This window comes from Staphylococcus pettenkoferi (assembly GCF_002902685.1).
GTDB lineage: Bacteria > Bacillota > Bacilli > Staphylococcales > Staphylococcaceae > Staphylococcus > Staphylococcus pettenkoferi.
This window is the reverse complement of sequence record NZ_PPRN01000003.1, coordinates 1-57,229: the sequence shown is the minus strand read 5'-3', so window position 1 is coordinate 57,229 and position 57,229 is coordinate 1. Positions and strand designations below refer to the sequence as shown.

Here is a 57,229-nt window from a genome sequence, read left to right as displayed (position 1 = left end):
ACATTATATATATGAAGATACAAGTTCGGTTCGTAGATGTTTTAGTATCATCTGCGGACTTTTTGCTGGTAGGAGAGAAAGTGATGGTGTCTGAAGTGGATAAGTGTAACCGGCTTTCTTAATTAGTAAAAGCGTGAGAACATTCTTAAGCGTGAGACGCAATTTCGAATTTCACCGTCACACTTTAAGGCACGTGCATTTAATCCAAGAGGATCATCAAAAGTATACAAATTCAACGGAAGCAATGGCGTGATAGATATAAATATTACGAAACGAATGCCCGTAATAAGTAGCACGAATTAAACTATAACCCAGTTGTAGCAAAAAAGTTTAAAAAATTTTGCTTAATTAAGAAGTGCGCTAACTATTTTAAGAGTAAAAATACATCTTTGAAGTAAATGACTACTCATAAATCAACGGATTGGAATAGTAAGCGTGTAATTTATGACCAAAATGTTACACTTAGGTACTCTTTAGGTACATCTAGGCACTCATTTACCACAGTTACGTTCTATCCCTTACACTATAGTTAACAGTTCAGAAGACAACAGAAAGGGGTGAAAATCATGGAAGGTATCGTAAGTTCTATCTCAGACGCAGTAAAAGCAGGTCTTGATAAAGACTGGGCTACAATGGGAACAAGCATCGCTGAAGCAGTAGCTAAAGGCGTTGACTTCATCGCTGGTTTCTTCGGTTAATTCCGAAAGCGTGAAGGAGTTCCAACCATGCTAAGATGGTTGGGTTGGACACTTAAGCAGTCATATCCACCATCTAAGCATTTTTGATTAGTACAATAATAACTTGATTATAAATAAATTAATTTGAAAGGATGAATTATTCATGGAAGGTATCGTAAGTGCAATTTCAGATGCAGTAAAAGCAGGATTAGACAAAGACTGGGCTACAATGGGTACAAGCATTGCAGAAGCTGCAGCTAAAGGTGTAGACTTCATCGCTGGCTTCTTTGGCTAATTTCAAGCTTTTCAATATAATGATTCGATAACTATAATGAAGCGGTGGGACGTAATGTTCCATCGCTTTTTTACATAGGATGCGTAGTGATAGTCTTGAGGGTAGAAACTCAGCTTCAACGCGTTCCAACACTTTTACATATTATAAAAGCCCCGCCTTAGTTCAATGACCAAGGTGGGGCAAAGTAGTGTATAAGAATATGAAGTTAATAGCTACGTTGTTGTGTAGCCTTTTTACCATGAAGGGCAAAGTAAAGAACTGTCGCAAAGACGACGAGTATAGCCATAATGACGTAAAGAGAACGGTAACCAGTCAGTGGAATGATTAAGCCAAGCAATACTGGACCGATCCCCGCACCGAAGTCTGTGAACATGTAGAATGTAGAAGTGGCTAAACCAATCTTCTTCTTCGGTGATTGTTGAATCGCAATCGCTTGAGCACTAGGAATAATTGTACCGTAGCCTAAGCCGATAAAGATGGCTGAAATGAGTAGCAATACGGCACCATGTGACATTGAAAGTATCAAGAATCCGAGTGCGAAACTGATTAGCACAGGATACATAATCTTATTCTCACCATAAGCGTCATAAATTTTACCTGTCACTGGACGTGTCACGAAAGTAGTAATCGCGTAAACCACGAAGAATAAACCAGAGAATGACGCTAAATCAATGAGTTTGGTATAGATACTAAAATAAGAAAGTACACTTGAATAGGCGATACCGATAAAGACGATAACTGTCGCAATCGGTAAGGCTTCTTTCTGAATAAACTTAGCTAAACCACTCGCAGGAGCAGCTTCTTCTGCCACTTCGTCCTCTTCTTTAGGCACTTTGTTGACTGTAAGCGCAAAGAGTAGAGACACAACGATAACGATGAGACAAACTAAGAAGTTAGATTGGAAACCTAAGTTACCGCTGATTTCAAGTCCGACGAAAGGTCCCACTGCAGCAGCAATCGTCGTACTCAAGGCATAGTAACCAATGCCTTCACCTTTACGCTCTTCTGGAACGATGGTTGAAGATATCGCACCTGTAGCTGTAGATGAAAAGCCAAATGCGACACCGTGAAGTAAACGCACAATCATAATGATGAGTAAACTATTGATTGTGAAATACAACGCGACGGTAATGATTGAAAAGATAATACCGCCCAAAAGGAAGTACTTCGGTTGAAATAGATCGATAAATCGACCTGCGACTAAACGCCCGAATAACATACCGATAATAAAAATACCTGCCGCTAAACCGCCCATAGATTCAGAAGCATGGTATTGATGAATAGTGAAATCGGTAATGGTAACGATGAGTGTATAGTGAATCATATACATTAAAAAATTGACGAAAGTAATAAAGATAAAGTCCTTCGTCCACAATTTATCATACATAATGATACCGCCCTTTTTCCTTTGAAGTTTCAATATATCTATTATAACTTTAGTTTTACTTATTGTATAATTAGAATTAATGATTTTAATATAAGCAACGCTAATGTAAATAGGAGGCGAAATGAGACGATGAACTTTGAACAAATGCAGTATGTTAAGACGATTTATGAAACAGAATCCATGATTCGCTCAGCAGAATTACTACATATTAGTCAATCGGCTTTAAGTCAATCTTTGGCAAATTTGGAACATGAACTGGGTTATAAAATATTTAAGCGTTCACGTAAAGGAACATATCCTACTGATATGGGGAACACACTACTTCCATATATTCTGGATATTTATGAAGCACAACAGAAGTTAGAGACGAAAGTGCGAGCGCTAGATTCTAAATTAACTGGAACGCTCAAGATTGCGACGATTCCTACATTATTTCATCAAATCGTTCCACGTGCACTTTCTGAGTTTAAGAAAGATTATCCGCACATCGAAGTTCAAGTAGAGGAGGATGATCGAGATCATATTCTACAGCGTGTAGAAAACCAAGAAGTAGATATTGGGTTAGTGGCTAAAAGGGAGAGTGAGACCTTTAAATCCACTATTGTTGATAATGACTTGAATTTAGCTACTGATTTCAAACTCATCGTCCCATTGAAATCGAAATTGTCATTTCAAAGTTCCGTTTCCTTACAACAAATTCAAAATTATCCGTTCGTCTTATTTGATCGCAATCTTTATCAACACAGTATTAAGCAGTTTGAAGCGCAACATGGACGTCTTCAAATTGTCTTTCGCACGAACAACCCTGGTGTGTTAATACGGACGGTTTCCGAAGGATTAGGTCTGAGTATTATTTCCAGTCTTATGTTAGAGAACGATCCCTTTGTTGAACAAGATTTAATTGATGTAGTCCCGATGGGCGAACCTTTCAACTATCACGTATTTTTTACAGCGTTAACACATGCCAATCAGCCTAACGACGCAATTGTAAAGACCTTTATTCAGTATTTAAGGCAGTGAGAGTAGGAAGGGCGTAGTTTGAGGCGTGTTTATTATTTTATAGAAAGAAGGAGGCATCATGCCCCGTAATGTCTTAAAGCAATATCTAGATAAAGAAAGTGACACGCACCCCGACTATCTGCTTCACGAGGCGCCCGCCACCCTCAAATTATTGAATCTTATGCAAGAAATTCTGGAAATGCACTAAGCTATCCAACTGGCGATTACATTTTAGACTATCATGACAGATGTAGTCGCCTTTCTTCGTATAACGACCATCGCTAGCCTGATTCGTCTTACGCATAAAGAGCGACACGTTCGATTCCTTATTACAAATTGAACAGAAACCTTTAACCACTTGTGGTGAAATATCCCCATAGAATCCTTGCAATTTACCTTTTTTATCATAATAGATTATATATTTACGTTGCGAAGCAATATCCGTCCAACCAATATACGTGCTATCGTACAGCACCTCGTCGCTGATCTTCGGCGTCTTCAATTTCTTCACTTTGCGAAAGACCTTTTTAACCTGTTGAGGACTAGGATGAGTAAAAGGTTTCACGTAAGGCTTCATTTCTGCAAGCAACTTCTCGGCCTTGTAAGTGGAGAGGTCGAGCGTCATGAGTTGGTCAACCCACTTCTCAAGTTCTAACGTTTTCTTTGGAAATAATGACAGAATATGATCTTGCGTCTCACTTTGAATGAGACTAATCGTACGTGTATCATTGACCGATTTATAAACGTTGATCAGACGAGCCACACGATGTTCGATGTCGTGAAATTGATGAGGATAAAGTAAAGACATACGTTTCACCCTTTCTGTTAAAAGTATAGAGATAAATATATGCGCATAAATATTTATAATCATAAGTTATTGTTAATCGAAATCGAGTATTATCACATAAATTTTAGTGTAACATATCAAGGCTTATCGGGGATATAGACACATTTTAGTATCACAGAACAGGTCATGTATGTACGCTCTATGTATACAAGAAAGCGTTTTTATATTATAATGAAGTTGTTAATAAAAGTTTTGTTCACACCGAGAATACACTACGACGATTGTAATACACACAAGGGGAGAGATATTGATGAAGAAGATTATTATCACAGGTGCCTTAGGACAAATTGGTACTGAGCTCGTAGTTAAATGTAGAGAACTTTACGGAACAGATAACGTATTAGCAACAGACATCAACGAGCCTGAAGAAGGTTCTGAAGTAGCGAAAGGACCTTTCCAAATCCTTGATGTTACAGATAGAGAGAAAATGTTTAAGACAGTTGAAGAATTTGGTGCCGACACAATGATGCACATGGCTGCGTTATTGTCTGCAGTTGCAGAGAAACGTCCAATGTTCGCTTGGGACTTAAACATGGGTGGTTTAATGAACGCTTTAGAAACAGCGCGTGAATATGACTTACAATTCTTCACACCAAGCTCTATCGGTTCATTCGGTAACTCCACACCTAAAGTGAACACACCACAAGTAACAATTCAAAGACCTTCAACAATGTACGGTGTCAACAAAGTTGCAGGTGAATTGTTATGCCAATACTACTTTGAAAAATTCGGTGTTGATACACGTAGCGTAAGATTCCCAGGACTTATTTCTTACGTTAAAGAACCAGGTGGCGGTACTACAGACTATGCCGTTGAAATTTACTTCCAAGCTGTGCGCGAAGGTAAATATGCAAGCTTCATCGACAAAGGCACATACATGGACATGATGTTCATGGACGATGCTATCAATGCGATTATTAAACTAATGGAAGCTGACGGTGGCAAACTTATTCACCGTAATGCTTATAACTTAAGCGGTATGAGTATTGAACCAGAAATGGTTAAAGAAGCGATTCAAGAATATTATCCTGATTTCGAATTGACTTATGATGTAGACCCAGACCGTCAAGGCATCGCAGACACTTGGCCAGACAACTTAGATGTGAGCTGCGCACGTGCAGAATGGGGCTTCAATCCTGAGTTTGACTTAGATCGCATGACTAAGACTATGTTAGACGCGATTGAAAAACAAGAAGGCAAACAAAAATAACACTATATAATAGAAGAAACTGAGCACATCAACGGGATGATTGGAGACGAATACGTACGTCATAATCATCTCGACGTGCTCAGTTTTTTTAATAATAGTCACTATAGTCAAATTTATTTGAAATTTTTAGAAAATTATTGAACGGCTTAATGCCGATTGATATAATATGAGATAAAGATGATTAAATTAATAGGGGGAACGCATCATGTCAAATAAAATTGAATTTGTGAAACGTGAACATCTTAAAGAAAAGCCAGATCCAAAGAACTTAGGTTTCGGACAGCACTTCACAGACTATATGCTAAGCTATGATTATGATAAAGATAAAGGTTGGCATGATCTGAAGATTGTACCTTACGGACCAATCGAGATTTCTCCGGCAGCTCAAGGTATACACTACGGTCAATCTGTATTTGAAGGACTAAAAGCTTATAAACACGGCGACGATATCGTATTATTCCGTCCAGACCAGAACTTCAAACGTATCAACAACTCATTAGAACGTATTAACATGCCTAAGATTGACGAAGAAGAATTATTAGAAGGGTTGAAACAACTCGTTGATGTTGAACGTGATTGGGTACCAGAAGGCGAAGGACAATCACTTTATATTCGTCCAGTTGTGTTTGCGACAGAAGGTACTTTAGGCGTTCACGCATCTCATAACTATAAATTACTCATTATCTTATCACCATCTGGTTCATATTATGGTGGAGGTTCACTCAGCCCAACTAAGATTTACGTAGAAGACGAATATGTACGTGCAGTACGAGGCGGAACAGGTTTCGCGAAGACTGCAGGTAACTATGCAGCAAGTTTACTCGCTCAAACACAAGCGAACAAAGAAGGCTGGGATCAAGTCCTTTGGTTAGATGGTGTTGAACGTAAATATGTTGAAGAAGTAGGTAGTATGAACATCTTCTTCGTTATCAATGGTAAACTCGTTACACCGAAATTAGACGGTAGTATCTTACCTGGTATCACACGTAAATCTATCATCGAATTAGCTAAGAAGTTAGGCTACGAAGTTGAAGAACGTCACGTAGCGATTGACGAACTCATCGAACTTCACGACAAAGGTGAATTAGAAGAAGTCTTCGGTGCAGGTACAGCTGCTGTTATTTCACCAGTAGGTAAATTAAAATACGAAGATCGTGAAATCACTATTAACAACTTCGAAACAGGCGAAATGACTCAAAAACTTTATGACCACTACGTAGGTATTCAAAGTGGTAAGATTGAAGATCCAAACGGTTGGAGAGTCGTTGTACCTAAATACTAAGTTCATTTAGGTAAAATTGTTAAAAATAGAATGATGGTATAAAGGATGCCCCTCACTTTTCAGTATTTGTTGGAGAGTGAGGGGTGTTTGAATACTTCATACAATACAAAGATTAAACTTCTTCTACTATCATTTTACAAGGCACGTAATTTGCACTAAGCTAAAGTTGATATAGTACAAACTACACTTCTAGGGAGAGAAAAAGATGACTAGAAATGTAATTGAATGGATTATAGCCATCGTGGTGGGTGTCGTTATCGCAATCTTACTCAGTAAGTTTGTGGTGACGAAATATAATGTGCATGGTTCATCGATGTATCCGACGTTTAAAGATGGAGATAAACTCATCATCAATCGGATGTCGAAGAACTTGAATACAGTGAAACGCGGTGACGTGGTAATCTTCCACGCGACGCAACAACGCGATTATATTAAGCGACTCATTGGTAAGCCTGGAGATTCTGTCCGCTATAAGAAAGATCAACTTTATATCAATGGTCATAAAGTGAAAGAGCCTTACTTGAAGTCGAATAAAGAAGCGACGACACAACGTTACCTGACTGAAGATACGGATGTGTCGAAGATGAAACATTCTGGCGGTAAGAAACGAGTACCTAAAGGCAAGTATCTCGTGCTCGGTGACAACCGCGAAGTCAGTATCGATAGTCGTCGAGAACTTGGTCTAGTCAATAAAGATCGAATGGTCGGTAAGGTCATGATGCGTTGGGCACCATTGAGTGAAATGCGCTTTAAGTTCTACCCTCATAGCTTTGATGAGGTCAATTAATCATAATAGCGTCTCGGCGTTAATTTACTACAAGAATTAAGTGTCAGGGTGGCGTTAATTAATTTTTGCAACGAAGTTAGTTAATCGCTAGGCTGACATTAATCGCTTATGAGGATGAGGTGAGTTAGTGACTTTCGCGAGTACTGGTAATTGTTTTGACTAGGATAGTTAGTTGCTAGAACAAAACTCGTCCAATTTAATAATGAAGAACCGAAGCTCTAAGATGTGTAAGTAGTGTATGGGGAAGGCGACGTAACCTAGTTAGTGCACGGTTTAGCACATTTACATAATCTTAGAGCTTTTTTACTATTTAAATTAAATAATATTGATATAATAAGAGTAAGTAAGATTCAATTTGGAGTGCATAGTGATGATACAATGGATATTGTTTGATAAAGATGGTACGCTCATCTACTTTGACCAAAGCTGGACGCGCATCGGTATTCAACTCGTAGATGATTTTATAGAACGTTATCGTGAGTCGATTGCAGATGTCGAGCAAGCTTACAAAGATTTAGGTGTGGTTGATAGAGACATCCTACCTGGGACGGTCATGGCTTCAGGCTCATTAGAAGAGATGATTACTCATTTTAACCAAATCGCTAACCGCGATGTCTCAGATTGGGTGAAAGAACGCAGCCAGACACTGATTGATCAACGTGAGCCGGACAATGAGTGGGTTGACGGCGTTTACGAAATGCTTGAAACACTGCAGCAAAGTGGGTATAAGCTCGCGATCGTGACGAGTGACACACGTAAAGGTACGGAGCAATTCCTAGAAGCGACGGATTCCGAACATCTCTTCGACGTGATTATTTCTACAGAGGCGCATGCAGTAGAGAAACCCAATCCTGAAGTCTTGAAGCCGTTGTTTGAGCAATATGAGGTCCAACCGGAAGAAATCATGATGGTCGGCGACACGCCAAACGATATTCAAACAGCAGTGAACGCGCAACTAGGCTATAGTGTAGCTGTGTTAACAGGTGTTGGAGAGAAAGAGAGTTTCACCCAAGCAGACCGTATTGTAGACGATGCCACTGCAGTTCTTGATATATTAAATGAGATATAATTTGAGGTGATGACGATGATCATTGATGGCCTTTACGCTGAGTATCACGGATTAACGTTCAAAGTAGTGAAACCTATGGGCAACGAACTCTTGCTTGTTACTGAAGAAGATTATGCTGAGGATTTAGGATTTACAGCAGATATATCGGATGCGTCTCCTCACACGCTTTATTTTAAAACGGTAGCGAAGGATGATGTCGATCGTCTCTACGACTTGACGCATGAAGCGAGATACGAAGGTTCAATCTTTGATTTGTTTCAAGATGACGAAGGTTACAACTATATTGGTACCGAGAATCAAGATAAAGCGTTGTCCTTTGGTTTGGAGCCGGTCAAGGATTTGCCTGTTGATGGATATTATAGTAAAAGGGTTACAGACGACGAAATTGAGAAGATCGTTTATCGTAAAGATGTAGAGTAAGATGACGAAGCGGTATGAAAACGTGTATTGTGTTAGTAATGTGATGATGCGTTGGTCAGATGATGAGGTTTGTTTCTTATGCTAGATGTAAGAGGCAAACCTCTTTATTGTTTTTGAGCGATAGAGAAGGCTTACGAGACGCTTACATATGAGACATTTTTGGGCGATAACAGTGACAGTTTCTAATAATAACGAAGCGATGTAAATGCAGTATAAGTTAGCCCTTTTGAGTCATTGGTCAAATATGCTACCTAGAGTATGAGACACTATTTTCTATAATTAATAATGTATAGAATACCGTGAATTAAAGATTGTATTTAGCTACTTTATCTAGTATAATTGATAACGATTATCAATGGAGGGTTTGTATTGAAGTACGTATTAATTACAATTGGGGTGTTGTTCACGATAATTGGCTTTATAGGAGCCGTAGTGCCTTTACTACCGACGACGCCTTTCTTGTTGGTAGCTGTGATTTGCTTTTCAAACAGCTCAGATAGATTTAAGAATTGGTTAGTGAATACTAAGATTTATATTAACTTTGTGGAAAGTTTCAAGAATGAGAGAGGCTATACGTTGAAGAATAAATTCAAGCTATTAGCGAGTTTCTACATCGTGGTAGGATTCTCAATTTATATGATTGATCATACTTGGATTAGAGCAGGTTTAGTCGTTATGGTGCTCATTCAAACGATTGTGCTATTCACTTTTGTAAAAACACTTCCACAAGAAGCGAAGGAGAGATAACATCATGTTTATGGCTGAGAATTGTTTAACTTTAGAAAAAGGTAGCGCGAATGAAACAGTTAAGCGTTTCTATAATCGACAAGGTATCGAGAATATTCAAGGATTCCAAGATATGTTCGTCACGACCACGAATAATTTGGAAGACTTTGATGAAGTCAAGATCTTAACGATATGGGAGTCTGAACAGTCATTTAAAGATTGGCTGCAATCAGATGAGTTTAAGGAAGCGCATAAAAATGTGAGACAACATAAAGAAGATAATGCGAGTCCGATATTGAAAAACAGTGTTTCTACTTATTCTATCGCCTATCACTATGGTAAGAATGCATAAGTTGAATATAAAGTGATTAAAAGGCTTGTTTCCTAATATTTGAGGAGATAAGCTTTTTTTAGCGTGGTGGGATTAGAGTAAATAACTTTTACAAATAGAAAGCCGCTAAGCTAGAATCTTTGTCTAACTTAGCGACCTTATTAGCAGTGCGTAAAGTATATTCGATAGAATGTAGCGATTTATACCTTGGAATTGTTATTATTTTTCAGTGTTACGTCTTCTGAATAATAAACCTAGTCCAGCTACTAGCATAGCTGTTGAAGTAGCAAGTGGTACAGTCATGTCAGAACCACCAGATTCAGGTAATTCACTTGCTTCATTATCTTCTTTAGATTGAGTACCTTGGTCTTCGCCTTGTTCAGAAGTACCTTGTGATTCTTCGCCTGCTGCCATACCATTGTCAGTCATACCATTTGTGCCTTGAGCGTCCATAGCGCCTTCTTCGCCCATAGCACCTTCATTAGTCATAGCATTTGCAGTGCTTTGTTGAACAACATTACCTTGAGCATCAGTAACAGTCGTATTACCTTGAGCGTCAGTATACGTAGTGTTACCTTCTACGTCAGTATAAGTAGTATTACCTTCCACATCAGTAACAGTAGTGTTGCCTTCAGCGTCAGTAACAGTAGTGTTGCCTTCTACATCAGTAACAGTAGTGTTACCTTGAGCATCAGTTACAATAGTATTGCCTTCAGCGTCAGTTTCAACAGTGTTACCTTCAGCGTCAGTAGTTGCATCGTTTGAACCGTTAGATGCATCAGTACCTTGGTTATCTTCTGTAGCTGGTTCGTCAGCTAAAGGATCTTGGCTTTGGTCGCCAGGAGTAGGGTCTACTTCTTCGCTACCGTCAGCTAAAGGATCTTGGCTTTGGTCGCCAGGAGTAGGGTCTACTTCTTCGCTACCGTCAGCTAAAGGATCTTGACTTTGGTCACCAGGAGTAGGATCTACTTCTTCGCTACCGTCAGCTAAAGGATCTTGACTTTGGTCACCAGGAGTAGGATCTACTTCTTCGCTACCGTCAGCTAAAGGATCTTGGCTTTGGTCGCCAGGAGTAGGATCCATTTCATTACTGCCGTCATATTCTAGAGGATCTTGACCTTGGTCCCCTGCAATAGGAGTAGATTCGTTACTAGTATCATATAATGGACTTATGTTTTGGTTGCCAGGAGTAGGGTCCATTTCATTACTGCCGTCATACTCTAAAGGACTAGTACCTTGATCACCAGCTGTTGGATTAGATTCATTGCTAGTGTCATATAATGGACTCATGTTTTGATTACCTGGAGTAGGTTCCATTTCGTTCTTACCATCATAAGTGTTAGTGATTGTGTTTGGATCGTTATTGTCGATTGCTGCATTATGTTCACTTGTTGGTGCGTAAGGATCTACACCATCTGATGCAGTATTTCCATTATTTGCAGGTGTAGTTGCAGCTGGAAGAGAACCATCAGCGCCTGGGTTATCTTGATCGACTACGAGGTCAGTATCTTCTGTGTCAGTTTCTGCTGCATCTGCAGAGTGGCTAACGCCTAAGAATAATAGAGATGTTAAAAGGGCTGAGCCCACACCTACTGAGAACTTTCTAATTCCAAATTTGTCTTTCTTAGTGAATTGATTATTGTTCATCATTTCATCCCCTTTATAAATAAGAAGTATTTAATTAACAATCCCAAATAGTAAATAAACCTTAAACTATTATCTATTTGTAATTCCCATCATAGCACTAGATATAATTATATTTATATGCTTTATATACTTAATTATTTACGCATATTTTCTAGTAGCGTTTAAAATGCAAGTCAACTATATGAAAAATCACTGATTATTTACAATATCTCCATATATTTCCAATACAGTGAAAAAGTGCTCAAAAAGTTGACTTTCTATTATATATATGTCGTTTTAATAGAAAAATATTTATTTGGTAAATAACACTTTATATCTGTACAAATAGTAAAAACAAGATAAAATTTTGTAAGGTTAGTTACAAAATTATAAGGTATCTACACTAAGATGAAAATAATTGAAACAGTGGAACACAACACTTTTAAGGGAGTCGTTGTATTAAGGGAATATGTGGAGGGGATGACGTGTTTCCGTCAATTTACTACTTACCGGAAGCAATGCAACAACCTCAGCGATGCTACGATGGTATGATGATTATCACAGCTATCAAAGGGAGTTTAAATATTCAGGTTGAGGGAGAAACGCTGAATAATTTAGCTATCCATGTCGTCAACGAGGGAGAGTTATTTAAAGTGAACAGTAGTGGAATTATTATATTCTATATACCGAGTCACTATTGGAGTATAAGAGAACAATCGGTCTTTAATGCTCATTACACTATTGAATCCCAGCACCAAGAGGGATTAATTACAGATTTAAATACTTTATTCAATCATTTACGTGATCAAGCGAAAGCGTTAGACATAGATGCGTTGGTAGGTCAGATTATGAAACGACTGACATTAATTGAAACACCTACATATCAACATTCGAATGATTTAATTACCCGTATATTGAATTATGTGAAAGAGAATTTGCATCATAAGATTACGTTAGATGAATTGGGGCAACAACTTTACGTTTCACCGTCTTATGTCTCCAATTTGTTTAAAAGACATTTAGATATCAAATTTAATGAGTATGTCAGTTCATTACGTGTAGCTAAGACGATAGAAGATCTTGTCGTTGAACACTATAGCGTCGAACAAATAGCGAATCGCTGGGGTTATTCGAGCGCGACGAAATACATTACGCATTTTAAGACCTATATGCATACGACACCTAAAAAGTACACTATGAAAGAATCGACAGCGCATCAGTTTAAGATTCCGCATGCGATTGAAGATTTGCGAATCATTAACAATCTGAAGTTTCGAAGAGCGAAGCAGACACATCAACAAAGTATTGTGATAGATGATGATTGTATCGATGACGACCATTTATCTTACTTTAACTTGATTAATATTGGTGGCTTTGACGACTTGGATGGCATATTGGATGAACAGATTTATACGTATAAGAATTATACTGCGCATCGATTATCTGCTTTCGTCTACATTAGTCAAACAGCGCCTAACGCGCAACGTATGATACAAGGGATTAAGCGTTTGTTGAAGAGTAAAGTACCTTTCGCTCTGCATATTGAGAGCGTAGAGGAGTACCGTATCGTGGAGGAGACGATTAGAGACTTTAGAATTCTAGAGCTTGAGACGACTTCAGGAGATAGTTTGAAGTCACTCAAAGTGTTGCTGTTGCTAGATTGGAAGTTGAAATATTTAGATTCCATCGAGCAATTTAATTCAGAAATATTCGGTATTCAAATATTGACTGCCATTGATTTAACGGATGTCTATCTTTTTGGCCATCAACAACAATTAAAACAACTTTCTTGCTTGAAGACAGATTACTACACGTTGGATTTAAAACGCCTAAATAAGAAACAAATCATTACTGAAACGGAATCTTTAGCATTTTTAAACCACCTCAAACAATTCCTCAGTTCGATTGAGCTTCCTAAAAGTATTATCTTTCTGAATCAAGAAGCGATTAAGCACGAGAAAGTGAATGCGATTGCAAATTATATAAAAAAGGTCGTCGCATTAAGACAGCATCTTGCAGGGGTGAGTGTCTATTTCTCTTATCGACAAGAGAATCAAAGCGATCTGGCCATATTTAACGATTACGAGACGAAGACGGTGTATACATTTATGAGTTATATGCTCGCTAACTTCAGAGAAACAGCGAGTTACTATGGAGATCATTATATCCTAACGAAGAAGAACTATGCTTATAACATTCTGTTGTATAATCCTTCTCCGGTATCTACGTCTACTTCTAGTTATGATGAAACGTTATACGCTTTGCATATGAGTGACGCAGCTCAACAGCAGGGCTATATCGTGTCTACGGAGACGATTACGGATGTAGAAAAAGGCTGCTTAAACTCCATTATTTCGGATAATATCTCGTCAGGTCAGCAACTTCCGACGCATTTGAAGTATAAATTGAACAAATACAATAGACCGAAACTGACGGTGGACTATCATGACTTTCAACATGAACCTTATTTGGTTAAAGCGAAGGCCAATGCAGTGACCTTAGTCACTATTTATTTGTAGTTTGTTTGATAGGGATAATGAGCAGGTGAGTGAGCGTATTGAAAGCACGTTGTTATGAGAATGGAAAAGAGATGAATATCGAAAAATATTCACTTTTTCGGTGAGACTTATAGTATGATGTAAAGTGTAGTACTATACTAGACATCAAACACCAGAAAGAAGGTAACTTACATGAAGAGAATTACTCTATTAATATTAGGTTTAATTACATTGAGTTCAGCTTGGTCTACACTGAAGATGATCGCAGCTTTATTTATTACGAAACGAGCGATAACGGTAAGTTATTCACCTCTACCATTTTCATTGGATAATCCACATAAGTTGATTATCTTTGTGTCGATTATCATTTATATTATTTTAACGTTAATTTTAGCTGCAGTAACAGCACATTATGCGAAAAGTAGACGTTAAGTGTGTAGGAAAATAATAAATTATGGTAGTATTTTTTAATCAATTTATTACCGCATTAATACAAACAAGCCCATTTCTATTCAAAGGTGATAGAAATGGGCTTGTTGATGTTGAACTTTCCTTTTACCTAACCTAAAAGTCATAGATTAACGAGGATCAACTTGGCGATGGGTATCAATCACGTGTTTAATCTTCTTAATGACAGGGTCTAATGAAGCGGGATCTTCAAATAAATCATACTCATTAATATTCACGCGAACAACTGGGCATGCCTTGAAGTTATCAATCCATGCTTCGTAACGGTCGTAAAGTTTCTTCCAATACTCAGGGTCTGTGTTGATTTCCATATCGCGACCGCGACGACGAATGCGTTCAATCACCTCATCGTAATCACACTCGAGGAAGATGAGGACATCAGGTTGTGGGAAGTACGGCGTCATCACCATCGCATCAAAGAGTTCGGAATAAGTGTTGTAGTCCGCTTGGCTCATCGTACCTTGCTCCTCATGCATCTTCGCGAAGATGTCGACGTCCTCGTAAATTGAGCGGTCTTGAACGAAGCCACCGCCATATTCAAACATGCGTTTCTGCTCTTTGAAACGTTCTGCTAGGAAATAAATTTGCAGGTGAAAGCTCCAACGTTCGAAGTCCTTGTAGAAATCATCGAGATAGGGATTGTGCTCGACATTCTCGAAAGAAGTGCGGAAATTCAAACGGTCAGCTAGGCCTTGTGTAAGTGTGGACTTCCCTACACCCACCGTTCCCGCTATCGTAATAACTGCATCTTGAGGAATACCGTAGTCATTCATCAATGTGTGCCTCCAATCATCGGTTCAAGTAAGTTTAAAATGTGAGAATAATCTTCTTCATTATTCACGAAATCGAGATGTGTTGTATCTATATAAATGACATTGACGCCATTTTGCTCTAAAGAAGTATAGAATCTGCGATAATCACTTTTCAACTGAGTGAGATAATCATCTTCTATTTGGGTTTCGAAACTACGATTACGATGTCTAATACGCGCTTTGAGTACTGAAAGATCTGCATCTAGAAAGATAACAGTATCTGGCATGATTAAATCTTCTGTGAGTATATCGTAGATTCTGGAGAATTTATCAAATTCGGTTGCCGTTAACGTATTATGCGCAAAGATTTTATTTTTATAAATGTGATAATCGCTCACAACGTTGTGCTCGCTCTTGGCGAGGTCTTGAAATTGTTTGTAGCGATTACAAAGAAAGAACATTTCAGTTTGAAAGCTCCACTTAGAGATATCATCGTAGAAATCTGAGAGGAAAGGATTGTCGTCAACGATTTCTTGTTCTTCTTGATAACCAAGAGTTTGGCTCAGTTTGTGTGCTAAAGAGGATTTCCCTACACCAATGGGTCCTTCGATAGCTATAAAAGTCTTTTTCATCTTTATCGCTCCAATGCTAAAATAGACAGTAGTTATTTTATCACATCAGAGGTGAATCAGACAGATGACGTTAGATGAATATTATATGACGCTTGCGATTGAAGAGGCGAAAAAGGCAGAACGTATTGGAGAGGTCCCAATAGGTGCGGTCATCGTCTATCAAGATACAGTCATCGCACGTGCGCATAATTTGCGTGAATCAAGTCAAGACCCTACTGCGCATGCCGAACATCTTGCTATTACACGGGCTGCGGAGGTCATGGGAAGTTGGCGCCTAGAGGATTGTCAGTTATATATCACTTTGGAACCGTGTGTGATGTGTTCAGGTGCTATCGTGATGAGTCGTATTCCGACTGTGGTCTATGGCGCTACCGATCCGAAAGGCGGATGTGCTGGAAGTCTGATGAATTTAGTTCAGGAACCGCGTTTTAACCACCGTGTAGAACTACGTACAGGTGTACTAGAAAGTCAATGCGGTGAGTTGTTGCGTCAGTTCTTTCGTCAGATGAGACAGCGTAAAAAGTCAGCGAAAATCATACGAACAGACGAGCATACATAACGACGTTTAAATGGTAGAATGAGAATATGCTGCTTAAATGTGACAACTATTTAACATCTTGATCATATAAACGGCGTAATCTGAAAGAGAGAGGAACGAAGAGATAGAATGATTAAGCTTATAGCATCAGATATGGATGGTACTTTGTTAAATGCATCACATGAAATATCGGAGAAGAATGCCGAAGCAATTCGCTATGCACAGTCTTTGGGCATCACTGTCATTATTGCGACTGGTCGTGCTTTCTATGAAGCGAGCACACCTGTAGAGCATAGCGGTTTAAAGGTCCCTTACATTTGTTTGAACGGGGCAGAAGTACGCGATGAATCCTTTAACATCATCAGCACTTCTAATCTCAATCATGAGTTAGTGCAACGTATTACAACTGAACTCGATAATGAAGATGTGTATTATCAAATTTACACAAATAGAGGGATTTATACGGAGAATCCTGATCGAGATTTAGAGATTTACGTAGATATTGCTGAACGCGCGGGTCAACAAGCCGATGTTGAGAAGATTAAGCATGCGATTCAAGATCGTATTGACAACGGTTCGCTGAAAGTCGTAGAAGATTACAGTAAGATTGAGTCTGTGCCAGGCGAATTGATCATGAAGGTACTCGCGTTTGATAGTGATTTAGAAAAGATTGATCGTGTAAGTAAGCGTTTATCTGAATCGAATCATTTGGCTATTTCGTCCTCATCTCGAGGTAATATTGAGATTACGCATAGTGACGCTCAGAAAGGAATTGCACTAGAAAGCATTGCTGAGAAACTGGGCGTGGATATGGATGAAGTCATGGCAATCGGTGATAACTTGAATGACGTTTCAATGCTATCACGCGTAGGTTATCCTGTGGCGATGGAGAATGCGACAGATGAAGTGAAAGCTGTGGCGAACTATATCACAGAATCGAACGAACAAGATGGCGTAGGTAACGCGATTATCAAATATTTAGATGAACACAATTACGAGTAATATGAGGTGATTATAGATGAAAGGATTAATTATCGTAGGAAGTGCAAAAGTCGGTTCACATACCGCTGCTTTAGCTAAATACTTAAAAGGACAATTTGAAGATCATGAATTTGATGTGGAAATCTTTGATTTAGCAGATCGTCCAATCCATCAACTTGATGTTTCTGGGGCTTCAGAACCATCAGAAACATATAAAGCAAACATGAAAGATTTACAGACGAAAGCACGTGAAGCGGACTTCTTTGTACTTGGAAGTCCAAACTATCATGGTTCTTACTCTGGTATATTGAAAAACGCGTTAGACCACTTAACGATGGATGACTTCAAGATGAAACCTGTAGGCCTTGTAGGTAATAGTGGAGGTATAGTGAGTGCAGAACCACTTTCTCATTTAAGATTGATTGTGCGAACATTATTAGGTATTGCAGTGCCAACACAAATTGCGACACATGATTCTGATTATAACAAGCTTGATGATGGTACGTATTATCTTGCGAATGAAGAATTCCAACTTCGTGCGCGTTTATTTGTCGATCAAATCGTGTCCTTTGCGAAGAATAGTCCTTATGAACACTTGAAATAAAGTGAGATGTGTAAGTAGGAGTTTGTAGTTTCTAACTCAGTTCAAGTAAATATTTAATAATAGAAACCGATCCACAGGGAATGCGAGGGTGGATCGGTTTCTATTCATGTAGTGTTTATGATTAGTGTTGAATTTAAGTGATGACGCTCGTCACCTTAGGTTGGAGGCTCATTCATCGTTAGTTTTAGATTTCTGTATCTACGATAAGTGAAACGATGTTGTGATATTCTGCAAGTGCCTCTGCTACTTTAGTTAAATTGATATCGTACAAGAAGATGCGGCGTTCATCTTTCGTATCTCTTTGTTTTTTGAAATATCCCTTTTTAATCAAGTCATTGAGTTGTGCTGAAATTGGTGCATTGCCGTTATGCAAATGCTTTTTTAGCTCGATAACATCTAATTTTTCAGAGTTGAGCTCATGAATTTTTTGTAATAAGATGACCTCAGTGAGCGACAACTTTAAAATATTTTTGATTTCCTTTTTAATGGTATTACGTTTTTCCTCGTAAACGATCATGTCCATTTCATTCACCTCAAATAGTATTTAAAATGTTAAACAATTCCCCAATTTGTATAGCCTATGCGTGTGATAGGCGTATGTAGTAGCGATTAATTATTCATATATTGTCATTAATCATTTTGACCATAAAATCATTGTGAGACTAAAATTATTTTAATAAGTAAGAATTTTCTAAAGAATTAACTGCTAAAATGATCCCCAAAATCACTTTGTGCATATGAGTGAAAAGTCTGTAATTTAATGAAAGCTGAATTCAGTATTGAGTTGTCGGATAGTTAAGCACTTATAAGAATGATAGATATGACTGCGGAGTATTTCTTTATCAAGCAGTTGGATATTCTGTAGTAAGGCTAAGTATATTTAGAAGCGGAGAGATAATAGGAAATAAGTATTTAAGTAGTCCTGGATATTTCTAAAAATAGCACTATCAAGCATTCAGTTTCTGAGTTATATCACAGTCGATGTGATATATAATTTAGTCTAGTTAAAATTTATAATGACAGTATATTTGTTATTGTACTATGAATAAAATAAATCCGATACGCGATATTTTCACATTGTGTCACATAAAATTTATTATCATCGCGGATAAAGAAGAAATATCGGTTAAAATTTTACTGATCTAATTAAAAATTAACAAGATAATGCGATTTCTATTCAAACTACACCTTTAAAGTAAAAAGAGATTTAATAAATATTAATTTAAGAAGTGTCCATAGTATAAAAAAGAGGGAGTGAGAGAGAAATCGATTTGATTTCACCGTCCCACTTCCCTCGACATAACTGATTTCGTAAACAGTTATTGAGAAAGCAATAGTACATCTCTATATTCACTTTAAAATTAACAACAATTATGAATGAAAATCACTTTAACGTATTGTTATCGTACATTTTTGAATTAAATCTCAGAATTTCATAGTTAAAATTTGTCATCTTCGTTCTAGAAATCCTTTGTTAACGCCGAAACTGCTTCAAAAAATCTATTTGCGATGTTTCAATTTCGCAAATGCATCGTGTTGATGGATAGATTCTTCGTTACGACACTCGATGTCGAAGCCTTCGAGCCAATCGAGTTCGACTAAATCTGCCGCGATTAAGCGAATTAAATCTTCGACGAAACGAGGATTTTCATAAGCGCGTTCTGTCACACGTTTCTCGTCTGGACGTTTCAAGATAGGATACAAGACAGAACTTGCATTCGCTTCCATTGCGTCTAGGATAACAGATTTGTAATCATCGCTTAATTCTGCTTCTTTATCAATATATGCTTTCACAGTGACGATACCGCGTTGGTTGTGCGCGGAGTATTCACTGATTTCTTTAGAACAAGGGCAAAGTGTGGTTACTGCAGCTTCAATCGTGAGTTCTTTACGTGTCACGTTGTCATCTTTAATCGCAAGTCCGTAAGTGACATCAGCGTGTCCCACAGCTTTGATGTCAGTTTGAGGGCTGTAACGATCGTAGAACCATTTGCCTGAGACATCGACACCTGCTGATGATTGATTCATACTTTCTTGTAAGCTACGTAATACTTGATATAAAGCATCAAAGTCGAGTTCAATACCGTGATTGTAGTGTTTTTCAACACTTTCGAGTATACGGCTCATGTTGATGCCTTTCTCATCTTGATTCAAACTTGTTGAGAAACTAAAGTTGCCTGCTGTTTGAAAACGATCAATATTGACTGGATAAATTAAATTTTTAATCCCTACTTCTTCAATTTCGAAGAGAAAGTCTTTATTTGTGCTCTGTAAGTCAGTCATCTTCTCTTTAGACGTTGGTTTATTACCTTTAATAGGATCGACAGAACCAAAGTGTTTCCAGCGACCCTCTCTCGTAGATAAATCAAATTCACTCATGCTATAGCCTCCACTTTAAGATTCAAAGTTATAAATCCAATAAGGTTCGACTTCGAGAAAGCCTTGAACTTCTCCGCCAACTTCAGGGCTAGCAAGGTCTTCTAAGAAAGGCCCCATTTGAGAAGCGTGGGCTTTGAATGCGCGAAGTTTAACCTCTTTATAATCACTGATCTCATTGAGAATGTCAGGGTCACCTAACTTCTCAGGTGCATCATTACTAAAAGCAACAAGTTGTAAGCGTGGTCTTTCGTTTGCCGGCATGCGACCTACTGTGCGAACGACGGCTTCTGCTGTCGCTTCGTGGTCTGGATGCACAGCAAATTGTGGGTAGAATGAAATGATGACAGATGGTTGGCATTCATCGATGAGTGATTGAACCATCGCGTCCATCTCGTCGTGTGGTTCAAATTCAACTGTCTTGTCACGCAGTCCCATTTTACGCAAATCAGTAATCCCTATGGCTTCTGCAGCTGCTTCAAGTTCACGTTCACGTATCGTAGAGAGTGACTCGCGTGTCGCAAAAGGCGGATTACCCAAATTTCGTGCCATCTGACCTGTGGTTAAGCAGGCATAAGTGACAGGTACGCCTTGGTCAATGTAACGTGCGAGCGTACCAGCTGATGAAAAGGTTTCGTCATCAGGATGTGGAAAGATGACGAGCACATGTGTCTCCTCTGGCATAGTATTCCTCCTTAAGCTTTAAATGGATGTTTGCTGATTTCTAAAGTCGCTGCGAGCTGCCCCTCGTAGTTAAACCCAGCGATTAAGAATTCGCCATCCTCATTGATTTCGTAATGTGTTAGTCCCTGTACATAGACCCAACCGTTCTCTTTGAGTTTGAGACCGACACGGAAAGGATCTTTGTGGCCACCTTTGAGTTGTGCATGTTCGAATGAGAGTTGAATATTTCTTAAGAAAGCCCCGGCATTAAATACGCGTTGATCGAAATGGTTAGCGTATGCCCCATTCGTTGTTTCAACATGCAAATAAACTGGCGTATTCGCATAGGATGAGAGTATTGATTGTACGTGTTCTGCATCAATCGGTTCCAACGATTCTTCCTCCAATCGGTCTATATCCACTTCCGTAGCCGTGCTCCACATTTCCGTCTTAGGTGAGCACCACGCTACAGTTAAAATGATATTGGCAATATTAACGGGTTGAGTTTCATTGAAGTGTTTCACTGAATTAACTTTCTCAACCACGTATTAGACTCATTATCTTTCTATTTTACTAGAAAAAGACTCAGAAATGTATATCTATGCTCAAGAAAGTGATGATTTACCCGAGTTAGCGTGACACAGTGATTGAGATTCAGAATATATTGATAAAAATGCTCGATCATTTATGTTAAGGTGTGAGTAAGTGTTCCTTGTCCCTTCGTTTTAAAATGAGAGGACGAGGGTAGTAACATAATGCAAGATAATCTCGAAATAAGAAGATGCTAAGTAATAAAAAGGAACACGCATTTTATGAAAAGCAGATAAAGAAAGGATGTTCTCATTGGAATTACAATTAGCAATTGATTTATTAAATAAAGAACAAGCAGCAGAATTAGCAAATAAAGTGAAAGACTACGTAGATATCGTAGAAATTGGTACACCTATCGTCATCAATGAAGGTTTACCATCAGTTCAACACATGGACGAAAACATCGACGGCGTTAAAGTATTAGCTGACTTGAAAATCATGGACGCAGCAGACTACGAAGTGAGCCAAGCTGTGAAATTTGGCGCTGACGTCGTAACTATCTTAGGTGTGGCTGAAGATGCATCTATCAAAGCGGCTGTCGAAGAAGCACACAAACATGGCAAAGAATTACTCGTTGACATGATTGCAGTACAAGACTTAGAACAACGTGCGAAAGAATTAGACGAAATGGGTGCGGACTACATCGCAGTACACACTGGTTATGACTTACAAGCACAAGGTGTATCACCACTCGACAGCTTACGCAAAGTGAAAGGCGTAATCAAGAACTCTAAGATTGCTATCGCTGGCGGTATTAAACCAGAGACAATCGAAGAAGTTGCTGCTGAATCACCAGACCTAGTTATCGTAGGTGGCGGTATCGCAAACGCTGACGACCCAGTTGAAGCAGCTAAACAATGTAAAGCAGCGATTGAAGGTAAATAAGATGGCTGAGTTAACGAACTATCGTCTCGTGCTTGACGAATTAGATAGCACACTTGCGCATGTGGAAGTGGAGCAAGCACAAGCATTCGTGCAAGAGGTGCTCAATGCGGAACATGTCTTTGTAGCAGGCAAGGGTCGTTCAGGATTTGTAGCGAATAGCTTTGCGATGCGTTTAAACCAACTTGGTAAAAATGCGCACGTGATTGGTGAATCAACGACACCTTCTATTCACGAAGGCGATTTATTCATCGTGATTTCTGGTTCAGGTTCAACTGAGCATCTACGTTTACTTGCAGATAAAGCGAAATCTGTAGGTGCCCAAGTTGTCTTACTCAGTACGAAACCGGAATCTCCAATCGGTGAATTAGCGAATACAGTGATTGAGTTGCCAGCAGGTACGAAACATGATGCAGAAGGTTCAGCGCAACCTTTAGGCAGCTTATTCGAACAGGCATCTCAAATTCTGTTAGATAGTCTCGTTCTTGACTTGATGAAAGAACTTGATGTAAGTGAAGAAACGATGCAACAGAATCACGCTAATTTAGAATAATAATATAAATGATGATTTGAAAGTGCCAACGCGGTAAGTAATGAGCTTATGCGTTGGTACTTTTTTGTGATTTTGAGGAATGGCTGAGGTGAAATGGGGGTGAGCTTGCGTTTTACATTTTGTAGTGAAAATGGGCTGCATCACCACTTTTTCAAAAATATAGGGTGAGTGTGGAACATTCGTTACACGTTAACTCAAATTCGACTGCAAAATTGGGAAGCAGTGCCCCTGTGCTACCACTTGCGATGTGAAATAACGGATAACTCAACGTTTAAAATGAGTAAAATAAACATGACATAGTGCAAAAATATTCGAGTATAGTGCAGGAATGTTAATATAATAAGGTGATAAGTTAACGATAAGAGGTGCGAATATGGAAATTCTGAAGAAGATTCAAGTATATAGCGAGCGATTTCCGAAACGTCTAGCGTTACAATTTGAGGATCAATGCTACACATACGGGGAACTACAAGATCTCATTGAAAGCTATGCGGAACAGCTTTCAATTACGCCTCAAACTAAGGTGGCAGTAGGGTTTCACGATCAAGATCAAACACTCATTTACTATTTGGCGCTCCTTCAGTGTGAGGCAGTTCCATGTGTGATTGATCCCAAATGGTCTGAAACGCAACTTCAACAAATACGCCAACGCTATGAGATTGAGGCGATTATACAGAGTGACCGTGAGGTACAGCCCACAAGTTTATCAGCATACAGCGAGGGCGATGAACATCATAGGATAGAAAGTTTACTACATATTGGCTTTACTTCAGGTACTACAGGATTACCTAAAGCTTATTATCGTAATGAAGCTTCATGGCTCGCATCTTATCGAGAGAATGAGCGACTGTTATCTCCTGAAGTTCAAGCCATTGTGGCACCTGGACCGTTATCCCATTCACTATCCCTTTATGCTTGTATTTACGCACTTTATAGTGGTCGTACGTTTATCGGTATGAATCACTTCGAACCTACTAAGATGATGCAGAGTATTGCAGAAGTAAAAGCACCCGCGGCATTGTTCTTAGTGCCGACGATGTTGCGCTATAGTTTGCATGCTGACTTTATCGCGGATGATTGCGTAGATATTTTTACCACAGGAGATAAGTTGCCAGCAGAAATCTTTGAACAAATTAAAGCGCGCTTTCAAGGTGCTAATATTATTGAATTCTTCGGTACGTCAGAAGCGAGTTTCATTAGCTACAACTACAATCAACAAGCGCCAGTGCGTTCTGTAGGGCGGTGTTTCCCGAATGTTCAAGTGGAATTGAGAGTGCAGGACGAAGCGGGAATTGGTCAACTCTTCGTGCGGAGCGATATGACCTTTAGTGGCTATGTGGGTCATCCGATAGCGGCGCAGTCAACATGGATACCCATTGGGGATTACGCCTCGCTTGATGAGGTACATCATCTCTATCTTCATGGACGCCAAGCGGACCGACTAATAATTGGTGGACGCAACGTCTATCCTTCTGAAATTGAGGCGCAAGCGCTGACACATCCTGATATTTCTGAAGTGTTAGTGATAGGCGAATCACATGCGCAATTCGGTCAAATTGCTGTGATGTTGTATGTCGGAGAGCGAACGTTGACTTATCGCGAGTTTCGACATTTTATGAAAGAAAGATGTGCACGTTATCAAATTCCGTCTAAACTGTTGAGAGTGGCTGAGATGAAGTATACGGCCAGTGGTAAAATTGCTCGCAAACGGATGGCGCAAGCTTATGAGGAAGGACGGTTAAAGAGATGAATACACCAGTAATTGTAGCGGCCAAGCGTACGCCGTTTGGAAAGTATGGCGGTGCGCTTCGGTCTTTAGAACCTGAGATGTTATTAAAACCTTTGTTACTACATTTGAGTGAACAATGTCCAGAATTAAAATATCGCACTGATGATGTGATACTCGGTAACGTCGTCGGCAATGGAGGAAATATTGCGCGTAAATCGTTGCTTGAAGCAGGATTGTCGGAAACAATTCCTGGGCTTACTTTAGATCGTCAATGTGGTTCAGGATTGGAATCTATCATGTATGCTTGTCGAATGATTCAAGCGGGCGCAGGTCAAATTTATCTTGCTGGAGGTGTTGAAAGTACGAGTAGAGCACCGTGGAAGATTAAACGCCCGCAATCGGTTTATGATACAGCGATGCCAGACATTTATGAACGCGCGTCATTTGCGCCTGAAGGTCAAGATCCGTCGATGATTGAAGCGGCCGAGAATGTAGCTCAGCGTTATGACATTTCACGGGAAGCCCAAGATGATTTTGCTTATCAGAGCCATCAACGCACATTACGAGCGATTGAGCGAGGACACTTAGCGAACGAAATGTTACCTTTAACGGTCAAAGGTCAGCGTGTAGAAAGAGATGAAAGCGTGAAACCGAGACTGCGTAAGAAGTTGTTATCACGCATGAAACCACTCATTTCGAGCGGAACGGTCACTGCAGGTAACTGCTGCATGAAAAATGACGGGGCTGTAGTGTTGCTTGTGATGGAAGCACGTACTGCACGAGCATTAGGTTACAATCACGGACTACAATTTGTGGATGGTTTAACGCAAGGTGTTGATCCAACCTTATTAGGTATTGGACCTATTCCGGCAGTGGAAACGTTACTTGAGCGGAATCGAACACGCATGGGTGATATCGAAACAGTTGAATTGAATGAAGCCTTTGCTTCTCAAGTGCTTGCCTGTCAAAGAGAACTCGGAATTTCTGCAACGCAACTCAATCGTTGGGGCGGTGCGATTGCGACAGGACACCCTTATGGTGCAAGTGGTGCGGCGCTTGTGACGCGATTGTTCAGTATGAAATGCGACGGTCTAACTTTAGCGACTATGGGCGTAGGAGGAGGTATGGGCAATGCCATCTTATTCCGACCTTGGATCTGAAGATGTAGAGCAGCAGTGGGTGCATTTTGATGAAGAAGAAGTTGAGCGTTACCGAATGTTAATAGGCGATGTCGATGACGGGTCGTGCAGTGTGCCCGTCCTTTATTGTGCGCGACTTTGGCCAGAATTTGATTTATTTCAAGCTATTAATGGCCAAGAACTGAAGCTTCGAGAGACGAATGTGGAACAGAATTTGACTTTGGAGGTTCAGCGCCGCTATTTGGCTGAACTGCGCGTATTAAATGTACGTCAAATTCGTCATTTTACGAAATATCAGTTGCAGTTGGTGCTTTACGAGGATGGTCAACTAGCTGTAACGATTCAGCAGACATTTGTAAAAGAGGTGAGAGAATGATGCAATTTTCTCGTGGTGAAGTTGAACGTTACTTGAGCATGGTTGGAGACGAGAACCCGCTTCATTCGAGCATCGTGCCAGGGCAATTCATCGTCGAGCGCTGTATGGCGACGCTCGGGGTGACGTGGTCGAATTTTACAATTAACTATTGTAAAAGTGTCATGATAGGTGAAACGTTGACAATCCAAAATACTGACGCTCAGACCATTCACATTTTGAATCAATCACAAGAAGTGACAATTCAAATTTGCAAGAATTAACAATTAGTGAAAATGAAAAAACGAAAACCTTGCAGTAGGTTAAAAATTGTTACATAGATTGTTTTGAATCGCTATTTTTGAATAAAAATTTAAGATGATGATTCAATATACCACTTTTCGATTTAAGTTTTACAAAATATTTTACTCCGCTATAATAGTTAAGCATAACAAAGGGGGAGAAATTGAAAAGATGGAATTTGATTCAAAACAAATTAATTATGTTAATGCAAAGAAAGCGAAGAAAGCAGTATTTGCGACCGGCATCGGTAATGCCATGGAATGGTTTGACTTTGGACTGTTCGCGTATTTAGCAGGAGTGATTGGGCATAACTTCTATACGCAACTTCCGTCACAAATGCAATTGATTTACACCTATGCCACAATGGCCATCGCATTTCTATTACGTCCTGTAGGTGGCATCGTCTTTGGAATATTAGGTGATAAGTTTGGACGTAAAGTCGTGCTGACGTCCACGATTATACATATGGCGTTCTCAACATTACTGATTGGCCTATTACCTACCTATGACCAAATCGGTGTATGGGCGCCAATTTTATTACTTATTGGACGTACGATTCAAGGTTTCTCAACTGGCGGTGAATATGCAGGTGCAATGTCCTATATTGCTGAAACTGCTCCAGACAAGAAACGTAACCGCTTAGGTTGTGGTTTGGAAATTGGTACATTGGCTGGTTATATCGCAGCTTCCATATTAATCGCAGTCCTTACAGCGTCATTAACTACTGAGCAGATGAATACTTGGGGCTGGAGAATCCCGTTCTTCTGTGGTTTACTACTTGGTTTGTTCGGTCTATATTTACGTCGTCGTTTAGAGGAATCACCTGTTTACGAGAATCAATTGGCGACAAAACCGAAAGAAGAGAAGATTCATTTTTTCAAGATTATTCGTTATTATTGGAAGAATATCTTAGTTTGTCTCGTGGCAGTTATGTTCTTTAACGTAACGAACTACATGATCACAGCTTACTTACCAACATATTTAGAAGAGATCATTAAGATTAACCCAACTACAGTTTCTTCTATTTCAGTAGCTGTCATGGCCTTCATGATTGTCTTAGCACTCATGTTTGGTCGCTTAACTGACAAGATTGGTGAGAAGAAAGTCTTTCTCATCGGATTAATCGGAACAGCGATCTTTAGTGTTATCGCATTTACGCTATTCCAAACACGCTCAATCCCATTGATTGTTCTTGGCGTGTTTATGCTCGGCTTCTTCCTATCGACTTACGAAGCAACGATGCCGGCATCATTACCGTCAATGTTCTACACTAATGTGCGTTACCGTACGTTAGCAGTTACCTTCAACGTATCTGTGTCTCTATTTGGCGGTACTACGCCTTTAGTAGCCTCAGCATTAGTTGCGAAGACAGGTAATGTGTTTATGCCAGCCTACTACTTAGTTGCGATCAGCGTGATTGGTATCGTAGTGATCACTTTCTTACATGTAAGTACGGCAGGAAAATCTCTCAAAGGTTCATATCCAAACGTGGACAATAAGAGAGATCATGATTATTACGTGAAATATCCAGAGAAAGCCTTATGGTGGAAGAAAGAACAACGTATTTAATTATTTAAGATGATGTTATGAGAGAAGAATGATGACATTCACGTGTTGTCGTTCTTCTCTTTTTACTTATGTAGTAAAAGTACTGACGTGATTGAGAAAAAATTTTAAGAAAAAAGAAGTAATTCCGGCGGGAACGACGTGTATATAAGTGAGAGGGTAAAAAAATAGCACTTATATTAGAAGTGTTTCGAGTTGCTCTCCAAACAGTCGAAGTGGGACAAACTTCGTCTAATATAAGTGCTAAAGGGTTATAGGGATGGATGTATCAACAGGGGTCACTCATTGAAGGGGGCAATGAGATGACATGTCGATACGAAAAATCATACTTCTGTTTACAAAAAGGGAGTAATTCAATGTTCTTTGTGTCAAAAATTGTGTATCTTACGTAAATTATTTTTTCGGTTTTGAGGTGAAAATGACTAGGAACAGTGATTTGCCATTTGATCTACGTCATTTTCTAGTAGAGAGAGTAATTTGTATATATCATTGGAAGTTAAGGTTTCATCACATTTAACTGAAATTGTATTAAAGGTTTTGGTTATGATTTCGTAGATTGGCTTGCCATTTTCAACTATCTTATTGTAGATTATCATGTTGTTTCATGACCTCCTTTCTCTCTCTACACTTAACACTATAAAGGATATGTCTATGTAACACATGAGTCTGTAGTATCAACTTTAACTACGCCTTTCGTACGAGAGTAAAAATCCCTTATATATCAAGTGATGGAGGGGGGTTTAAGTAACGAAAAAGAAGACAAGACTAGAAACTTATCTCATTTCGTAGCCTTATCTCCTGTGCATTTAACTTATATCAAAGTGTTTTGTAAGATAGCTTACACTTCTTGCACATCTACATCGATGTGTTCAATACGGTTGTATGCACCGTGGTCTACTGGACCAACGAAGTCGTTCATCTTCCAACCATTTTTAATCGCAGAAGCAACGAAAGCTTTCGCAGCAATTACAGCATCTTTAGGATTTTTACCATTTGCGAGATATGCTGTTGTCGCTGCCGCAAATGTGCATCCTGCGCCGTGGTTATAGCTTTGTTGGAACATGTCTGTCGTTAATTGATAGAATTTGTCGCCATCATAATAAAGGTCGTATGACTTATCTTGGTCTAACGCTTTACCACCTTTAATGATGACATGTTGCGCGCCTTTGTCATGGATAATTTCAGCAGCACGTTTCATATCTTCAATTGATTTCAACGTGCCAAGACCAGCTAATTGACCCGCTTCAAACAAGTTAGGTGTAGTAATTGTTGCTTTCGGTAAGAGATGTTCAATCATCGCATCTGTATTGCCTGGGTTAAGCACCTCGTTCTCCCCTTTACAAACCATTACTGGGTCTACTACAAAGTAATCTGCACCAGATTCTTCAAACGCTTCGCCAGCACGCTTGATGACTTCTTGCGTACCTAACATACCGGTCTTCACTGCATCTGGTCCGATAGAGATCGCTGTTTCTAATTGTTTCTCGAAGACGTCGAATGGAATAGGTGTCACATCATGAGACCATGTTTCTTTGTCCATCGTAACGATAGAAGTTAATGCGACCATGCCATACGTATCGAGTTCTTGGAATGTTTTTAAGTCCGCTTGCATTCCTGCGCCAGCACTCGTATCAGAGCCAGCGATTGTTAATGTTTTCTTAAGTGCCATTATCTTCACTCCCTAAATGTCTTTACTTTTATTTTACCACGTTTCCAAACAGCTCAACATCGACGTGCTTTCTAGAGCTTTTATCCTTAATAGTAAAAATATAAGCATGCATCACAATTTCTAAGTAACGCTAGACAGGTGGATGTGTTACGATAAACGGTGAGGTGATAAGAAGAATGGAATGGGCAGATATCTTTCACGACATCACATCGCGACATGATTTCAAAGCGATGCATGATTTCTTAGAAAAAGAATATACGACGCAAATTGTTTATCCAGATAGAGAGAATATCTATCAAGCCTTTGATTTAACACCCTTTAATAAGGTTAAAGTAGTAATACTGGGACAAGATCCATATCACGGTCCGAATCAAGCGCATGGTTTAGCGTTCTCTGTGCAGCCTAACGCTAAGTTTCCGCCGTCATTACGCAATATGTATAAAGAATTGCAGGATGATATTGGTTGTGTCAGACGTTCTCCACACCTACAGGACTGGGCAAGAGAAGGTGTATTGTTATTGAACACCGTGTTGACTGTACGAAAAGGTGAAGCACATTCACATCGCGATATCGGTTGGGAAACGTTTACGGATGAAGTCATTCAAGCCGTGTCTGACAATTTAGAGCATGTCGTGTTTATTCTGTGGGGCAAACCTGCTCAGCAGAAGATCAAGTTAATCGATACGTCAAAACACCATATTATTAAGTCGGTACACCCAAGTCCATTGTCTGCGTATCGCGGTTTCTTTGGTTCTAAGCCGTATTCCCAAGCGAATGCGTATTTAGAAGAACACGGTATTGAACCTGTAAATTGGTGTGAAGGTGAGTGATTTAAGAATGAATAAAGACAAACTCATTCAATTGATAGAAAGTGAGTTAGTGCAAGCGGATGAAGCAACGAGTGATGCAGCATTTGAAAAGCATTTGTACGCCATACATACACTCACTTCGTTGTATGTCGAACAGCAAGGCACACAGAACGCATCTACTTCACGTCAACACTATCCAGAAGTGAATCAGACACAATATAGCGTTTCTAGCTATCCTTCTCAATCTACGAAGTCATCTTGCTCTTCACAACAAGATGTAACGGTAGATGAGATTAAAGCGATGGGTGGAAAGGTGCCTGCGTCGATGCAACAAAGTCAAAGCAGTGATTTGCCATCGAATAAGATGGTTACCGATGATGAAATCGGCAATGGTGATTCAATATTTGATTTTTAAACTTATAGAGGTGAAATAGTTATGATGAAAGTATTTATTATTCTAGGTGCTTTAAACGCATTAATGGCAGTAGCAACAGGTGCGTTTGGTGCACACGGGCTTGAAGGGAAACTGTCAGAGAAGTACATGTCTGTCTGGGAGAAAGCGACGATGTACCAAATGTATCACGGTTTAGGACTACTCGCGATCGGTATTATTAGTGGTACAACAAATATTAACGTGAACTGGGCAGGATGGCTCATGTTTATTGGAATCATCTTATTTAGTGGTTCGCTTTATATCTTAGCGTTAACACAAGTTCGCGTGTTAGGCGCAATTACGCCTATCGGTGGTGTCTTGTTTATTGCAAGTTGGCTAATGTTAGTTATAGCAACTTTTAAATTATAAATTAATAGTGATTTGTGTTATAAAAACTCACCTTTTGGGTATAGTACATCTCATGGGGTGAGTTTAATTTATGAGCGAAAATAATAAAAAAGTCGATAGAGGGAATTTAAAGCAAAACCTATCTGAGAAATTCGTTTGGGCCATTGCCTATGGTTCTTGTATAGGTTGGGGTGCCTTTATCCTACCAGGTGACTGGATTAAACAATCAGGAGCCATCCCAGCATCAATCGGTATCTTTATCGGCGCGTTATTACTTATTCTCATAGGGGTAAGTTATGGTGCATTAGTATCGCGTTTCCCTGTTTCTGGTGGCGCGTTTGCATTTAGTTTCTTAGGATTTGGAAGATATGTGAGTTTCTTCTCATCTTGGTTCTTAACATTTGGCTATATTTGCGTAGCAGCTCTCAACGCAACTGCATTCAGTTTACTGATTAAGTTCTTATTCCCAAGTGCATTGCAGACTGGGAAGTTATATACCATCGCTGGATGGGATGTATACATAACGGAAATTATTATTGCTTCCGTTCTACTTATTGTATTTATGATTATTGCGATCGTGGGCGCTAGCGTGTCAGGTTCTTTACAGTATTATTTCTGTATTGCGCTCGTCGTTACAGTGCTCTTACTCTTCTTTGGTTCGTTCTTCGGTAACAACTTCTCTTTAGAGAAGTTGAAACCTTTAGCGAACGAACATAAAGGCTGGTTCTGGTCTATCGTGTCGATCGTGGCGATATCCCCTTGGGCATACGTTGGTTTCGACAATATTCCACAGACAGCCGAAGAGTTTAACTTTTCACCTAATAAATCATTCAAACTTATTTCATTCAGCTTAATCGCAGCTGCTTTAACATACGTTGTGATGCTCTTCTTCACAGGTTGGCTCACAACATCAAATAACGGTGTGAATGGTCAGCTATGGGTGACAGGTGCTGAAACTCAAGAAGCCTTTGGTTATGTCGGTTTAGCGATTCTATCTATCGCGATTATTATGGGTATTTTTACCGGCTTAAACGGTTTCTTAATGAGCTCAAGTCGTCTCTTATTCTCAATGGGACGTTCAGGTATTATGCCTACGGTCTTCAGTAAACTTCATCCGAAGTACAAGACGCCATATGTAGCTGTCATCTTCTTAGTTGCGATGACGCTCATTGCGCCATGGCTCGGTCGTACCGCATTACAATGGATTGTTGATATGTCATCTACTGGCGTATCTATCGCCTACTTTGTCACTTGTCTATCAGCAGTTCGTCTGTTCAGTTACGACCAAACAAGTAAGACATACGCACCGGTTTACAAGACATTTGCGATTATCGGTTCAGTGATTTCATTTATCTTCTTGTGCCTGTTATTAATTCCAGGCTCACCAGCGTCACTCTCTGTACCTTCTTACATCGCATTAGCGGCTTGGTTAGTGTTAGGTCTCATCTTCTTCTTTATCCGCTTACCGAAGTTGAGACGTATTGATAATGATGAGTTAAGTCGTTTAATTTTGAATAGAAGTGAAGATGACATTGCTGATTTAGTAGATGAAAATAGTACCAATCGTACAAATAAGTAGACAACTAAGCAATTGAAGCGTCAACCTCCAACGAATGAGGTTGGCGTTTTTCTTATACATTCTAAAAATTGATATAGGTAATGAAAGAGGTATGAAAAATCTGAAGACCTAATAAGGAACAAGCATGTATAAGTGATCAATTTAATGTTGGGTATTATACATAAGAAAATGCCACTCCATCATTTAAGCTGATGAAGCGGCCACTTTTAATATCTCTATTCGCAGTGGTTGTCTGCATTTGAAAGAGCTACCGTTTTCTCAAATGCTAGTCAACTGTGCGGGGGGTGAGACAACGAAATCAAAGATTTCTGTCTCACTCCCCCTAAATCTTTTTACGTGTACGAACGAAACCTGAAACGACTAACTTGGAAATTTGATCTGCGAACAGTAAGCCGAGTGCAATAGCGCCTGCGATAAGCGTCACTTCTAACATCGTGTTGATCGCCTTACTAAAGTTGAGCAGAATCAAGTTCTTCGTCGCATCATATGCCAAACCACCTGGTACGAGTGGAATGATTCCAGGCACCATGAAGATAATGACAGGTTCTTTCTTGTAACGTGCCATCACATGACTTAACAGACCGAGCACGAGACTACCAAAGAAGCTCGCATAAATCGTGTGGAGTTCGAAACCATGGTAGAACAAGGCATAAATCATCCAACCACAAGCGCCAACGAACCCAGCAGTATAATACAAACGTTTCGGTGCATCGAATATGACACAGAAAAATAATGAAGCTAAATAACTAAAAATAAAGTTTAATATCCAGAACATATTAGATACTCCTCAAAATTAGAAAATAATCAAAATCGAACCGACGCCAGCGCCGATACCAAAGGCAGTGACGAGGGCTTCTAAAGATTTCGTCGTGAAAGTCAACATGTGGCCACCAAAGAGATCTTGAATCGCATTGGTAATCAAGACTCCAGGTACTATCGGCATCACGGCTGCGATGATGATTTCTGGTATGGAACCACCTGGAATCAAATAGTGGCCAAAGACAGCAAGCAGACCAATGACCAGAGAACCGATGAACTCTGGAATGAATTTCGCATGGAGTTTACGGTCTAGAATTTCAACGACAATATAGCCAATGGAACCTGCGATGAGTGCGGTAAAGATATCCACCAAATGGCCTCCTTGTAGATAGAGGAAGCTGATAGAAATGATGGCCGCCGCGATAAATTTAAAGATCAAATCGTGACGAATACTTTGTTCGTTGTAAATATATTTCAGTTCTTCGTAAGCTTCATCGAGAGATAATATGCCCTTTGTAATTTGCCGTGAGACTTCGTTCGTGCGTGAGATACGGAACAGGTTCGTATCACGAGTCTTAATTCGGAAAATACGAGGATTAGTTTCATTATGTAACATAAAGTTGATTACTGTATTCGTGACGAAACTATTGCTTTCAGCATAGCCAGCGCTCGCTGCGATACGACTCATCGTATCTTCGACGCGTGTCCCTTCAGCGCCAGATTCCAACAAGATGCGGCCTGCTAAAACTGCGACGTCCTTTACACGGCGTTCGTCTACATTAGTATGAATAGGTTGTTGATGTGTCATTCTTATCACCAGTGTTAGTATTGATTGATTAAAATATTAGAGCTAAAATCTTGATCAATTAAGCGCAATGCCATTACCAGATTTGCAAATAATTTTTAGATTGCATTAATGAAGAGTTAGCTAAATATAAAATAGTTAAGACTATTGTGAATCCTTACATTTACTTAAATAAGTATAACTGCTTAATTTCAACAAAATTAATTAAAAATAAGCCTTCAAATTATGAGTGAATAACATAGCTTATACTCGTTTTTAAAGATAACTCAATGTATTTAAGAATTTCTTATACTTTAACTCACAATAAATAAAGTTAAAGTATAGTGTCTTCTTTGATTGGTAATTTAGTTGTTTTTGTAGGAGAAAGTTTTAAATAGACCCTTTACTCCTATCAGACGCTTAATTAAGCAGAGTTATTTAAAGTACACTTATTGTAACACGTTTTAGTCAAATGTCATTAAGTTGTAGAACAACTTTATTATAGATGTGAATACGATTAATATAAAGGTATTATTACACTAATATTTAGATTAAAAATGTTTTGAAAATTTTAGAATGGTTATTATAGTACTAGTTAACTGTTCCAGCATATTGGGTAGCGACAATATAAGGCAGTTAATCTATGAATTAGTAGTGGATAAAGTTCTCCCAAACACTACGAAGTGGCGTATTTCGATTAAGAAGTACGCCACTTTTTCGACTATTATGATAGGAATTTCCGGAAATCCTCTTATATATCAATTTCTTCATGTTCATAACTCTCTCATTATATCCATGTACGAAAGACTCGAATTAAAGCCTTATAACCCAGAAAAAAGCCCAAGGCCATAAATCACCTTGAGCTTCCGCTATAAAATCTCTCATTCAACTTTAAATAGATAAGAAGTCTTGTAAATCTTCTTTCTCAACGATATGGCCTACGAAGAAACTGCCGAAGTCACCATAGCGTGCAGTTGTTTCGTCGAAGCGCATATCGTAAACAATCTTCTTGAATTGAAGTGGGTCGTCTGCGAAGAGTGTTACGCCCCATTCGTGATCGTCGAAACCGATAGAGCCTGTGATAAATTGTTTAATCTTACCAGCATAGCTACGGCCAATCTTACCGTGTGCATACATTAACTCTGAACGTTTCTCCATTGGCAACATGTACCAGTTGTAAGTTTCGTTACGACGTTTATCCATTGGATAGAAGCAGATGTATTCTGCATGTGGTAATTCAGGATAAAGACGTGGTTTGATGTGTGGGTTCTCATATGGATCTTCATCAGGGTTAGTGTGTAAGTAGTTACCTAATTCGATGACAGATACATAAGAGTACGTAGGAATGAGATAGTCCGTAATCTTCAATTTGTTGAATTCATTCTCTACTGTGTTGAGATCTTTCATTTCTGGACGTAGTACCCATAGTAAGATGTCAGCTTTTTGACCTGTGATATTGTAAAATGCGTGATCTCCCGCATTATTTTCTCTTGCAGATTCATGTTTCGCTAAGAATGAACGTAATTCGTCAATTAACTCGTTACGATCTTCTTCAGATAAGAGACGGAAAGTCGTCCAATCTACCGCGTAGAATAAGTGTAAGCTATACCAACCATCTAATGTTTCTGGTGCTTGTGGCATAGATGATCACTCCTTTAATCAAGTTATCGTTTCACTTACAAATTTTATCACATATTATGGCGCTTTCATAAACAATAGTTCGGCTTAATTCTGACGATTATATGAACTTCAAAGGATAATAGCATTTTAAAAATATCTTGCGTATAATAGAAACTAAAGATAAATATGTGAAGATTCACTAAGGGGGACATACCATGACTTTATTAAATGTGTTACAAGATAAGCTATCAGGAAAGAATATCAAGATTGTCTTACCTGAAGGGGAAGACGAACGTGTACTTACAGCCGCAACACAGTTACACAAGACAGACTATGTATCACCAATCCTATTAGGAAATAAAGAGAAAGTACAAGCGCTAGCAGACGATAAAGGTTTGGATATTTCAGATATCGAACTGATTGACCCAGAGAACAGTGAATTGAAAGATGAGCTCGTGTCTGCATTTGTTGAACGTCGTAAAGGTAAAGCGACTGAAGAAGACGCGAAAGAACAATTGAAAGATGTGAACTACTTCGGCACAATGCTCGTGTATACAGGCAAAGCGGAAGGCCTCGTAAGTGGTGCTGCGCATTCAACAGGCGATACAGTAAGACCAGCATTACAAATCATCAAGACGAAAGAAGGCGTGTCTAAGACGTCTGGTATCTTCTTCATGATTAAAGATGATAAACAATACATCTTCGGTGATTGTGCTATCAACCCAACTTTAGAAGCCCCAGATTTAGCTGAAATCGCAGTTGAAAGTGCGAAATCTGCGAAATCATTCGGTATGGAACCACGTATCGCTATGTTGAGCTTCTCTACGAAAGGTTCAGCGAAGTCTGACGATGTAGAGAAAGTATCTACAGCCGTTCAAATGGCTCAAGAGAAGATCGCATCAGAACAAATGGACGACGTTGTGATTGATGGAGAGTTCCAATTTGACGCAGCGATCATGCCGGAAGTGGCTAAGAAGAAAGCGCCAGATGCGAAGTTACAAGGAGATGCGAACGTCTTCGTATTCCCAAGTTTAGAAGCAGGTAACATTGGCTACAAGATTGCACAACGTCTTGGTGGCTATGATGCAGTTGGACCAGTACTTCAAGGTCTCAACTCACCTGTGAATGACTTATCACGTGGTTGCTCTACAGAAGACGTTTACAACTTATCCATCATTACTGCAGCGCAAGCGTTACAATAATGGATTTAACGAGTAAATATTTCAGTGGGATTGAATGGCGCTACGTCGATCACTCTACAGGTTTAGCGCCCATGCAGTCCTTTGCGTTTGATGACACTTTATCAGAAAGTGTCGGTAAGGACCTATCTTGCAACGTGGTTCGTACTTGGGTCCATCAACATACTGTCATCTTAGGTATCCATGATTCGCGTTTGCCGTTTCTGAATGACGGGATTCGTTACTTGACGGACGAGCAAGGTTTCAACGCGATAGTGCGCAATTCAGGCGGTTTAGGCGTGGTGCTTGATCAAGGCGTGTTAAACATTTCACTCATCTTCAAAGGAAAGACCGAAACGACAATTGATGAAGCCTTTACAGTAATGTATTTATTGGTCAGTAAAATGTTTGAAGATGAAGACGTTGAAATTGAAACACGTGAGATCACCCATTCTTACTGTCCTGGCAAATTTGATCTCAGTATCAATGGACAGAAATTCGCAGGTATCTCTCAACGTCGTGTGCGTGGAGGTATTGCCGTTCAAGTTTATTTATGTGTGGAAGGTTCAGGTAGTGAGCGTGCAGCGATGATGCGTGAGTTCTATAATCGAGCATTGCAAGGAGCTACAACAAAGTTTACCTATCCTGATGTGTGGCCGAGTTGCATGGCGTCACTCGAAGAACTCTTCCAACATGAGATGACCGTTCAAGATGTCATGTTCAAATTGCTTTATGCGTTGAAAGATTTAGGCAGTACATTAAACATGGATCCTATCACGGAAGATGAGTGGCAACGTTATGATGGTTATTTTGATAAAATGCTTCAACGCAATGAGAAGATTAATCGGCGTGTTTAAGTTATTAGACCCTTCAAAGTGAGTCGCTTTGGAGGGTCTTTTACCGCGAGGATAACGCGAGTGAGAGAGGAGAAGCGCGATTTCGAATTCAGATATCTATCACGCAAATGACAAACGCCCAGATGTTAAGGTGAGCGGTCGCTTTGAAAGCGTTCTTCGTGATAAGATAACTACGGATATTGAGAAGTGGGATATCAATTTTACTTCTTTTTAATTTTACGCTTTGATTATATACGCCTCGCGTTTTATAATAAGAACGTAATCTATATAATTAGTAGCTGGTCTCAAATTTATTTGAGAAAATATGAGTAAAAGTGTGTCGAAGGCGGGTAATTAAGTCTTAAGACTGATATAATTATCACGAATTTGTGAAATACTTAAGTTTCATTTGAGAAATTTTTTTGCTCGCTTCATCGACATGTTTGTACGACAGATAACGTCACAGGTGTGGGTATAACGAGAGTGACGTTAATCTTGCATGCCGATTGAAGATGGAGCATCCACATAACTCATCGATTCAATCGTGACAGATTGACTTTGAACATCGAGATTGAACGCTCACTTTTAACGAGAGTCCGGGCAGAGAGACAGGCTTGAATCGCTGTATTAATCGTGAGCATTGTGCAGATAGAATGCGTATTTAACTGTTAAAATTAAAGGTGATAAATTATGACTCAACATGGAATTGGGGAAGCGAATGGAAAGGTAATACTCATAGGTGAACACGCGGTGACATTTGGTCAGCCGGCCATAGCGATACCTTTCACTACTGGGCGAGTGAAAGCATCGATCACTGCTTTAGATGAAGATCACGCTTCAAGTATTACGAGCGATGTTTACGAGGGCGATTTAGACTATGCTCCGGAACACATTAAAGCTGTAGTAACACGTTTCATTGAGAAATATCATATCGACAATCCGATACATGTCGTCTTTGAGACAAACTTGCCACCATCACGCGGGTTAGGATCTAGCGCAGCAATGGCGGTTGCTTTCGTGCGGGCAAGTTATGATTATTTGGAGCGTCCATTATCGGATGAGCAGTTGATTGAAGAAGCGAACTGGGCTGAGCGTATTGCGCATGGTAAACCGAGTGGTATTGATACACAAACGATCGTTTCAAATCAACCTGTCTGGTTTAAACAGGGTAAGGTTGAGAAATTGAAGCCGTTAGATATCCATGCCTATATGGTAGTGATCGATACAGGTATTCAAGGTTCAACGAAGCAAGCGGTTGAAGATGTTCACCGTTTGTGTGAGTCAGACGCACATTACATGGCTTGTGTTGAACGTTTAGGCGAACTTACATATCAAGCATCTGAAGCGATCGAACAACATGATTTCCATAAACTAGCAAATGTCTTTAATGAAGGTCAGAAGCATTTGCGCGAATTAACAGTCAGTCATGACAAGATTGAAATGCTCTTAGAAGCGAGTCATCAACATGGTGCTACAGCTGGTAAATTAACAGGTGGCGGCCGTGGTGGCAGTATGATTGTCTTAGCTGAGGATAAAGAAACTGCGGACAAGATTGCTGAGAGTGCAGAACATTTAGGCGCGCATCACACATGGATTGAGTACTTAGGAGGTTAGAACGTGGCTACAAGCGGGAAAGCACGAGCTCATACAAATATTGCGTTAATTAAATACTGGGGTAAAGCGAACGAAGAAGAGATTATCCCGATGAATAATAGTCTGTCTGTTGCGTTAGATCGTTTCTACACAGAGACGAAAGTGACGTTCAGTGAGACGTACGATCGAGATGGGTTAATACTAAACGGCGAAGAAGTGAGCGACAAGGAAAGTGCTAAGATTCGACGTTTTATGGATATTGTACGTGAGAAAGGTCAAACATCTGACTATGCGCTCATCGAGAGTGAGAACTTCGTGCCGACCGCAGCTGGACTCGCATCTTCTGCGAGTGCTTACGCAGCATTAGCAGCCGCTTGTGATGAGGCGTTACACCTTCAACTATCACCGAAAGACTTATCACGGCTTGCGCGTCGTGGCTCAGGATCAGCTTCCCGTAGCATCTTTGGTGGTTTCGTTGAGTGGGAAAAGGGCACAGACGACCAGACTTCTTACAGCCACCCTGTAGAAACGGATCGTTGGGAAGATGACTTAGCGATGATTTTCGTGGTAATTAACGATCAATCGAAGAGCGTTTCAAGTCGTGCAGGTATGTCATTGACACGACAGACTTCCCGCTTTTATCAGTATTGGCTTGATCACGTTGATGAGGACATTGCTGAAGTGAAACAAGCGATTACTAACAAAGACTTCAAACATTTAGGTGAAGTGATTGAAGCTAATGGTTTGCGTATGCATGCGACGAATCTCGGTGCAGAACCGCCGTTTACGTATTTAGTTCCGGAAAGTTATCAAGCGATGCAAGTGGTACATGAATGTCGTGAACAAGGTCATTTGTGTTACTTCACGATGGATGCAGGTCCGAACGTTAAGATTTTAGTGGAAAAGAATAATGTGGACGCCGTAGTCGACGCGTTACATCAACATTTCGATAAAGAGAAGATTATTACGAGCGATATTACACGTTCAGGTGTGGAAATTATTGAGTAAGGAAGAGATATCATGATTGAAACGAAAGCGCCAGGTAAATTGTATATTGCAGGAGAATACGCAGTCACTGAACCTGGATACAAGTCTATATTGATAGCTGTAGACCGCTTTGTCACTGCAACAATTGAGGATTCTGAAGTGGCACAAGGGTCTATCCACTCCAAAGCGTTACATCACGAACCGGTGAACTTTAAAAGAAATGAAGATCAAATTGTCGTCTCGGACTTGCATGCGGCTAAACAGTTAAAGTACGTGATTACCGCCATCGAGGTCTTTGAACAATATGCGCGCAGTAAAGGCATGGAATTAAAGCACTTCCACTTAACTATCGACAGCAATCTCGACGATGCTTCAGGACATAAGTATGGTCTCGGTTCGAGCGCGGCTGTACTTGTTTCTGTAGTCAAAGCGTTGAATGAATTCTATCAACTAAATCTATCTAACTTGTTTATTTATAAATTAGCAGTAATCGCGAACATGAAACTCCAAAGTTTAAGTTCATGTGGTGATATTGCGGTGAGTGTCTATACAGGTTGGCTCGCCTACAGTACGTTTGATCACGAATGGGTGAAACAACAAATCGAAGAAACGTCAGTGAACGAAGTGTTGAAGAAGAACTGGCCAGGTTTACACATCGAACCTTTACAGGCACCGGAGAACATGGAAATTCTCATTGGTTGGACAGGGTCACCAGCTTCGTCCCCGCATTTAGTAAGTGAAGTGAAACGCTTGAAATCTGACCCTTCTTTCTATGGTCGTTTCCTTGAACAGTCTCATGCGTGTGTGGAGAAATTGATTCACGCGTTTAAGACGAACCACTTGAAAGGTGTACAACAAATGGTGCGTTTGAACCGTACGATTATCCAGCAGATGGATGCTGAAGCGACAGTAGATATTGAAACACCAACCTTGAAGACGCTTTGTGAAATTGGTGAAAAACATGGTGGTGCTTCGAAAACGTCTGGTGCTGGTGGCGGTGACTGTGGGATTACGATTATCAATAATGAGTGCGATAAACAAGCGATTTACGACGAATGGCTTCAAAATGGTGTGAAACCGTTAGAATTTAATATTTATCATGGTCAATAAGATGAGTTATTTTAATATGATTACAATCAAATGATATAGCTTCAAACCGCGTTATGGTTGGAGGTATATGATTTGATTCCTTATCCAGCGTGCGTTAGTGCCTTAGCATCAAGGTGTTACGTTAACGACCTGGATTTTAATTTTGTAGTCTGTATTTTTGTAAAAGGTGAAAGAGCGGTATATACATGGGCGCATTTTACTAGAAGTATGAGCTGCCATACTAGCGTAACTACACAATTGGTATTATGATGGACATGCATATAACGGCGATGAGTTTGAATGGGAATGAGGTGAGACGTTTGCAAAATAAATTTATGATCTGTGATGATTGTCAGGCTGTGAATTGTAAGTCACTTGAACGTAAACTGAAAAAGCTAGATCCAGAAGCGGAAATTGACATCGGCTGTCAATCTTATTGTGGACCGGGACGCAGAAAGACCTTTGCGTTTGTGAATAACCGGCCGCTTGCTGCACACTCTGAGGATGAACTCATGGAGAAAGTTGAAAAGCAATTACAGAAACCTCGTGACCCAGAAGAGGAAGAGCGTTTGCGTCAACGACATGAACAACGTAAACGTTGTAAAGAAGAACAAGACCGTAAGTTAAAGGAAAAATTAGCACAACGTAAAAAGTCAAAAGCATAACTTAATGTAGCGTGAAGACGGATTAGCATTCTATGGAATGATGCGTCTCACGCTTTTTTGTGCAGTGTTAGCTATCTGTTCAGCAAAAGAGATATAGTGAGAACTACTTCAAATTTGGTCTATACTAAGACATCTATATACCCCACATGCTTTCCTATGATTAAATAGAGGAGAATAAGGTAATACAAAGATTAAAGGAGATGACAAGATGATGGATAAAGTAAGATTAGGACACTCAGACGTTTACGTACACCCCATCGCATTAGGAACGAATGCTGTAGGTGGACACAATTTATATAACAATTTAGATGAAGAACAAGGTAAAGAAGTCGTGCGTACGGCAATCCGTAACGGCTTGAATTTACTGGATACCGCCTTTATTTATGGACCAAGACGTTCAGAAGAACTCGTAGGCGAGACAGTGAAAGAATTCCCTCGCGAAGATTATGCGATAGCGACGAAAGGTGCGCACTATTTCGATGACGAGGGCAATGAGCATTATTCAAATGACCCAGAATTCTTGAAACAACAAGTTGAAGAAAGTCTTGAACGTCTACAAGAAGATTACATTGATTTATATTATATTCATTTCCCAGACGAAGAGACCCCTAAAGACGAAGCGGTAGCTGCTTTAAAAGAACTGAAAGATCAAGGCAAGATTAAAGCGATTGGTGTCTCTAACTTCAGTCTTGAACAATTGAAAGAAGCGAATAAAAATGGCGACGTAGATGTTGTGCAATTAGAATATAACTTGCTCAATCGTCAGAATGAAGCTTACTTCGATTACACGACTGAACATAATATTACGTTTATCCCTTATTTCCCATTGGCTTCAGGTTTACTCGCTGGTAAATACAATGAGAATAGTACATTCGATGATTTACGTGCGAAAAATCCTGATTTCCAAGGTGAGCGTTTTAAAGAGAATTTACGAAAGGTCGACCAGTTACGGGAGATTGCCGACAATCATGATGTGGATGTGGCACACATTGTACTTGCGTTCTACCTCACTCGCCCATCTATTGACGTTATTATTCCTGGAGCGAAACAATCGACTCAAGTGGTAGATAACTTGAAGACGTTAGAAGTTGAATTAACAGACGAAGAAATTCGCTATATTGATGAGCTCTTCCCAGTAAAATAACTTGCGTGAACTAGCACGATGATGAGAAGAACGTGTGTATTTCTTTTTAACTCATGAGTAAGAATATGATAAAGCATGACCGTGGAATGATGTTACGCATGTTAACGATAGAAGCTAAGAAGAACGGCAGATCATGCAGAAAGGGGGATGTGTAGTGATTACTGTACTATTTGGAGGAAGTCGTCCAGAAGGCAATACGGCTACGTTGACGAAACAAGCGCTGGAAGGCGTCGAACATACGTGGGTCGATTTAACGGATTATCGATTCAATCCTGTGAGAGATGTGAGACATGAGGATAGCGAGATTCGTGACTATCAAGATGATTATAAAGAGGTCATCGATCAGATGCTAGCGAGTGATATCGTCATCTTTGCGTCCCCAATCTATTGGTATAGTGTTTCTGCCTCGTTGAAAGCCTTTATTGATCACTGGTCAGAGACGCTTGAAGATCCAGATTACGCGCACTTTAAAGAACGATTAGCTGAGATTGATTTCCGACTCGTCATCGTGGGTGGCGATTGTCCGCAAGTCAAAGGAAAGCCATGCTTGAAACAGATTGAGTATAGCTTGGAGTTCTTAGGTGCACGACTTTCAGACTCCATCATCGGCGCTGCAGAGAGACCTGGTGATATTTATAACGACCGCTATGCCCTAGATCACGCTGCACGTTGGAATGGTGATTTGAAAGGGCAATAGAAGACGAGCTGGCTGGTTAAGTGTAAGATATGCAGGATGTAAATAAAAGTAATGCAGCTAACATGGAAAGTGGATGTATGTTACCCAGAATAGCAGGGTGCTCATTTAAAACAGCACTTCAAGGATGAGATGGTATCAGTTCATTATGAACGTGACACGCTCATCCTCGCGGGGGCAGGACGACGAAATCATAGATTTCTGTCCTGCTCCCTTTTTATATCTCAAAGTGGAGGTCATATAGTAGAACGTTAATTTGTGATATAATGTGTCTATTCATAAATTTATCAACCAAGGGGTGTGCGACGATATGACTAACGTGAGAGAAGCCACTCAAGCTGATGTTCAAGGAATCAGAGATGTAGCAACGAAAGCTTGGTATAATACATACCTTAATATTTATGCAGCCACTACGGTTAATGCATTCTTAGAGGCATCTTACAACGAACATAACTTACTTCAACGTCTCGAAGATCAACTCTTCTTAGTGATTGAAGAAGATGACCAAATCATTGCGTTTGCAAATTTCATTCATGGTAAAGAGTTGTACTTATCTGCGCATTATGTCCGTCCTGCATACCAACATCATGGACACGGAGGCGCGTTATTGCAAGCGGGTCTCGATACTTATCGTCAGCGCTATGATACGTTATACGTAGAAGTAGATTGCAGAAATAAAGATGCCGTGAACTTTTACCTCAACCAAGGCTTTGAGCAAGTGCGTGTCTATCAACATACGATGTACGGAGAACTCATGGAGCTCGCACTGTTACGTAAGACTTTAACGCATTGATAAAAGGAGGACCAATTTGACACAATCGACTTATGCTTTCAAACAGTTGCCGGAAGAGAAAGTGTTTAAAGATCCAATCCATCGCTATATTCATGTGAAAGACCAATTAATATGGGACTTGATTAAGACGAAAGAGTTTCAACGTTTACGCCGAATTAAACAGCTAGGTACATTGTACTTGTCTTTCCACACTGCCGAGCACAGCCGTTTCGGTCACTCGCTCGGTGTCTATGAAATCGTGCGTCGAATGATAGACGAGTCATTCTTCGGCAGAGAGGCTTGGGACAACGCAGATCGCCCTTTAGCGTTATGTGCTGCTCTGTTACATGACTTGGGCCATGGTCCGTTCTCTCACAGCTTTGAGAAAATATTTGGAACAGATCATGAAGCATTTACGCAAGCGATTATCACGGGTGATACAGAGGTGAATGAGGTGCTGAGCCGTGTCGATGCTGACTTCCCACAAGAAGTAGCAGATGTCATCAACAAGACACATGACAATAAACTGGTCATCTCAATGATTTCTTCTCAGATTGACGCGGATCGCATGGACTATTTACAACGTGATGCTTATTTCACTGGTGTGTCGTATGGCCAGTTCGATATGGAGCGTATTCTGCGTCTGATGCGACCTTCTAAAGATGAGGTCTTGATCAAAGAGAGCGGTATGCATGCTGTTGAAAGTTTCATCATGAGTCGTTACCAAATGTATTGGCAGATTTATTTCCATCCGGTGAGTCGTGGTGGAGAAGTATTGTTGAACAATTGCTTGCGACGGGCGAAACAATTGTATGACGAAGGTTATCAATTTACAATGACACCAACGGATTTTATCCCATTTTTTAAAAATGAAATGACGATTCAGGAATATGTGGATTTAGATGAAGCGGTCGTCGTGTATTACTTGAAAAAATGGATTCACGAAGATGACCCGATTCTCAGTGATTTGTCACGTCGATTTATCAATCGTGATCTCTTCAAGTATATGCCATTTGATGGCTCTATCATCACAATTACAGAACTAACAGATTTATTTGTCCAAGGTGGTATCGATCCAAATTATTACTTCGTGAGTGAATCATTCTCTGATTTACCGTATGACTATGACCGGCCGGGATCTAATCGTCAGCCGATCCACTTGCTACGACGCAATGGCAAGATTAGAGAGATTAGTAGTCAGTCGCTCGTGATCTCAAGTATTACAGGAATTAACCGGGAAGATTATAAACTGTATTACCCTAAAGAACTCATTGCGAATATTGAAGATGATGAAGTTCGAAATGCCATTATTGGTTTGTTAAATGAGTTAAATTAAACTATTGAATCCAAGCGCTCAGATGTTTTAATATAGTAACGTTGTGACCTCAACGTATACACAGCGAAATACAGTGATTATGAAAGTATAAGTCATTAGTGATATAGATTAAAAAATTGATGCGGAGGTGGAAGAAGATGGCAAACAAGAAAGGGTTCAAGTTCAATATTATTAAAAATGATCCGTTAGACGGTCATAAAGGAACAAATATCGGTTCTATTAGTCTAGATAACGTCGCACCTGTCTTTATCGATGTGTTGAATAAAGAAGCGTTTATCGACATTGGTGGTATGCATGCCCGTGCCGAAGTTGAAAAAGGTGTGAAATGGATTAATGATAAAGAAACGGTTGAAGGCGACGAAGCGAAACCGTATTGGTTGTGCTGGGTAACGACAGAACGCAGCGAACAAGGTCCTTATTACGCAGGTCTAACAGCATGTTATCTCTTAGTGAATAAGAGTATCCGTCGTGGATATAAGAGTATGCCTGAGCATGTGAATATGATGGATAAATCGATGAAACATCACATTGTGATTGATCAAATTGGTGAAGAGAACAAAGCGATTCTCAAAGCATTTTTACAAGAACATAACCCAGAAATGTGGGCAAACTCTAAAGATGAGTTGCATCAAGCCTTTGACTAAGCAGACAGTAAAGGCGACGATATTATAAGAGTGAGGGTGAACGTGGATGGAGAATAACGTTGACATCCAAACGAAACAAGTCGTGAAACAGTTCGGTCAGAAGCAACATTTCAATGCGCAAACGGAAGGTACGTGGCTACAGAAAGGTGCAGAGTACATTCGCTACGAAGAAGATGTAGAAGATGCGCATGTGAATGTCACGCTCAAGATTGAAGAAGCGGGCGTCAAGATTATCCGTAAAGGTGACATCAATATGAAACTCCATTTCATCGAAGGTCAAGAGACTACGACGCTCTATGAGATGAGTGCAGGGCGCATACCTCTGACTGTCAAAACACAATCGATTAAACATTATGTGACCGATCAAGGTGGCAAACTCAAAGTACAATATCAACTCTTTCAAGCAGATGAGAAGATGGGTACGTATCAATACGAAATTCAGTATAAGGAGAAAGAATAGATGAATATTATTGATCAAGTCAAAACGGCGTTGATTGAAGAAATTTCAGCGAGTATCCGTAAAGCAGAACTCGTAGATGACATTCCAGAAATCAAAGTCGAAATTCCTAAAGATGATAAGAATGGTGACTATTCCACAAATATTGCGATGGTTTTAACGAAACTTGCACGTCGTAATCCACGCGAGATCGCTCAAGCAATCGTGGACAACTTCGATACGACACAAGCACACGTTAAAGAAATCGATATCGCTGGACCAGGTTTCATTAATTTCTACTTAGATAACACATATTTAACTGAAGTGATTCCTGAAGCGCTACAGAAAGACGAAGCTTTCGGTCGTGTTGAAACTTCGAAGGACGAAAGCATTTTACTAGAATATGTTTCTGCAAATCCTACAGGCGACTTACATATCGGTCATGCGCGTAACGCCGCTGTGGGTGATACTTTAGCTAACATTCTCGATGCGGCAGGCTATGACGTGACACGAGAATACTACATTAACGATGCCGGCAACCAAATTACGAATCTCGCACGCTCAATCGAAGCGCGTTATTTCGAAGCCCTAGGGGATACGAGTCGTGACATGCCTGAAGACGGTTATCACGGTAAGGATATCATTGAGATTGGTCAAGATTTAGCGGAGAAACGCCCTGAGTTGAAGTCACTTGACGATGCTGAACGCTTGAAGACGTTTAGACAACTAGGTGTCGATTATGAGATGGAGAAATTACGCCAAGACCTCGCTGACTTTAACATTCACTTCGATAACTGGTTTAGCGAGACGACGTTATATGAGAAAGGCGACATCCAAGCTGTGTTAGATAAAATGTCTGACCTCGGCTACACATACGAAGCAGACGGCGCAACGTGGTTACGTACGTCTGATTTCAAAGACGATAAAGACCGTGTATTGATTAAAAAAGACGGTAACTATACGTACTTCTTACCAGATATTGCTTATCACTATGACAAGATCGAACGTGGCAATGATGTCTTAATCGACCTCTTTGGTGCAGACCATCACGGTTATATCAATCGTCTCAAAGCTTCTATGGAAACATTTGGTGTCGACAGTGACCGTTTAGAAATTCAAATTATGCAAATGGTACGTTTAATGCAGAACGGTGAAGAAGTGAAGATGAGTAAACGTACAGGTAATGCTATTACATTGCGCGATATCATGGACGAAGTAGGTATTGACGCAGCACGTTACTTCTTGACGATGCGTAGTCCTGACACACACTTCGACTTTGATATGGAACTCGCGAAACAACAATCTCAAGATAATCCAGTCTACTATGCGCAATATGCTCATGCGCGTATTTGTTCCATTCTGCAACAAGCAGAAGAACGTGGTATCTCTACTTCAGGTGAGTTAGATTTATCACAAATTACGAATGACAAAGCGATTGATTTATTGAAAAAAGTAGCAGAGTTTGAACCGACAATTGAAAGTGCGGCAGAACATCGTGCGCCACATCGCATGACGAACTATATTCAAGACTTAGCTGCACACTTCCATAAATTCTATAATGCGCAAAAAGTACTCACAGACGATGAAGCACAAACGACAGCACTCGTCGCATTATGTGAAACAGTGAAGATTACGTTACGCAATGCGCTACATCTTGTAGGTGTCACAGCACCTGAAAATATGTAAGCGAGTGAGGTTAGTTGAGAGCGGAGAGATGAAATCAATGCGGATTTCAGTTTCCGCTCTTTTGTTATGGGTTTTACTTCATGTGGGTCTGGTCTGATAGTCTTCCGTTTCTTCAACTCTCGGATATTTGTTATGCCTGTGACTTTCTAGGGTATGAAAAACGTAGATGTACTTTGTTGCGAGAGGAGTGAAAAAGCGGACGATGACGCTATCATTGGAGGACTTGTATAAGAAACTATACGCCCATATGGGACCACAATATTGGTGGCCTGCTGAAAGTAAGATAGAAATTATCATCGGCGCTATACTCGTTCAGAATACGAATTGGCGTAATGCAGCGTATGCGATTGAAAGTTTAGCTCAAGAAACAGATTTAGATCCCTATCGTATTACTCAGCTACCGTTAGAAACGTTGCAGACGTACATTAAATCAAGTGGGTTCTACAAGAACAAAGGCCGTGCAATTCAAGAAGTCTTTCGATGGCTAGAACAATTTGATTATGATTACGACAAGATTAAAGTGCATTATGGCGATGCGTTGCGAAAGCAGCTCCTGTCGCTACGGGGTGTCGGCGAAGAGACGGCAGATGTGCTGTTGGTATACATATTTGATGGTGTCGAATTGATTCCTGATAGTTATACACGACGTATTTTGTCAAAATTAGGCTATGCTAATACAGAAAGTTATACCAAGTTGAAGCGACATATCGACTTACCTGCGCATTTTTCAAATCAGGATGCGAACGAGTTTCATGCTTTGCTAGATAATTTCGGTAAAAATTACTTTAATGGTAAAACGGAAGCGCGCTACACCTTTTTAGATGACGACTTTATAGATGACTCAAGAAGTTGAGTAGTGACGTTGTTATATTGGAAGTGCATTTTAAAAAATTGGATAAAGGAGTAGATGGAATGAAATTAAATAAACTATGGTTCGTCTTGGTTGCCGCGTTGCTCATCCTCACGGCATGTGGTTCAAATCAAGACAAAGATTCGCAATCATCAAAAGGGGACAAAGCGAACTATCATCGTATCGTCTCATTGATGCCAAGTAATACAGAAACGTTATACAAGCTCGGATTAGGCAAAGATATCGTGGGTGTCTCTACGGTAGATGACTACCCGAAAGATGTGAAGAATAAAAAGCAATTTGACGCGATGAAATTAAATAAAGAAGCGTTGATGAAAGCGAAGCCTGATTTAATCTTAGCGCATGAGTCACAGAAATCCTCAAGTAAAGATACACTAGATGCCTTGAAGAAAGATGGCGTTAAAGTCGTCTATGTGAAAGATGCGCAATCAATTGATGAGGTCTATGATTCCTTTAAGCAAATTGGAAAGGTGACAGGCAAGCAGAAGAAAGCGAATCAACTTGTGTCTGATACGAAGAAAAAAGTAAATAAAGTCATCGATTCTGTACCGGATCATCAGAAGAAACAGAATGTGTTTATGGAAGTTTCTTCAGATCCTGACCTTTATACAGCAGGACAAGGGACATTCTTTGATGATATGTTAACGCAATTGCATGCAAAGAATAGTTTCCATAACTTAAAAGGTTGGCAGAAAGTAAGCAAGGAAGATATTATTCGTAAAAATCCAGCGATTATGGTCAATACAGCAGGTCAATCTGACAAAGAATATCAACAAATGGTTGAAAAACGTGGCGGTATGAAACAAGTGAAAGCTGTTAAAGATGGTAAAGTGAAATCAGTGAATGGCGACCAAATTTCACGACCAGGGCCGCGTATTGACGAAGGCTTAAAAGAGCTTCGAGACGCTTTGTATGAGTAATAGAAGGTATGTTTGAGAAGTGTGACGTAAGAGCGTGACGGTGGTGCTTTCGCAGAGGTAGCGAACTCGGGTAGGCTGCGTTGGTTGTTCTATACGTGACCGAGTTCGCCCTCATCGTGCTTGTCGCAGTACGTTACTCGCTAAGTTTTGTATCTATGGGGTGAACAGTTCGTCTACAGTCACATCAAACTGGCGCGCGAGTTTAAACGCGAGCGTCAGCGATGGGTCGTATTTATTGTTTTCTATGGCATTAATGGTCTGTCTCGAAACATTGAGATTCTTACTTAGTGTTTCTTGAGACAGGCCATAAATTTTGCGGTAATGACGGATTTTATTTTTCATACTAATGTTCCTTTGATGTGTATTTACGTTTAGTCGTAATATAATTTAAGATAAATGAAATTAAGGCAATAACTAACATGATGAATTCGAAATTATGTTCTGCAAATTGTCGCATAGGTGTATAAGTATTAAATAAACCTAGCATTTTCATTACAGTTGTAATTAGCATTACCGTAACTATAGTATAAAAACTTTTTGCCATAATTTCTACAAACATATAAGCTTGACGTTCATCAAAAGGATGTTGTTTATTTTTTACATCAGAAATTTGAGAGGGTAGATATTTACTCGTTAACATTGACCACCCTAAAAATGCTAAAAATAAAATGATATAACCTATTACTTTCAAGAAAAACACCTCAAATTGTAAAGTTGTTTTGACATTGATAACGTAACAAGCTCAAAATAAAATGTCAAAAGTCTTTTACATCATCGAAAAAAATTGACTATCCGAACTTTGATTTACATACCAAACAGTGTACGTTCTTGATATACTCTCACTAACGAGGAGGTGTAATCACGCACTATGTCACAAGCGAAATCAGTTCTTATATGGCTCATCGTCTTAATCATCAGTATGAGTCTCGGCTTACTCTGGGATATTGGCAACTTACAAGAGCAACTCTCGCAATCTATTCTGTTCCAAGTGCGGATTCCTAAAGTGTTGGAAGCGGCCTTAGCAGGTGCAGGTCTGACGCTTGCAGGGCTCATCTTTCAGACGTTGTTAAACAACCCACTAGCGGATAGTTTCACCTTAGGGCTCGCAAGTGGTGCGACATTTGGCTCTGGAGTGGCTGTGGCGCTCGGTTTGAGTTTCCTGTTGATACCAGTATCATCCATCCTATTTAGTTTAATTACACTGGCACTCGTACTCTTAATGACGCGTCTCATGTCTCGCGGTCATCCGATTCGTACGTTGATACTTTCTGGGATTATGATTGGCGCTTTATTCAATGCCTTCCTATATGTGATTATCGTCTTGAACCAACGCAAGATGAATAGCATCGTCAACTATATGTTTGGTGGTTTCTCCGCTGCAGAATATACGAAGATGAGTTATATCGCATGTGCGTTAGTTATAGGTTTGTTAGTGCTCTTTATCATGCTGCCGCAACTTAAGCTTTTACAATTAGATGAACGACAAGCTGTCTCTCTAGGCTTGCGTTATCAAACAGTAACTTACGTTGCACTTATCATCGCCTCAGTGATTACAGCAATTATCGTCGCTTACGTGGGTATTATCGGCTTTATTGGTATGGTTATTCCGCAATTAGTTCGCCGTATTTATCGCACCAGTCAGTTAGGTACGCAGATGATATTAAACTGTCTTATCGGGGCGAGCGTCATGGTGTTAGCCAATTGGTTAGGTACCACTGTCATTTACCCGATACAAATACCAGCGAGTATCGTTCTCGCACTCTTTAGTATTCCAGTCTTGTTCTTCTTGTTAATATCCGAGCACAAATATACCGACTCGCACGTTTAAGGGACGCATTAAAGGAGAATGATATAGAAAGAAGACGCTTGTATCTTTCTATCGAGATTCTTAGTATAATTTAATCCGTATACATAAGAACCATGTTATAGTTAAGACGCAGTAAAATAACGGACGAGATGAATAGAACAGAAGGTGGTTGAGTCAGATGGACTTATCACAAATTAAAGCGGTCGTCTTCGATTTGGAAGGCACATTATTAGACCGTCGTAAATCACGCGATAAATTTATCGAAGAACAATACGAGCGTTTTCACGATTATTTAGTTCGTGTTCAGCTTGCTGATTTTAAAAATAAATTTATAGAGCTCGACGATGATGAAGATCACGACAAACCTGAATTATACAAAGCAATTATTAAAGATTTCCACATCGATCGCTTGAATTGGAAAGATCTATTTCACGATTTCGAGATGCATTTTTACCGCTATGTGTTTCCATACTACGATACGTTGTACACGCTTGAACGGTTAGCTGAAAAAGGCTATTTAACGGGGGTCATTGCGAACGGCAAATCTAAGATCAAAGCATATCGACTCCATGCGCTAGGGATTGAACATGTCATCAATTACCTCTCGACTTCGCAAACTGTAGGTTATCGTAAGCCGCATCCGAGAATATTTGAGGATATGTTAGAACAACTAGATACGAAACCTGAGGAAACGATGTATGTCGGTGATGACGCACTGAACGACGTAGCCCCCGCCCGTGCAATGGGCATGGTTAGTGTCTGGTTCAAGGAAGAAGATGCTGAATTAGAGCCTTTACCTGAAGAAGTAGACTACACGATAACGACGCTTGAAGAACTATTACAAATATTACCTTTAGACGAAGAACAGAAAGGATGATTGACGCATGAATTTAATGAAGACGAAAGACGATGTGACATTAAACTATAGAACGACTGGAGAGGGCGATGCCATCTTATTATTACATACAGCTTTCGATAATTTCTCAGTCTTTACTGAGTTGGAAAAAGCATTGAGTAGAGATTATCAAGTTGTACTCTTAGATTTACGTGGTCACGGGTACTCAGATAAACTAACATCTATCCAATTTGAAGATTATGCTTCAGATATCAAACAACTCTTGGATAAATTGTATATAGATGATTGTGCTGTTATCGGTCATGAGCTTGGCGCTTCAGTAGCAGTGGCGTTTGCAGCACAGTATCCTGATATGGTAATGTCACTTAATTTAGTTAACCCAACAATCTTAGAAGATAGCTTGCCAGCAGATCGTCTTTATGAACACTATGCACATAAAATCCGTAATTGGGATGAAGAAAAACAAGAGAAATTTTTAGATAAACACTTATATTATTCTAAAAGAGAAGGTAAGAAATTCCTTAAACAAATTAGTGAAACGAATAGTCTTAACACAGATAATGAAAATCAAGCAGTTCGCGATTCATTTATTAATACCAATATTCGTCACTATTTAGGTGAAATTAAGGTTCCGACACTGATTACTGCAGGACAACATGGAGAGCGTACGACGATTGTAGAAGCGAAAGAAGTCGCTGATAACGTGCCGCATGCGCAATTTAAAGTGTTTGAGAAATCCGGTCTTTATCCTTTCGCTGAAGAAAGAACACAATTTTTAAAAGTAGCTGTAGATTTCATTAAAGCGCATGAACCTGAAGGCGCACACTAAGGAAAATGAGCATAGAATAAACAAAGAACAAAGATATAGAAATAGTCTTCGTCATTACTATCGCTAGTTAAGTTAGTGGGAGAACACTATGGAATCAATGGTTCCAGTGTTTCTCCCGTTTTTTAATATAATCTTTCGGTAATAAATCTAAAGAATATTAAAATTTATTGTAATCTAAATGTAATATCACTGTTAATTTAGTAATATTTGTTGTATAATCAAAATAAGCACAGAGATCATTGTTCTAATAAAGGAGAGTGCTTATGAAGAAATTAATTGCAGCAACATTAGTTACTGGATTAGCGATTTCACCTATCGCGTCTGTTTCTGCAAATGCAGCGACAGGAAACTCGATGGATAGTGTGAAGCAAATTGAGCAAGGTGACACAACGCTTGAGGGTGCCACTTTAGGAGACTCAATTCAAACAGTGCTTAAAGAGAACAAGAATCCCGTTTATTCAACTAGTGCAGATGGTAAAGAACATATTTATGAATTCCATAAAGATAATGGTAAATTAGTTGTGACTACAGATGGTAAGAAAGACAAAGGCCACATCACACGTGTTTCAATGAGTTACAATGACACAGATGGTCCATCTTACAAGGATGTTAAGAAACAACTCAGCGATGATGCTGTTACACGCGAGCATTACAATAGCGTGACAGGTAACTTTGGTTATATCCAAGATGATCGTGCTTCTTATCAATTTAGTTCACAATCACCAGATGATAAAAATATCAAACTTTATCGAATCGATATTGGAGAATAGTTAAGCTAAAAATTAGTCGTTAAGAATCTTCCTATAAGGTAATTAGAATAGATAATTTGCAAGTCGGAACGGCTCATACGAAGATATGAGTCGTTTCGGCTTTTCTCGTGCGCTCGGCATCAATAACAACTTATAGGTTAGAGAATGAGGCATAAGGACGAATAATAAGTTCCAATTGGCAGAGATAAGCGTTAACTATATCACGGCAGTATATGAAGTGTTACAATGGGGGTAATGCTTTGTTTATTTAACACCGACGTTCAACAACATGGAATAATGTGATTTGAAGGAGTAAACTATGCGAGTTAATGATAAGGTATTAGTTGAAAATATCAATGATTACTTTACACATAAGGGCTTGTCACCCAATCTCATTGATGATATTAAAATGAAAATCAAGCGAGATTTTAAAAAATCAGAAGCTGTAGATAAAGATTATATTGAATATCGTGGAAAGTCACCAGCTGAAATTATCTTGGTGATTCAACGTAATTTATTTACGTTACAACTCAACCCCGTCATCTTCTTTATCGTGAACTTTGTATTGATATCCTTTTTATACGATAAGCAATATGTTCCATTCCAAGCTGCATCTGGCATCACTATTTTCTACTGTGTCATTGTGTTGCCGTTGTCTATTGCGATTTATGCGAGCATTATTAGGAAGAACTACCTCTATAGCAATAAGATTGAAAGGTATATCGGCATCTTGATAGGCATAGTAGCGCTAGCGCTCATTATATTACATGCCTTTCATTTAGATATGAACATCTATGTTATTACGAAATATGGTCACCAATTTGTCTTCTTTATTGGTATTCTATTCAGTATCTTTAGTGTTTATTACAAACGACTCGAATTTACTGGTTTAGGCTTATTACTTTGTCAGAAGACGATTGATGCGATGATTCAAAGTGCACCAATTGCACAGTTTATTTCAATTGTCATTTGGATATTATTGCTCATCGTTATTATTTACTATACGATTCGTGTTTCTTCACGAAAATAAATTAAATAGGTGTGTATGGTGTTGCGAAGCGGTAGGTGCCGTAGAGACGCGATTCCGTTAAGACCGATATTTCAGTAACGGTCAACTGAGGTTACTTTTATAAGGGTAGGGCGACGAAACTATAAGGATTTCCGTCCTACTCTTTTTGTGTTGATAAAAAAGGTTTCAGAGTGGTTTGAAATCATAAAAAACCACTAGCATGTTCAACGAGAACATGCTAGTGGTAGTCATGTATAATGAATCGAATTAGACTTCGTTTTGATCGTTAGCTTCTTTAATACGATTGTTAACGCGTGTTAATAATTCGTTTGTTTTTTCTCGTTGTTTTGCGTTGACTAAGATAAGCACAGTTCGTTCGTCGTGCTCGTTACGTTTCTTGTCGAAGTAATCTTCTTGAGCAAGATTTTTAACAGCTTTAACTACTTGTGGTTGTTTGTAGTTTAAGTGATTGATAATATCTTTAAGATAGTATTCATCACTTTCGTGCTCACTGATGTAAGTTAATACAGCAAATTCTTCGAAACTTACTGAAAACTCTCGTTTAATAATACCTTTCAATCTGTCTGCGTATGTTACCATCGCTAAAAGTTCAAAACAATCGTTAATTTTACTAACTGCCATGTTGATTCCTCCTCATTTGCCTGCCCATTCGGTGTGTAAAGTGTTCATCACTTTGCAATCGTATCTATCTCTGTTTAAATATTATTTGCAAAATGACACCCATGGTATGGGTATAGATAATATTAAAGACATATATTACCTACGCTATTATTTAATTTATTATAACTAAATAAATTTAGAAAGTAAACAAAAAGGTCTATGT

The 57,229-nt window shown here is 39.5% G+C and carries 63 protein-coding genes; 46 read left to right on the top strand and 17 right to left on the bottom strand.

What is annotated here, in order from left to right:
* Positions 1 to 566: 566 nt before the first annotated feature.
* Both CD126_RS00915 and CD126_RS00910 read left to right on the top strand, forming a co-directional pair.
* Positions 567 to 698, top strand: a complete 132-nt coding sequence (locus CD126_RS00915; RefSeq protein ID WP_002471171.1) for a beta-class phenol-soluble modulin — start codon at positions 567 to 569, stop codon at positions 696 to 698.
* 142 nt (positions 699 to 840) lie between these two features.
* Positions 841 to 972, top strand: a complete 132-nt coding sequence (locus CD126_RS00910) for a beta-class phenol-soluble modulin (protein ID WP_002471158.1) — start codon at positions 841 to 843, stop codon at positions 970 to 972.
* A 205-nt stretch (positions 973 to 1,177) separates the two neighbouring features.
* Here the strand turns inward: CD126_RS00910 and CD126_RS00905 are convergent, their stop codons facing one another.
* On the bottom strand, positions 1,178 to 2,359 hold the full coding sequence (locus CD126_RS00905) for an MFS transporter (protein ID WP_103369891.1): 1,182 nt from the start codon (positions 2,357 to 2,359) through the stop codon (positions 1,178 to 1,180).
* A gap of 129 nt (positions 2,360 to 2,488) precedes the next feature.
* Between CD126_RS00905 and CD126_RS00900 the strand changes: the two genes are divergently transcribed.
* Complete coding sequence (locus CD126_RS00900; RefSeq protein ID WP_049408587.1) at positions 2,489 to 3,379, top strand: LysR family transcriptional regulator; 891 nt, start codon at positions 2,489 to 2,491, stop codon at positions 3,377 to 3,379.
* A 148-nt stretch (positions 3,380 to 3,527) separates the two neighbouring features.
* Here the strand turns inward: CD126_RS00900 and CD126_RS00895 are convergent, their stop codons facing one another.
* Complete coding sequence (locus CD126_RS00895; RefSeq protein ID WP_049408586.1) at positions 3,528 to 4,166, bottom strand: FusB/FusC family EF-G-binding protein; 639 nt, start codon at positions 4,164 to 4,166, stop codon at positions 3,528 to 3,530.
* Between the two features lie 289 nt (positions 4,167 to 4,455).
* Here CD126_RS00895 and CD126_RS00890 point away from each other — a divergent pair, with 289 nt between their 5' ends.
* The 7 genes from CD126_RS00890 (at position 4,456) to CD126_RS00860 (ending at position 10,051) form a co-directional block, all read left to right on the top strand.
* Positions 4,456 to 5,415, top strand: a complete 960-nt coding sequence (locus tag CD126_RS00890; protein ID WP_002471166.1) for an NAD-dependent epimerase/dehydratase family protein — start codon at positions 4,456 to 4,458, stop codon at positions 5,413 to 5,415.
* A gap of 205 nt (positions 5,416 to 5,620) precedes the next feature.
* Positions 5,621 to 6,697 (top strand): branched-chain amino acid aminotransferase, encoded by a 1,077-nt coding sequence (locus CD126_RS00885; RefSeq protein ID WP_049405829.1) that lies wholly within the window; start codon positions 5,621 to 5,623, stop codon positions 6,695 to 6,697.
* 205 nt (positions 6,698 to 6,902) lie between these two features.
* Positions 6,903 to 7,484, top strand: coding sequence for a signal peptidase I (gene lepB, locus CD126_RS00880; protein ID WP_049405828.1), 582 nt, complete (start codon positions 6,903 to 6,905; stop codon positions 7,482 to 7,484).
* A 373-nt stretch (positions 7,485 to 7,857) separates the two neighbouring features.
* A complete protein-coding gene (locus CD126_RS00875; protein WP_049405834.1) occupies positions 7,858 to 8,553 on the top strand; it encodes an HAD family hydrolase in 696 nt (231 codons plus the stop codon).
* Positions 8,554 to 8,568: 15 nt separating this feature from the next.
* Entirely contained in the window at positions 8,569 to 8,973 is a 405-nt protein-coding gene (locus CD126_RS00870) for a hypothetical protein (protein ID WP_186311599.1), read from the top strand.
* 369 nt (positions 8,974 to 9,342) lie between these two features.
* Positions 9,343 to 9,720, top strand: coding sequence for a YbaN family protein (locus CD126_RS00865; RefSeq protein ID WP_103369890.1), 378 nt, complete (start codon positions 9,343 to 9,345; stop codon positions 9,718 to 9,720).
* Between the two features lie 4 nt (positions 9,721 to 9,724).
* Positions 9,725 to 10,051 carry an antibiotic biosynthesis monooxygenase gene (locus CD126_RS00860; protein ID WP_049405825.1) on the top strand — a complete coding sequence of 109 codons (327 nt, stop codon included), beginning with the start codon at positions 9,725 to 9,727 and terminating at the stop codon, positions 10,049 to 10,051.
* A gap of 198 nt (positions 10,052 to 10,249) precedes the next feature.
* Here the strand turns inward: CD126_RS00860 and CD126_RS00855 are convergent, their stop codons facing one another.
* Complete coding sequence (locus CD126_RS00855) at positions 10,250 to 11,677, bottom strand: YSIRK-type signal peptide-containing protein (protein WP_169931212.1); 1,428 nt, start codon at positions 11,675 to 11,677, stop codon at positions 10,250 to 10,252.
* A 464-nt stretch (positions 11,678 to 12,141) separates the two neighbouring features.
* Here CD126_RS00855 and CD126_RS00850 point away from each other — a divergent pair, with 464 nt between their 5' ends.
* Both CD126_RS00850 and CD126_RS00845 read left to right on the top strand, forming a co-directional pair.
* The gene (locus tag CD126_RS00850; protein ID WP_103369888.1) at positions 12,142 to 14,175 is read left to right on the top strand and encodes a helix-turn-helix transcriptional regulator; all 2,034 of its coding nucleotides are present in this window, start codon (positions 12,142 to 12,144) and stop codon (positions 14,173 to 14,175) included.
* A gap of 171 nt (positions 14,176 to 14,346) precedes the next feature.
* The gene (locus CD126_RS00845) at positions 14,347 to 14,586 is read left to right on the top strand and encodes a hypothetical protein (RefSeq protein ID WP_002471184.1); all 240 of its coding nucleotides are present in this window, start codon (positions 14,347 to 14,349) and stop codon (positions 14,584 to 14,586) included.
* Positions 14,587 to 14,732: 146 nt separating this feature from the next.
* Here the strand turns inward: CD126_RS00845 and CD126_RS00840 are convergent, their stop codons facing one another.
* Both CD126_RS00840 and CD126_RS00835 read right to left on the bottom strand, forming a co-directional pair.
* On the bottom strand, positions 14,733 to 15,395 hold the full coding sequence (locus CD126_RS00840; protein WP_049405929.1) for a deoxynucleoside kinase: 663 nt from the start codon (positions 15,393 to 15,395) through the stop codon (positions 14,733 to 14,735).
* Entirely contained in the window at positions 15,395 to 16,006 is a 612-nt protein-coding gene (locus CD126_RS00835; protein WP_049405931.1) for a deoxynucleoside kinase, read from the bottom strand. Before CD126_RS00835 ends, CD126_RS00840 begins: the two co-directional genes overlap by 1 nt.
* A gap of 64 nt (positions 16,007 to 16,070) precedes the next feature.
* Between CD126_RS00835 and tadA the strand changes: the two genes are divergently transcribed.
* The 3 genes from tadA to CD126_RS00820 all read left to right on the top strand — a co-directional run bounded on the left by tadA (position 16,071) and on the right by CD126_RS00820 (position 18,129).
* The gene (tadA, locus tag CD126_RS00830; RefSeq protein ID WP_049405933.1) at positions 16,071 to 16,565 is read left to right on the top strand and encodes a tRNA adenosine(34) deaminase TadA; all 495 of its coding nucleotides are present in this window, start codon (positions 16,071 to 16,073) and stop codon (positions 16,563 to 16,565) included.
* 108 nt (positions 16,566 to 16,673) lie between these two features.
* Positions 16,674 to 17,546 (top strand): Cof-type HAD-IIB family hydrolase, encoded by an 873-nt coding sequence (locus CD126_RS00825; protein WP_002471175.1) that lies wholly within the window; start codon positions 16,674 to 16,676, stop codon positions 17,544 to 17,546.
* A gap of 16 nt (positions 17,547 to 17,562) precedes the next feature.
* Positions 17,563 to 18,129, top strand: coding sequence for an NADPH-dependent FMN reductase (locus CD126_RS00820; protein ID WP_049405936.1), 567 nt, complete (start codon positions 17,563 to 17,565; stop codon positions 18,127 to 18,129).
* Positions 18,130 to 18,313: 184 nt separating this feature from the next.
* Here CD126_RS00820 and CD126_RS00815 read toward each other — a convergent pair whose 3' ends face one another.
* The 4 genes from CD126_RS00815 to CD126_RS00800 form a co-directional block, all read right to left on the bottom strand.
* Positions 18,314 to 18,652: a transcriptional regulator, SarA/Rot family gene (locus tag CD126_RS00815; protein WP_040806096.1), complete on the bottom strand. Its 339-nt coding sequence runs from the start codon at positions 18,650 to 18,652 to the stop codon at positions 18,314 to 18,316.
* Positions 18,653 to 19,629: 977 nt separating this feature from the next.
* Positions 19,630 to 20,508, bottom strand: coding sequence for a GTP cyclohydrolase FolE2 (gene folE2, locus CD126_RS00810; RefSeq protein ID WP_049405939.1), 879 nt, complete (start codon positions 20,506 to 20,508; stop codon positions 19,630 to 19,632).
* 15 nt (positions 20,509 to 20,523) lie between these two features.
* On the bottom strand, positions 20,524 to 21,189 hold the full coding sequence (gene bshB2, locus CD126_RS00805) for a bacillithiol biosynthesis deacetylase BshB2 (RefSeq protein ID WP_103369887.1): 666 nt from the start codon (positions 21,187 to 21,189) through the stop codon (positions 20,524 to 20,526).
* An 11-nt stretch (positions 21,190 to 21,200) separates the two neighbouring features.
* Positions 21,201 to 21,560, bottom strand: coding sequence for a YojF family protein (locus CD126_RS00800; RefSeq protein ID WP_040806807.1), 360 nt, complete (start codon positions 21,558 to 21,560; stop codon positions 21,201 to 21,203).
* 451 nt (positions 21,561 to 22,011) lie between these two features.
* Here CD126_RS00800 and hxlA point away from each other — a divergent pair, with 451 nt between their 5' ends.
* From hxlA to CD126_RS00765, 7 genes are all read left to right on the top strand, one after another.
* Positions 22,012 to 22,644 (top strand): 3-hexulose-6-phosphate synthase, encoded by a 633-nt coding sequence (gene hxlA / locus CD126_RS00795; RefSeq protein ID WP_049405941.1) that lies wholly within the window; start codon positions 22,012 to 22,014, stop codon positions 22,642 to 22,644.
* Position 22,645: 1 nt separating this feature from the next.
* Positions 22,646 to 23,194: a 6-phospho-3-hexuloisomerase gene (gene hxlB / locus CD126_RS00790; RefSeq protein ID WP_049405942.1), complete on the top strand. Its 549-nt coding sequence runs from the start codon at positions 22,646 to 22,648 to the stop codon at positions 23,192 to 23,194.
* 373 nt (positions 23,195 to 23,567) lie between these two features.
* Complete coding sequence (locus tag CD126_RS00785; protein WP_049405944.1) at positions 23,568 to 24,944, top strand: AMP-binding protein; 1,377 nt, start codon at positions 23,568 to 23,570, stop codon at positions 24,942 to 24,944.
* The gene (locus CD126_RS00780; RefSeq protein WP_049405945.1) at positions 24,941 to 26,083 is read left to right on the top strand and encodes a thiolase family protein; all 1,143 of its coding nucleotides are present in this window, start codon (positions 24,941 to 24,943) and stop codon (positions 26,081 to 26,083) included. Before CD126_RS00785 ends, CD126_RS00780 begins: the two co-directional genes overlap by 4 nt.
* A complete protein-coding gene (locus CD126_RS00775; RefSeq protein WP_049405947.1) occupies positions 26,055 to 26,438 on the top strand; it encodes a hypothetical protein in 384 nt (127 codons plus the stop codon). The genes CD126_RS00780 and CD126_RS00775 overlap by 29 nt, the downstream gene beginning before the upstream one ends.
* Positions 26,435 to 26,698, top strand: a complete 264-nt coding sequence (locus CD126_RS00770) for a hypothetical protein (protein ID WP_049405948.1) — start codon at positions 26,435 to 26,437, stop codon at positions 26,696 to 26,698. Before CD126_RS00775 ends, CD126_RS00770 begins: the two co-directional genes overlap by 4 nt.
* 190 nt (positions 26,699 to 26,888) lie before the next feature.
* Entirely contained in the window at positions 26,889 to 28,286 is a 1,398-nt protein-coding gene (locus CD126_RS00765) for an MFS transporter (RefSeq protein ID WP_103369886.1), read from the top strand.
* A 419-nt stretch (positions 28,287 to 28,705) separates the two neighbouring features.
* On the opposite strand, the gene vraX is transcribed toward CD126_RS00765, so the two are convergent.
* Together vraX and thiD are read right to left on the bottom strand one after the other, a co-directional pair.
* The gene (gene vraX / locus CD126_RS12065) at positions 28,706 to 28,879 is read right to left on the bottom strand and encodes a C1q-binding complement inhibitor VraX (protein ID WP_040806787.1); all 174 of its coding nucleotides are present in this window, start codon (positions 28,877 to 28,879) and stop codon (positions 28,706 to 28,708) included.
* 242 nt (positions 28,880 to 29,121) lie between these two features.
* Positions 29,122 to 29,952, bottom strand: a complete 831-nt coding sequence (thiD, locus tag CD126_RS00760; protein WP_049405953.1) for a bifunctional hydroxymethylpyrimidine kinase/phosphomethylpyrimidine kinase — start codon at positions 29,950 to 29,952, stop codon at positions 29,122 to 29,124.
* Positions 29,953 to 30,128: 176 nt separating this feature from the next.
* Between thiD and CD126_RS00755 the strand changes: the two genes are divergently transcribed.
* The 4 genes from CD126_RS00755 to CD126_RS00740 all read left to right on the top strand — a co-directional run bounded on the left by CD126_RS00755 (position 30,129) and on the right by CD126_RS00740 (position 33,121).
* Positions 30,129 to 30,782, top strand: coding sequence for a uracil-DNA glycosylase (locus CD126_RS00755; RefSeq protein ID WP_049405955.1), 654 nt, complete (start codon positions 30,129 to 30,131; stop codon positions 30,780 to 30,782).
* A 7-nt stretch (positions 30,783 to 30,789) separates the two neighbouring features.
* Positions 30,790 to 31,176 (top strand): DUF5327 family protein, encoded by a 387-nt coding sequence (locus tag CD126_RS00750; protein ID WP_049405957.1) that lies wholly within the window; start codon positions 30,790 to 30,792, stop codon positions 31,174 to 31,176.
* 24 nt (positions 31,177 to 31,200) lie between these two features.
* On the top strand, positions 31,201 to 31,563 hold the full coding sequence (locus tag CD126_RS00745; RefSeq protein WP_040806816.1) for a DUF423 domain-containing protein: 363 nt from the start codon (positions 31,201 to 31,203) through the stop codon (positions 31,561 to 31,563).
* A 70-nt stretch (positions 31,564 to 31,633) separates the two neighbouring features.
* On the top strand, positions 31,634 to 33,121 hold the full coding sequence (locus CD126_RS00740; RefSeq protein WP_103369885.1) for an APC family permease: 1,488 nt from the start codon (positions 31,634 to 31,636) through the stop codon (positions 33,119 to 33,121).
* A gap of 322 nt (positions 33,122 to 33,443) precedes the next feature.
* Here CD126_RS00740 and CD126_RS00735 read toward each other — a convergent pair whose 3' ends face one another.
* The 3 genes from CD126_RS00735 to hemQ form a co-directional block, all read right to left on the bottom strand.
* Positions 33,444 to 33,896 carry a threonine/serine exporter family protein gene (locus tag CD126_RS00735; protein ID WP_049405960.1) on the bottom strand — a complete coding sequence of 151 codons (453 nt, stop codon included), beginning with the start codon at positions 33,894 to 33,896 and terminating at the stop codon, positions 33,444 to 33,446.
* Between the two features lie 18 nt (positions 33,897 to 33,914).
* On the bottom strand, positions 33,915 to 34,688 hold the full coding sequence (locus tag CD126_RS00730) for a threonine/serine exporter family protein (RefSeq protein ID WP_103369884.1): 774 nt from the start codon (positions 34,686 to 34,688) through the stop codon (positions 33,915 to 33,917).
* 867 nt (positions 34,689 to 35,555) lie between these two features.
* Positions 35,556 to 36,305, bottom strand: a complete 750-nt coding sequence (hemQ, locus tag CD126_RS00725; protein WP_049405963.1) for a hydrogen peroxide-dependent heme synthase — start codon at positions 36,303 to 36,305, stop codon at positions 35,556 to 35,558.
* Positions 36,306 to 36,499: 194 nt separating this feature from the next.
* On the opposite strand from hemQ, the gene pta reads away from it, so the two are divergent.
* The 15 genes from pta (at position 36,500) to CD126_RS00650 (ending at position 51,135) form a co-directional block, all read left to right on the top strand.
* Entirely contained in the window at positions 36,500 to 37,486 is a 987-nt protein-coding gene (gene pta / locus CD126_RS00720) for a phosphate acetyltransferase (protein WP_049405965.1), read from the top strand.
* Positions 37,486 to 38,319: a lipoate--protein ligase family protein gene (locus tag CD126_RS00715; RefSeq protein WP_103369883.1), complete on the top strand. Its 834-nt coding sequence runs from the start codon at positions 37,486 to 37,488 to the stop codon at positions 38,317 to 38,319. Before pta ends, CD126_RS00715 begins: the two co-directional genes overlap by 1 nt.
* A gap of 669 nt (positions 38,320 to 38,988) precedes the next feature.
* Positions 38,989 to 39,912: a mevalonate kinase gene (mvk, locus tag CD126_RS00710; protein ID WP_049405969.1), complete on the top strand. Its 924-nt coding sequence runs from the start codon at positions 38,989 to 38,991 to the stop codon at positions 39,910 to 39,912.
* 3 nt (positions 39,913 to 39,915) lie between these two features.
* Positions 39,916 to 40,899: a diphosphomevalonate decarboxylase gene (gene mvaD / locus CD126_RS00705; RefSeq protein WP_103369882.1), complete on the top strand. Its 984-nt coding sequence runs from the start codon at positions 39,916 to 39,918 to the stop codon at positions 40,897 to 40,899.
* Between the two features lie 12 nt (positions 40,900 to 40,911).
* Positions 40,912 to 41,988, top strand: a complete 1,077-nt coding sequence (locus tag CD126_RS00700) for a phosphomevalonate kinase (protein ID WP_002472545.1) — start codon at positions 40,912 to 40,914, stop codon at positions 41,986 to 41,988.
* A 299-nt stretch (positions 41,989 to 42,287) separates the two neighbouring features.
* Positions 42,288 to 42,632 carry a YuzB family protein gene (locus tag CD126_RS00695; RefSeq protein WP_049405973.1) on the top strand — a complete coding sequence of 115 codons (345 nt, stop codon included), beginning with the start codon at positions 42,288 to 42,290 and terminating at the stop codon, positions 42,630 to 42,632.
* A gap of 208 nt (positions 42,633 to 42,840) precedes the next feature.
* Entirely contained in the window at positions 42,841 to 43,776 is a 936-nt protein-coding gene (locus tag CD126_RS00690; protein WP_049405975.1) for an aldo/keto reductase, read from the top strand.
* 154 nt (positions 43,777 to 43,930) lie between these two features.
* Positions 43,931 to 44,473, top strand: a complete 543-nt coding sequence (locus CD126_RS00685) for a flavodoxin family protein (protein ID WP_049405976.1) — start codon at positions 43,931 to 43,933, stop codon at positions 44,471 to 44,473.
* A 307-nt stretch (positions 44,474 to 44,780) separates the two neighbouring features.
* Positions 44,781 to 45,263, top strand: coding sequence for a GNAT family N-acetyltransferase (locus CD126_RS00680; protein WP_002472542.1), 483 nt, complete (start codon positions 44,781 to 44,783; stop codon positions 45,261 to 45,263).
* A 16-nt stretch (positions 45,264 to 45,279) separates the two neighbouring features.
* Positions 45,280 to 46,578 (top strand): HD domain-containing protein, encoded by a 1,299-nt coding sequence (locus CD126_RS00675; RefSeq protein ID WP_002472546.1) that lies wholly within the window; start codon positions 45,280 to 45,282, stop codon positions 46,576 to 46,578.
* A 137-nt stretch (positions 46,579 to 46,715) separates the two neighbouring features.
* Positions 46,716 to 47,222 carry a YwhD family protein gene (locus CD126_RS00670; protein WP_002472563.1) on the top strand — a complete coding sequence of 169 codons (507 nt, stop codon included), beginning with the start codon at positions 46,716 to 46,718 and terminating at the stop codon, positions 47,220 to 47,222.
* Between the two features lie 46 nt (positions 47,223 to 47,268).
* Positions 47,269 to 47,682, top strand: coding sequence for a YwiB family protein (locus CD126_RS00665; protein WP_049405978.1), 414 nt, complete (start codon positions 47,269 to 47,271; stop codon positions 47,680 to 47,682).
* Positions 47,683 to 49,344, top strand: coding sequence for an arginine--tRNA ligase (argS, locus tag CD126_RS00660; RefSeq protein ID WP_049405980.1), 1,662 nt, complete (start codon positions 47,683 to 47,685; stop codon positions 49,342 to 49,344).
* Positions 49,345 to 49,546: 202 nt separating this feature from the next.
* A complete protein-coding gene (locus CD126_RS00655; protein WP_049405981.1) occupies positions 49,547 to 50,197 on the top strand; it encodes an endonuclease III domain-containing protein in 651 nt (216 codons plus the stop codon).
* Positions 50,198 to 50,256: 59 nt separating this feature from the next.
* Positions 50,257 to 51,135, top strand: coding sequence for an ABC transporter substrate-binding protein (locus CD126_RS00650; protein ID WP_049405983.1), 879 nt, complete (start codon positions 50,257 to 50,259; stop codon positions 51,133 to 51,135).
* Positions 51,136 to 51,288: 153 nt separating this feature from the next.
* Here CD126_RS00650 and CD126_RS00645 read toward each other — a convergent pair whose 3' ends face one another.
* Positions 51,289 to 51,477, bottom strand: coding sequence for a helix-turn-helix transcriptional regulator (locus tag CD126_RS00645; RefSeq protein ID WP_049405985.1), 189 nt, complete (start codon positions 51,475 to 51,477; stop codon positions 51,289 to 51,291).
* 1 nt (position 51,478) lies between these two features.
* Positions 51,479 to 51,826 (bottom strand): hypothetical protein, encoded by a 348-nt coding sequence (locus CD126_RS00640; protein WP_065428815.1) that lies wholly within the window; start codon positions 51,824 to 51,826, stop codon positions 51,479 to 51,481.
* A gap of 177 nt (positions 51,827 to 52,003) precedes the next feature.
* On the opposite strand from CD126_RS00640, the gene CD126_RS00635 reads away from it, so the two are divergent.
* From CD126_RS00635 to CD126_RS00615, 5 genes are all read left to right on the top strand, one after another.
* On the top strand, positions 52,004 to 52,963 hold the full coding sequence (locus CD126_RS00635) for a FecCD family ABC transporter permease (protein ID WP_103369881.1): 960 nt from the start codon (positions 52,004 to 52,006) through the stop codon (positions 52,961 to 52,963).
* Positions 52,964 to 53,120: 157 nt separating this feature from the next.
* A complete protein-coding gene (locus CD126_RS00630; protein ID WP_049405992.1) occupies positions 53,121 to 53,819 on the top strand; it encodes an HAD family hydrolase in 699 nt (232 codons plus the stop codon).
* Between the two features lie 7 nt (positions 53,820 to 53,826).
* On the top strand, positions 53,827 to 54,627 hold the full coding sequence (locus tag CD126_RS00625) for an alpha/beta fold hydrolase (RefSeq protein ID WP_103369880.1): 801 nt from the start codon (positions 53,827 to 53,829) through the stop codon (positions 54,625 to 54,627).
* Between the two features lie 263 nt (positions 54,628 to 54,890).
* Complete coding sequence (locus tag CD126_RS00620) at positions 54,891 to 55,397, top strand: SA0570 family protein (protein WP_049405996.1); 507 nt, start codon at positions 54,891 to 54,893, stop codon at positions 55,395 to 55,397.
* Positions 55,398 to 55,695: 298 nt separating this feature from the next.
* Positions 55,696 to 56,406 (top strand): hypothetical protein, encoded by a 711-nt coding sequence (locus CD126_RS00615; protein WP_103369879.1) that lies wholly within the window; start codon positions 55,696 to 55,698, stop codon positions 56,404 to 56,406.
* A 246-nt stretch (positions 56,407 to 56,652) separates the two neighbouring features.
* On the opposite strand, the gene sarA is transcribed toward CD126_RS00615, so the two are convergent.
* On the bottom strand, positions 56,653 to 57,027 hold the full coding sequence (sarA, locus tag CD126_RS00610) for a global transcriptional regulator SarA (RefSeq protein WP_002472551.1): 375 nt from the start codon (positions 57,025 to 57,027) through the stop codon (positions 56,653 to 56,655).
* Between the last annotated feature and the right edge of the window lie 202 nt (positions 57,028 to 57,229).

What these genes read in the sequence shown, in the direction of transcription:
- CD126_RS00915 (WP_002471171.1), top strand. Translation starts at nt 567, where the DNA reads ATGGAAGGTATCGTAAGTTCTATCTCAGACGCAGTAAAAGCAGGTCTT.
- CD126_RS00910 (WP_002471158.1), top strand. Translation starts at nt 841, where the DNA reads ATGGAAGGTATCGTAAGTGCAATTTCAGATGCAGTAAAAGCAGGATTA.
- CD126_RS00905 (WP_103369891.1), bottom strand. Translation starts at nt 2,359, where the DNA reads ATGTATGATAAATTGTGGACGAAGGACTTTATCTTTATTACTTTCGTC.
- CD126_RS00900 (WP_049408587.1), top strand. Translation starts at nt 2,489, where the DNA reads ATGAACTTTGAACAAATGCAGTATGTTAAGACGATTTATGAAACAGAA.
- CD126_RS00895 (WP_049408586.1), bottom strand. Translation starts at nt 4,166, where the DNA reads ATGTCTTTACTTTATCCTCATCAATTTCACGACATCGAACATCGTGTG.
- CD126_RS00890 (WP_002471166.1), top strand. Translation starts at nt 4,456, where the DNA reads ATGAAGAAGATTATTATCACAGGTGCCTTAGGACAAATTGGTACTGAG.
- CD126_RS00885 (WP_049405829.1), top strand. Translation starts at nt 5,621, where the DNA reads ATGTCAAATAAAATTGAATTTGTGAAACGTGAACATCTTAAAGAAAAG.
- lepB (WP_049405828.1), top strand. Translation starts at nt 6,903, where the DNA reads ATGACTAGAAATGTAATTGAATGGATTATAGCCATCGTGGTGGGTGTC.
- CD126_RS00870 (WP_186311599.1), top strand. Translation starts at nt 8,569, where the DNA reads ATGATCATTGATGGCCTTTACGCTGAGTATCACGGATTAACGTTCAAA.
- CD126_RS00860 (WP_049405825.1), top strand. Translation starts at nt 9,725, where the DNA reads ATGTTTATGGCTGAGAATTGTTTAACTTTAGAAAAAGGTAGCGCGAAT.
- CD126_RS00855 (WP_169931212.1), bottom strand. Translation starts at nt 11,677, where the DNA reads ATGAACAATAATCAATTCACTAAGAAAGACAAATTTGGAATTAGAAAG.
- CD126_RS00845 (WP_002471184.1), top strand. Translation starts at nt 14,347, where the DNA reads ATGAAGAGAATTACTCTATTAATATTAGGTTTAATTACATTGAGTTCA.
- CD126_RS00840 (WP_049405929.1), bottom strand. Translation starts at nt 15,395, where the DNA reads ATGAATGACTACGGTATTCCTCAAGATGCAGTTATTACGATAGCGGGA.
- CD126_RS00835 (WP_049405931.1), bottom strand. Translation starts at nt 16,006, where the DNA reads ATGAAAAAGACTTTTATAGCTATCGAAGGACCCATTGGTGTAGGGAAA.
- tadA (WP_049405933.1), top strand. Translation starts at nt 16,071, where the DNA reads ATGACGTTAGATGAATATTATATGACGCTTGCGATTGAAGAGGCGAAA.
- CD126_RS00825 (WP_002471175.1), top strand. Translation starts at nt 16,674, where the DNA reads ATGATTAAGCTTATAGCATCAGATATGGATGGTACTTTGTTAAATGCA.
- CD126_RS00820 (WP_049405936.1), top strand. Translation starts at nt 17,563, where the DNA reads ATGAAAGGATTAATTATCGTAGGAAGTGCAAAAGTCGGTTCACATACC.
- CD126_RS00815 (WP_040806096.1), bottom strand. Translation starts at nt 18,652, where the DNA reads ATGGACATGATCGTTTACGAGGAAAAACGTAATACCATTAAAAAGGAA.
- folE2 (WP_049405939.1), bottom strand. Translation starts at nt 20,508, where the DNA reads ATGAGTGAATTTGATTTATCTACGAGAGAGGGTCGCTGGAAACACTTT.
- bshB2 (WP_103369887.1), bottom strand. Translation starts at nt 21,189, where the DNA reads ATGCCAGAGGAGACACATGTGCTCGTCATCTTTCCACATCCTGATGAC.
- hxlB (WP_049405942.1), top strand. Translation starts at nt 22,646, where the DNA reads ATGGCTGAGTTAACGAACTATCGTCTCGTGCTTGACGAATTAGATAGC.
- CD126_RS00785 (WP_049405944.1), top strand. Translation starts at nt 23,568, where the DNA reads ATGGAAATTCTGAAGAAGATTCAAGTATATAGCGAGCGATTTCCGAAA.
- CD126_RS00780 (WP_049405945.1), top strand. Translation starts at nt 24,941, where the DNA reads ATGAATACACCAGTAATTGTAGCGGCCAAGCGTACGCCGTTTGGAAAG.
- CD126_RS00775 (WP_049405947.1), top strand. Translation starts at nt 26,055, where the DNA reads ATGCCATCTTATTCCGACCTTGGATCTGAAGATGTAGAGCAGCAGTGG.
- CD126_RS00770 (WP_049405948.1), top strand. Translation starts at nt 26,435, where the DNA reads ATGATGCAATTTTCTCGTGGTGAAGTTGAACGTTACTTGAGCATGGTT.
- CD126_RS00765 (WP_103369886.1), top strand. Translation starts at nt 26,889, where the DNA reads ATGGAATTTGATTCAAAACAAATTAATTATGTTAATGCAAAGAAAGCG.
- vraX (WP_040806787.1), bottom strand. Translation starts at nt 28,879, where the DNA reads ATGATAATCTACAATAAGATAGTTGAAAATGGCAAGCCAATCTACGAA.
- thiD (WP_049405953.1), bottom strand. Translation starts at nt 29,952, where the DNA reads ATGGCACTTAAGAAAACATTAACAATCGCTGGCTCTGATACGAGTGCT.
- CD126_RS00755 (WP_049405955.1), top strand. Translation starts at nt 30,129, where the DNA reads ATGGAATGGGCAGATATCTTTCACGACATCACATCGCGACATGATTTC.
- CD126_RS00750 (WP_049405957.1), top strand. Translation starts at nt 30,790, where the DNA reads ATGAATAAAGACAAACTCATTCAATTGATAGAAAGTGAGTTAGTGCAA.
- CD126_RS00745 (WP_040806816.1), top strand. Translation starts at nt 31,201, where the DNA reads ATGAAAGTATTTATTATTCTAGGTGCTTTAAACGCATTAATGGCAGTA.
- CD126_RS00740 (WP_103369885.1), top strand. Translation starts at nt 31,634, where the DNA reads ATGAGCGAAAATAATAAAAAAGTCGATAGAGGGAATTTAAAGCAAAAC.
- CD126_RS00735 (WP_049405960.1), bottom strand. Translation starts at nt 33,896, where the DNA reads ATGTTCTGGATATTAAACTTTATTTTTAGTTATTTAGCTTCATTATTT.
- CD126_RS00730 (WP_103369884.1), bottom strand. Translation starts at nt 34,688, where the DNA reads ATGACACATCAACAACCTATTCATACTAATGTAGACGAACGCCGTGTA.
- hemQ (WP_049405963.1), bottom strand. Translation starts at nt 36,305, where the DNA reads ATGCCACAAGCACCAGAAACATTAGATGGTTGGTATAGCTTACACTTA.
- pta (WP_049405965.1), top strand. Translation starts at nt 36,500, where the DNA reads ATGACTTTATTAAATGTGTTACAAGATAAGCTATCAGGAAAGAATATC.
- CD126_RS00715 (WP_103369883.1), top strand. Translation starts at nt 37,486, where the DNA reads ATGGATTTAACGAGTAAATATTTCAGTGGGATTGAATGGCGCTACGTC.
- mvk (WP_049405969.1), top strand. Translation starts at nt 38,989, where the DNA reads ATGACTCAACATGGAATTGGGGAAGCGAATGGAAAGGTAATACTCATA.
- CD126_RS00700 (WP_002472545.1), top strand. Translation starts at nt 40,912, where the DNA reads ATGATTGAAACGAAAGCGCCAGGTAAATTGTATATTGCAGGAGAATAC.
- CD126_RS00690 (WP_049405975.1), top strand. Translation starts at nt 42,841, where the DNA reads ATGATGGATAAAGTAAGATTAGGACACTCAGACGTTTACGTACACCCC.
- CD126_RS00680 (WP_002472542.1), top strand. Translation starts at nt 44,781, where the DNA reads ATGACTAACGTGAGAGAAGCCACTCAAGCTGATGTTCAAGGAATCAGA.
- CD126_RS00670 (WP_002472563.1), top strand. Translation starts at nt 46,716, where the DNA reads ATGGCAAACAAGAAAGGGTTCAAGTTCAATATTATTAAAAATGATCCG.
- CD126_RS00665 (WP_049405978.1), top strand. Translation starts at nt 47,269, where the DNA reads ATGGAGAATAACGTTGACATCCAAACGAAACAAGTCGTGAAACAGTTC.
- argS (WP_049405980.1), top strand. Translation starts at nt 47,683, where the DNA reads ATGAATATTATTGATCAAGTCAAAACGGCGTTGATTGAAGAAATTTCA.
- CD126_RS00655 (WP_049405981.1), top strand. Translation starts at nt 49,547, where the DNA reads ATGACGCTATCATTGGAGGACTTGTATAAGAAACTATACGCCCATATG.
- CD126_RS00650 (WP_049405983.1), top strand. Translation starts at nt 50,257, where the DNA reads ATGAAATTAAATAAACTATGGTTCGTCTTGGTTGCCGCGTTGCTCATC.
- CD126_RS00645 (WP_049405985.1), bottom strand. Translation starts at nt 51,477, where the DNA reads ATGAAAAATAAAATCCGTCATTACCGCAAAATTTATGGCCTGTCTCAA.
- CD126_RS00635 (WP_103369881.1), top strand. Translation starts at nt 52,004, where the DNA reads ATGTCACAAGCGAAATCAGTTCTTATATGGCTCATCGTCTTAATCATC.
- CD126_RS00630 (WP_049405992.1), top strand. Translation starts at nt 53,121, where the DNA reads ATGGACTTATCACAAATTAAAGCGGTCGTCTTCGATTTGGAAGGCACA.
- CD126_RS00625 (WP_103369880.1), top strand. Translation starts at nt 53,827, where the DNA reads ATGAATTTAATGAAGACGAAAGACGATGTGACATTAAACTATAGAACG.
- CD126_RS00620 (WP_049405996.1), top strand. Translation starts at nt 54,891, where the DNA reads ATGAAGAAATTAATTGCAGCAACATTAGTTACTGGATTAGCGATTTCA.
- CD126_RS00615 (WP_103369879.1), top strand. Translation starts at nt 55,696, where the DNA reads ATGCGAGTTAATGATAAGGTATTAGTTGAAAATATCAATGATTACTTT.
- sarA (WP_002472551.1), bottom strand. Translation starts at nt 57,027, where the DNA reads ATGGCAGTTAGTAAAATTAACGATTGTTTTGAACTTTTAGCGATGGTA.